Source organism: Micromonospora sp. NBC_00362, assembly GCF_026342155.1.
Taxonomy (GTDB): Bacteria; Actinomycetota; Actinomycetes; order Mycobacteriales; family Micromonosporaceae; genus Micromonospora; species Micromonospora hortensis.
In genome coordinates this window covers 230687-288357 of record NZ_JAPENH010000002.1, presented here as the reverse complement: position 1 = coordinate 288357, position 57671 = coordinate 230687, and the positions used below count along the sequence as shown (strand labels likewise).

The window sequence follows — 57671 nt, the reverse complement described above, 5'->3', positions numbered from 1 at the left end:
GTGGGCTGAGCCGTCGCGCAGGGCCACGGCGAGCACGTCGGCCGTCGGTGAGCAGGCAAGGGCCACGACCGGTTCCAGCCACGTCGTGACAGAGGCTGTGCCGTCCGGCTTCCAGGTTCGGACGGTGCCGTCGGCGCCGCCGGTGACGATCCGCGCTGTCCGATCCAGCGCGAGCGCGTTGACCGGTCCGCCGTGTCCGGCGAGTAGCCGTTGTTCGGCCCCGCGCGGCTGGATCCTCCACAGGCGAGCGCTGCCGTCGCCGGAACCGCTGAGGACCCGTCGCCCGTCGGGAGACAGTGCGACGGACCAGGCGACCTGGGAGTGCCCGCGTAGCTCGGCTATCTCGCGCAGCCGGCGGACGTCCCAGGCGCGGATGCTGCCGTCGCCGCTGGCGAATATGACGGTGCGACCGTCGGGGGACCAGGCGACCGACCAGACGGGGTATCCCTGACCGCCGATGACATGTCGGGGTTCGCCGGTCGCCCGATCCCAGATTCGTACGGTTTGGTCGCCGGACCCGGTGACGAGTTGGCTGCCGTCGGGGGACCAGGCGACGGCCTCGACGAAGTCCCCGTGCCCTGTCAGTCGCTGCTCCGGCTGAACGGTGGTGAGGTCCCAGACGATGACGGACCGGTCGTGGGAGGCGGAGGCCAGCCGGCGGGAGTCGGGGGAGAATCGCAGGCCCCAGACGTCTCCTTCGTGGCCAACCAGATGAGCGGCAAGCTTCCAGGTGGCGGTGTCCCATACCTGGACCATTCGGTCCCGGCTCGAGCCGGCGAGGCGGGACCCGTCGGGTGACCAGGTAACACCGCGTGCCACGTCTGCGCAGGGCAACACCGCGACCGTTACCGCCGTTGCCGCGTCCCATACCCGGATCGTGGCGTCGCGGGAGGCTGTAGCGAGCCGGGTGGCGTCGGGGGACCAGTCGACGGCGTCCACCATGCCGGTGTGCCCGCGCAGCACCCGGACGACTGTGCCGGTGTCGGCGTGCCAGATCCGCGCGGTGCCGTCTCGGGACGCGGTGGCCAGATGTGCTCCGTCGGGTGACCAGGCGACACCGCGGACGGTGTCGGTGTGCCCGGTGAGCACTGCCTCGGTGTGGCTGAACGCCAACGCTGCCATCAGGGCCCGGCGGGCGATGGGCGTTGGCGGGCACTCCTGCAGGGCGGCCGAGGTCAGCAGCACCGCGAGCTCCGGGTAGCGGTCGACGTTGCCGAGCGCGAACTGACCGATCGTCTCGGACACTCGGTGCAGGAACGCGGTGTCTCGGCTGCGGGAGGCGTTCACCAGGGCACGTGCGGTTGGGCTGTCCTGGCCGGCCGACTCCATCGCTTCCAGCCACTGCCCGGCCAGCGCAAGCCGTTCCCCGGTGAGCAGGTAGTCGGCGCTGCGTCCGGCGTGCACCCAGTCTGCCGCCCACCGTTCCAGCTCGGTACGCCGGCGCAGTTGCTCCGCCCGCGCTTCCACTTGCTGGCGCAGCGGCGCCCACCTGCGGAACAACGCCTCGTGCGCGACCTGCGCGTACGGCTCACCGTCGAGCACGTCGATGGTGAGCAGCCGGGCGTCGGTGAAGACGCCGATCACCCGACGCTGACTGTCGGACAGGTCCCGCAGCGGCACCCGCCGTCGGGTCGGTTCGATGCCCTCCATCGCTACCAGACGGAGCAGGGTGTCCAGGACGTCCTCGGTGCTGCTCTCGTGGCGCACGTCCGCCATGACGCTGTCGGCTTGTCGGCTCAGAGCCCCGGCGACGCCGCCGAGTGCCTGGTACGCCTGGCGGGTAGCCGTCTGGCCGGGCCCGGACGCCCGGTGCAGCTCCTGAAGCAGGTACGCCAGCAGTGGCAACGCGTCCGGTGTAGCGGTGTCGGCAACGATCTGGTCGACGAGACCGTCTTCGAAGCGCAAGCCGGCGAGCTGAGCGGGCTGCTCCACGACCGCGACAAGGTCCGCCGGCCGCATGGTCCCCAGCGCGACCGGGCTAGCGAACAGCTCCGGGTGCGGCCCGGCGAGGAGATCGCCGAGGAACTCGACGCGGAGCGTCGCGACAACCCAGAGCCTCCGGTCGGCGTCGAGCGCCGTCGCGATCTGCTCCAGGAACGTCGCCTGTTCAGCAGGGCTGGACAGGGTTACCAGTTCCTCGAGCTGGTCGAGAATCAGCAGGACCCGCCCGCGCCGATGACCCTCGCGAGCCCGCCAGACGGTCAGTTGACGGGCGAGGCTGTCCGGCCGGGACCGCACCTCCCTCAGCGCGGAGGCTCGGTCGGCGGCACCCAGTGTGACCGTAAGGTCCGCGAGCGCACCGAGCGGTTCACCTGCCGGTGTTACCGCTGGCAACACCTGCCACCGTCCCACTCGCAGCCGGGGAACCACGCCAGCATGCACCAGTGAGGACTTGCCGCTGCCGGAGGCGCCGGTGACACAGACGAAGCGGTCGGACGCGTCCAGACCGAGCTCATGCAGGCGTCTTACCAGCTCAGCGACCTGCCCCTCCCGGCCGAAGAACACCGACGCGTCCTGCTCGGTAAAGGCAGACAGCCCGGGATAAGGGCTGCGATCCGACCGCCACACAGGCCGCGGACTACGGGGCGCCTGCCACCACAGCACCAGGCCGTTCCCGACGATCAGCACCACCAACAGAACGATCAGCGCCGGACCGGCAACCTGACGGATCCCGGCCGTCAGGGGTGACGTGTCGGCATTGGCGAAGAAGTTCGCCGCGATCTCCAGCAGGACGGCGATGATGAGCAGCGACAGTTGAAGGGCAATAGGTGGACGTCGACTCGGCCGCACCAACCCTCCCAGCGATGATCCCCGATGGGTTTACGGTAGCGGGTATGCGCCCGCCCGCGTATCACGGCTGGAGCGACCGGCGACCTTGAGCCTTCCTGCGCCTGCTGCGGGGCGCTCCGACTCGACCTGCTCCGGCCGCGCCCGACAGCCACGGCCTCACCCGGGGTTCCTCGGTAGCGCGTCGCTTGACGAGCACGTCAGGATGACCTTATGAGGTCGCGTCGTCACATCGTGTTGTTGATCACCGGGCTGCTGGTCGCCGTGTTGGCTAGCGCCTTCGTCGTCCTGCGGTGGGACTCGGCCGACAGGATCGCGACTGCGGTGTCCGCGTTGGCGGGGCTCGCCGGGGTTGGGGTGGCCCTGTGGGCCGCTCTGCCTACAGCCCGGTCCGGAGTCCGCGCCCGGGAGACGGGGGCGACGTGGGCCCGGGGCGCCGGGTACGCCAACTCGGGCATCGACGCCCCGGCCAGCGACGCCACGCCGATGGAGGTCTCCCGCACCGGGGACGCCACGGCCGGCGACGGTGGACAGGCGATTACCGGAATCGTTCGCCGTCCCTGATGAACCGCGACCGCTCCGACGTACCCACCCCGGCCGGGTACACCCTCTCCAACACCGGCGACGCCTGGGCGGACGCCCCGGGCAGCATCGCCATCTCCGGGTTCGTCGACGGCGACGTCACCCTCGGGCTGCCGCGCTATCGACTGACCGCCCTGGCCGGCGGGACACCACGCCCGGCGGAGACCCTGCGCCTCGCCGAACTGCTCGACGCACGGCATCGTGTGGTGCCATTCCTCGGCCGTGACGAGGAGCAGCAGTCACTGGGGGAGTGGCTGACCGCCATACGCGACCGGCCGGACCGCGCGGTCCAGCTGATCCACGCGCCGGGCGGCCAGGGCAAGACGCGCCTCGCCGACCAGTTCGCGGATACCGCCCGCAAGGCCGGCTGGGAGGTGCTGCGGGCATATCTTGATCCAGGTGAGCCGGATCGCGTCGCCACGGGTGATCAGCGTCGGGCTACCGCCGGGCTTTTGGTGCTCGTCGACTATGGCGACTGGTGGCCCGCCAGCGACCTGCGAGCCCTGTTCACCGATCCTCGACTGCACCGCGAGGGCCCGGTCCGGGTGCTGGTGTTGGCCCGGGCCGTGGGGTACTGGTGGCAGGCGTTGCGGCACTGGCTGCGGGCCACCCTGGGGATGGCGGTCGACGAGTTCGAGCTGGCCCCGTTGGCACCCGACGCGGACACCAGGGAACGGCTCTTCCGCACCGCTACCGCCCGCTTCGCCGCACTCGTCTCCCATGCGCGAATCGACGCGGTGCGTGTGCCGGATCTGGCCGACCCGGCGTACGGATCGGCACTGAGTCTTCAGCTGGCCGCGCTGGTCGCGGTGGCGGTCAGCCACGATCGGACCCTGCGGGTGCCGTCCACGCTGGTGGACATGTACGGATACCTGCTCGACCGGGAGGTCGGGCACTGGCGGCAGTCGCTGGCCGGCGACGCCGTCACCAGCGGGGTCGAGCAGCTCGATCGCGTGGTTCTCGTCGCGATGCTGGCCGGTCCCGTCCCGTACCACGTGGGCCAGGCGGTCGTGGGTTGCGCCGGTGTGGGCAGCGAGCCGGGCAGGGTGGCCCAACTCCTGGGCGACCACTCGACCTGCTATCCGCCCCGCAACGCCGGGTGGGTGTTGGAGCCGTTGCAGCCCGACCGGCTCGGGGAGGCGTACCTGGCGCTGGCAATTCCCGGTCACCGGTGGTCGTCGTACGCACCGAAGCCGTGGGCGGTCGGCGTCGTCCGCGCGTTGCTGCGCGGTGCGGGCATGCCCACCGCGCAGGCGGCCCGGGTCCGGGCTGGCGCGCTCACGGTCCTCGCCGAGGTGGCCGCCGGCTGGCCGCATGTGGCCGCCGCAGTGCTCCTGCCGGCCCTGCGAGACGACCCGGCGCTCGCCACCGCCGCCGGCGGGGCGGTGCTCGCGAAGATCATCGACCTGCCGGACGTGGACGTCGAGCTTCTGGCCCGGATCGAACCCTTCCTGCCGCCCGGACGTCACGTCGACTTCGACAACGTGGCGCGCGAGGTGGTGGCTCGCCTCGCCGCTGACCGCCTGGCCCGGGACCCGGACCCGGTCGAGCGGGCCCGGTTGCACATCGCGTACGGGCGCCGATTGGCCAATGCCGGCGACCGTGAGGCCGCGCTGGAGCAGACCGACCTGGCCGTCGCGGCCGGCGAAGCCGCGGTGGCCGCCGCCTCGCCGGAGACGTCCGCGCTACTCGCCCTGGCTCTGCACCTGCGGGCTCACCGACTCGCCGCCGTGAACCGTTACCCTGCGGCGCTGGCCAGTGCGGAGCGGGCCGTGGAACTGCTCACCCCGCTCGCCGAGGGACCGGGCGACGATGCCGGGTCGTTCCGGTGGGCACTCGCGGAGGCGCTGGACAATCTCGCTCTCCGGCTGTCGCACGTCCAGTTGCACGAGAAAGCCGAGGTGGCGGGTCGACAGGCGGTCGAGTTGTTCACCGGTGGTTCCCGGTCGGCCCGCGGTGAGCGGGGCCTGGCCGGGGCGCTCGCCAACCTGGCGGTGATCGAGGCGCATCGGGGCCGGCGCGAGGAGGCCTTGGCGACCGTCCGTCGTGCGGAGCGGATCTGGCGCCGGCTCAGCGACGACGAGCCGTCGGTGTACCGGCCGGAACTGGCGCTGACGTTGAACACGGTCAGCCTGCGCCACGCCGAGCTGGGGCAGCTGAGCGCCGCGGTGGCGGCGGCCGAGGAGTCGGTGGGAATCTTCCGCGACCTCGTCCGGGCCAACGCGGTGGCCTTCGAACTCGACCTGGCCGCCGTGTTGGCGAACCTGAGCGGATACCTCTGGCAGCTGGACCGTCGCACCGAGGCGTTCCAGTACAACGCCGAGGCCGAGGAGATCTTCGGCCGCTGGGGCGGGGCGAACCCGCAGGCATTCTCCCTACACCTGCGCCATCTTCGGGAGAACATCGCGGCGATGCGCGCCAAGCAGTTTCCGGTCGACCTGCGTCGCTGGGAGTTGGGCGCGCAGTCGTTCAACAGCTGAGAGGCGTACCGCGCGTGCCCAGAACAGGCGGCCGGCGAGGCTGCGTTGGATTGACCCGGCCCGTGCCGCACGCCAGCCGCAGAGCGCTTCAAAGTTCCTGGCTGCTTCCTCACCCCTTCACAAAGGCGCCCTTCGATGGCAACGATCGTCAGAGACGGTTGCCGTCCACCCCAGTGCCGAGGAGGCCCCTATGCGGGTAACCCCAGTCCCTGCACGTTTCCCACGTGTCACGCGCCATGCCGCCGCAGTCGTTTTCGCGGCCGTCGCCGTCCTAGTTGGCGTCAGCGCGCAGCCCGCGTCCGCCGCACCTCCCGGGATCCCGTCGAAGGCGACGGCGCAGTCGCAGCTCAACGCCCTGACCGTAGCAACCCAGGGCTCGACCAGCGGCTACTCGCGTGACCTGTTCCCACACTGGGTCACGATCAGCGGGAGCTGCAACACCCGCGAGCAGGTTCTCAAGCGCGACGGCACCTCCGTCGTCGTCGACAGCTCCTGCGCGGCCACCTCCGGCCGCTGGTACAGCCCGTACGACGGCGCCACCTGGACGGCCGCCTCCGACGTCGACATCGACCACGTCGTCCCCTTGGCCGAGGCCTGGCGCTCCGGCGCCAACTCCTGGACGACCAACCGCCGGCAGAGCTTCGCCAACGACCTCACCCGCCCACAGCTGATCGCGGTGACGGACAACGTCAACCAGTCCAAGGGCGACCAGGACCCCTCCACCTGGCAGCCGCCCCTGTCGTCGTACCGGTGCACCTACAGCAAGATGTGGATCACCGTGAAGTACACCTGGGGCCTGACCCTGCAGTCGTCGGAGAAGTCCGCTCTGCAGAGCATGCTTAACACCTGTAGCTCCTGACCACGATCCTGGCTTGCGGTCCGCAGCCCTGCAGGTTTGCGGACCGCGGGCCAGGCGCTACGCCTGCTGTGGTGGCTGGCTGTCGCCGGACTGCTTGCGCCACTGGCCGCCCGCGTCGGCGGCGAGCAGACGCTTGACCATGGCGAGCGCCTCGTCCTCGGCGTCGAACTCCCACCGGAGCACCCGGCCGGTCTCGCTGTCGCCGGCTCGGGCGGTGACCTTCCACCGGACCTCGCGGACGAGCCACACATCTCGGCGGCCCAGGCGACCCCAGATCCCGTTCCACCAGCGCGCCGCCACATCCTCCACCAGCGAATCGTACAAGCGTTCGATCAGCGGATGATGTTGGGTAGCGATGTGGCCGGGCTCGGGTGGTGTCGTTCTCTGGTCGGAACACGGGGCGCTCCGGCTGTGGGCGGTAGGCAGCCCATGCTGAGGTCACTGGTCCTGGGGGACAGGGCCGTCGTAGCGGAAGGTTGGCGGGTTGACCTCGCCGGCGCAGCGGAGGTAGCGGTGTTGCACCGGCGGGCTGGGATGATCGCGGGCACCGAGGTAGGCGCCGCTCTGCGGCAGGACGATGGCCTGCGGAAGGGACCCGTCGTCGTCAACCTCAATGTGGGTGATGCGCCCGTCGGCGGGTCCGCCGAGCAGCCATGCCTCGACGGCGGGCATCAGCGAGTCACCGTCAGCGCGGCGGCGGCTGTCAGCAGCCCGGCGACGGCGGCGAGGAGGGCGGCCGTCGCGCCGATCAGGCCGGTGACACCGGCGAGGTGCTCCAGCGGTGTCGGCCTGTCCGTGCGCCGCGATCGGCTGCGTCCACCCCGGGTCATGGCTGCGCTCCTTCGTCGTTGAATGGGACGTGGCGTCGTCCCCGAGCAGGTACTTCAGCAGTGGTGGTCCAGCCGATCAATGCCTGATCGCATTAGCTGTGGACAACTCAGGTGCCTGTGGATAACCAGATGATCATTGCGGGCTTCTGGGATCATGCGCCGCTCGTTGCCGACCCCGAGCGAGGTGGGCTGATGAGAACGCCGTCTTGGGCCCACACTTGGTGACCGTCGGGCCATTGAATAGCTGGCCCGTTGTCGGCATGGAGACGGTCCTGCTCGTTGAGTGTGAGCAGGGTGGGTCGCTCGCTCATGACCACGGTTTCGGAGAAGGGCCACCAGGGTCCGCTGGTCAGCGCGACGTCGCGGCAGCCCTGCCAGGCGGCGCCGGGGTCCGTATCGAAGACTCTGCGGTAGGTGTCGATCGCCGCCAGGACCATGAGGTCGGGGTAGAAGCACCAGGCCGGGTCGAAGAATCGGTCGTTGAGGTCAGGTGTGCTGTAGCGGACGACGGCACGGGCCTCGTCGTTCTGGTCGACGAGCCCGTGCTCGTCGGACCAGTACCAGGCCGGTTGGAGCGTGTAATCGGCGCTGATCGCGCGATCGATCGCCGACCACCCAGGGCTCAGGACGTGCCGGTAGGTCTGGTGCACGGCGTGAAGCACGGGCCGCAGCGCCGATCGCTCGGACGGCAGGACCGGCGGGCACCGGTAGGGGCGCTCCATGAGGTCGTACCGCTCGTCCATGCCGTCGTAGCGTTGCTCGCCGTAGAACCCTTTGCGTTCGAAGTGGTGGTGGAACTCTCCGAGGGCGCTCAACCGCTCAGTGTCGCTGGCCCGATCGATGAGTGGGGCGCGGGCTGCGGACAACGCCTGGTTCAACACCGCGCGACGCACGGAATTGACGAGTGGAGCCTGCCCTTCTTCGAGGAGATTCCTGATGAGCTTGAGTGCGGCCCAGGAAGACGGGCACCAGATGAACTCTGTGGGATCGGGCCTGCCGGCGGTGCGGTAGGCGGCGCGGGCTGCGGCTTCGGCGGTGTCGTGGTCGGCGGGTTCGGTTGTCAGGACTGCGCGGGTCCATGTGCGGGCGATGCCGTCGGTGGGGTGGGCGGGTGGGTTCGAGGGCTTCACGGTTCCATCCAATGCGTGTTGGTGTCGTTGGCAAGAGGCACGCAGGCGGGAGACGGCCTATTCACGGGGATTCCTCGAGGAGATCCTTCGGCGGTTCGTGACGCTGGTGCGTTTCGGCTGACCTCTGCTGGCCGTGAGTGATTGACAGGTGACGTGAATGTGATCCTCATGTTTGACTATGGACATGGGGTCGGGGGAAGCACGGTTGTCGATCGACTGCGGCAGCGCCGGCACCCAAGCCGTCCTAGCGTGGGCCGACGGCAGCGCGCACGTACTGTCATTCGCCGGGAATCCACCCCTACACACCGGGTCCTATCTACCCGCGAACGGACACGCGACGGGGCAGCCCTCAGCGTCCATTCCGCGCCCGCGCCATCCGGCGGAGGACACGACGGCAGGTGACGCTGGCGGCGACGCGCTGGAGGTGGCGGCGGCGCCGCTGCGCCGGGTCGCCGCCGAAGCCGAGCGGGTCGTCGGTCAGCCAGTGCGGGATGTGCGGGTGGTAGTCCCGGCGGGGTGGGGCCCTCGGCGGCGGACCTGGATGCGGCAGGTCGCGCACCGAGCGGGGTTGCCGCAACCGCGTCTGGTGGAGGCCCCGGTGGCGGTCGCCGAGTACCTGCTCACCACTGGTGTAAGGGTGCCGGTCGGAGCGTTCCTTGTCGTCTGTGACGTCGGCGCTGGCGCCGAGGTGACGGTGCTGCGCCGCGGGCCGGCCGGGTTCGAGGTCCTCGCGACCCTCGCCGACGCTGCGGCTGGCGGCACGGCAGTCGATCAAGCGCTCGCCGACGCCCTCATCGGCGCGCCGACGGGAGAGGGTCAGGGCGCGCCGCGCGCGTCGGTGGCGCACAGCGTCCGGGTCGCCAAGGAAGCATTGGCGATCCATCCGGCTGTCACGGTTCCGCTCCCGGACCGGCCGCCGGTAGTCGCGAGCAGCGCGATGCTCGACGAGGCCGTCCGGCCGGTGGCGTGGCGCGTGGCGCAGTTGACGCAGGAGACGGTCGCCGCCGCTGAGCTCACGGTCGGCGACCTCGCCGGTGTCTACTGTGTGGGCGGCAGCGCCCAGCTACCGCACCTAGCGGCGGCGATCGCCGAGCACACAGGCGCCGCACCCATAGTCGTGCCCGAGCCGGCGCTGGTCGCGGCCCGGGGCGCCGCGGACGTCGGCGCCGTCGATACCGCGACGGTCGAGCGGGTGGAGGTGCCGGTGCCGCCCGTGCGACGGGCGGCGGCGATCGCGGTACCCGGCTTCGCGTCGCTGGCCCTGATCTGGCAGTGCCTCCTAACCGCGGAGCAGCACGGGGTGCTCGGTGTGTACTACTCGGTGAGTGTGAACTGGGGCGAGTTCACGATGGCGGCCGTGATGGCCCTGCTGGCGTGCCTGGCCGCGGGCACGGTCCTCGGCTCGCTGATCGCCGCTCGCAGTCCCACCCCCGGCACCCGAACCGAAGGGGGAAGGGTCAGCGTCGGGATCCTCGCCGCGGTGTCCCTCGGCGCGGCGATCGCTGGCCTGTACGCGGTGGTCACCAGCCAATACTTCGGTATGCCCGTCGGCCCGTACCTGAAGTGGGCGCTGTGGCCGATCGCACCGGTGTCGGTGATGGCCGTGGCGATGGCGCTCGTCGCCGCCCGGCAGTGGCGTACCCCGCACGGCGGCTGGTCGGCGTTGCTGGCCGCGCCGACCGGATCCATCGTCGCCGCCACCCTCGGCATGGGATTGATCCAGTACTCCCTGACCGCCGACCGGTGGCCGGACCGGATCCTGTGGATCGACATTGCCGGCCGCGTCGGCGGACTCCTCCTCGGCGTCGCCGTGGTCATGGCCGTGGTGACACCCCTAATGTTCCGCCTCATCCTCGCCGCCCCGCTGGCGGTGATCTTCGCGGCGATCGTCAGTAGACGGGCCGCCGGCATGCTCGGCGTCATCTACGCCATCGCCGTCGCGACCTGGTGGGCTACTCGACTCTGGAGCCGAATCCTGCGCCCCGCCCCGCCCACTCCCACCGCACCGCCCACGGGCCCGGTGCGGACGGACATGTCACCGGGTGGAGGCGGGTGACATGCGCTGGCCGCGGCAGCTGATGTCCCTGCTGCTCATCGTCCTGCTCCTGGTCGGCCCGCCGACGGTGTTGTTGTCCCTGACCGGCATGCCGGCACTCGGCTGGCCGAGCGGAGAGCAGCTCCGGGCGTGGGTGCAGCAGCCACTGACCGAGCAGACCATGCTTGCCGCACTCACCGGCGGGGCATGGCTGGTGTGGCTGGTGCTGGCCTACACAGTTGCCATCCGGGCGCTGACTCGCCTGCGCGTGGGTGTCGCCTGGTTGCGGCGCCTGCCACTACCCACCCCATTGCAGGCCACTGCCAGCGGGATGGCAGGTGCCGCGGTATTCAGTGCCAGCACGAACCCGGTGCCAACGCCGCAGCCTCCCGTGGCCGTCGCCGCCGGGGCTCTGGAATCTCTGCCCAAACCTGTCGCCGACGCGGATCGACGTGCCACCACCAACGGCGACGGAGTGTCGGTATCGGGCGCCTGGTTGCCCCGCGATGTCGCCGACCAGATCGCCGTCGCCGGGGCCCTCGTTTGGCTGCGCCGCCGCCGCGCCTACCGACCCGGCCCACCCGACCGCATCAACCGCGACGACACGGATCTGTTGCCGCTGCCGGCCGCCGTCGCCGCAGTGCAATCCGCCCTCGCCGATCACCCTGCGCCGCCGGGACCGCCCCCGGTCGTCGCTGATGCGTCCGCAAAGGTGGCGCCATCCGCGATATCGGGCCTGCCACCCTCGGGAGTGGGGCTGACCGGACCCGGTGCTCTGGCCGCGGCAAGGGGCCTGCTGGTCACCATCCTGCTGAGCGGACAACACCGTCGAGCGGTGCCGCTCGTCGTCACCCGCGCCGCGCTGACCACCCTGCTCGGAACCACCGCCGAAGCGATACGACACCCCGCACCGCACCTGCAGGTGGTATCCACCGTTAATGACGCGACGATGCTCCTTCGAGCCCTCCTCGGCGGGCACGCCAAAGGAGAGCGAGACGAACCGGAGCCGCGCGAGTCCGAAACGGCAACGGCTGGGGGCGCGGTGGCCGTCGCGATCGTCGACAACCCATCCGGTGCCCTTACCCAACGACTCGACGCTGTGCGCGGCGCCGGCGCCGTCACGGTTGTCGCACTGGGTGAGTGGCCAAACGGCGCGACCTGGCAGGTCGACACGGCAGGCCACACACAAGACCCTCGCCGTCCAGGGGCGGCCGGGCCTCGACTGTGTGTCCTCGACCCGGTCGCGGCCACCGACCTTCTCACCGTGATGGGCCACCTCAACCCGACCTCACCAGGGGCATCCGGCACCCGACCAACGCTCAGTCCTCTGATGCCATCGGCATGGATATCCCGGCAACCGACCAGCAAGGACCGGAACCTCGGCACCGCTAACAGTGGGCGGCGTGTTCAGGTGTGCGTGCTCGGCGAACCCATGCTGCTCGTCGACGGCGAACCGCTCACCATCCGACGCACCGCCGCCCTGCAGGCCCTGGTGTTCCTCACCGCCCACCCCTCTGCGCACAGCGGGCAGATGGCCGAAGCCCTCTGGCCCGGCCTACCCCGGCACTCCCTCACCGGCCGCCTCTACACCGCCCTCAGCGAGTTGCGCGGCGCTATCCGCGCCGCGAGCGGGCTCGACGTCATCGACAACACCGACGAGCGGTATCGCCTCAACCGCGGCCACGTGGACACGGACCTGTGGCGCTTGCACACCACTGTTCAGCATGCCGCGACTGCTGTCACGGATCACACGCTCGCCTGGCAGGCAGTCATCGACGCCTACCCCGCCGAGGTCGCCGCCGGCCGCCAATGGCCATGGATTGACCCGATCCGGGAGGGCGTCCGCCGTCACGTCATCGACGCCCACGCGGCCCTCGCCGCCGCCGCAACCACACCACAAGAGGCCCTGCGCCTGCTGCAGGCCGGCATCCGCGTCGACCCCTACAACGCCGAGCTGCACACCCGCGCGATGAACACTCTCACCGCCCTCGGCGAGCACTCCGCGGCTGTTGAGCTGCACGACGCCTACCACCGCCGTCTCGCCGAGGCCGGTCTCCGCACCGACAAGGCCCAGGGCGCCACCACCGCCCGGCCACGGGGTACCGCCGCCTCGACCCGTTAGGCCCGCACACACCCGATCTCGTAGCACCGCCTGTTGCAGCCTTCGGCCATCTTCCGAGGCCGCGCCCTCGCTGAACTGGGTTTGTGAGGTCATGTGAGGCGCTGTGAGGTGCGGTGAGCCGTTGCCCACCTCCATCGCGGCATCCGCGGCCATAGCGTCACCGCAACCACCCCGTTCGCCCTCGCAGGCTGCCCGCCACCCGGGCCAGGGGAGGTAGGACACCACCAGCCGCAGGTGCAAGGAGGGTCAGATGTCATCCCGAGCAGCGCGGGTCGCCGCAGTCACCACATCCGTGTCCTTCACGGCCGGCGTGCCCGCCGTCCTCGCCAGCACCGGCGCGTGGACACCCGAGTTCCCCTCGCCGGACGTCACGGCCCGGCAGTGGATCGCTGAGCCGCTGAGCACAAGCTTCGTTATCGCACTCATCGCTGCAGGCGCGGTTACGTTGTGGCTTCTGCTATCCACGGCGGTGCTCATCCGCACCTACAGCGCCCTGGCCCGCCGACTGCACGGGATACCGACGCTGCGCGTACCCGGCCCAGTCCAGGGCATCACCGCCGCGCTACTGGGGGCCACCGCCGTCACGACCGCCACCGGTGCCGCCGCGCACGCCACCCCCACCACCAGCAGCGGTGGTGGTGATCAGCCCACCACCCAAGCGACAACCACGCCAGCCCTCCAGGCCCAGCAAGCCGACAGGGACACAGCATCAACGGTGCCCACCTACACCGTCAAACGCGGCGACAGCCTGTCGAAGATCGCCGACCGGTGCCTCGGCGACGCCGACCGCTGGCCGGAGATATTCGCCCTCAACCGCGGCGTTCACCACGCCGAGGTCGGCGGCACCCTCCGCAACCCGAACCTCATCCACCCCGGCTGGACCCTCGACCTGCCCGCCGACGCCACCGCACCCGCCAGACCGCGCACGCCAGTCCCACCACCGCCGAGTCCACACCAGCCGGAAGCGCCGGCCGCGCACACGCCGCCGGCCAACCCAGCCCCGGGCACCACCACGCCCCACCCGCCGTCGCCTGCGCCCCCGATAACCGCAGCCCCGGACAGCGGCGGCGAAGCGTCGCCCGCACCGACTGCCTCCGCCCCTGACACGGCAAGCCCCGCAACACCCGACACACCCAGCGCCACCGATAGGGCCACGCGCGGAGTAGGGCTGCCCACCGGAAGCTGGGTCGATCTCGGCCTAGCCCTCGCAATCACCGCCGCGGCCGCACTGGTCTGGGCACAGCGCCGCCGCCGCTACCTCCCTCGCAAGCCCATGACAACACCCCGTATGCACGACCCGGACCTGACACGCATGCCCCGGGTGATCGGGCAAATCCGCCGCGGCCTGCGCACCGCCATCGGCCCCCACCACCCCGGCGATCACGCCCAGCTTCGCGGCGACCACCACGACGGATACGAGATCGACCACGAGCCCGTGCTCGTGGCCGGCGGCAGCGACGATCGGGACGCCGGCGCTCCCACCGCCGGCGCAAACGCGTCATCAAAAGACGACGGCGCCGGCGCACCGCCACTACCAGTCGCGCCAGCACTCGACAACCCGCAGGCAGCCCTGTGGCCTCCCGCCGGACTGGGATTGGCCGGTCCCGGCGCACAGGCCGCCGCTCGCGGGTTCCTCACCGCCGCCCTGGCATGCGGCGGAGTAGACCACCCCGAGGCCCGCACCCAGGTGGTCATTCCGTCGACGACCGCGACGACGCTGCTAGGTATCGCCGCAGCCGCCCTGCCGCGCACCCCCCGACTGACCGTCACCGCCGGCCTCGACGAGGCTCTCGATCTCCTGGAAATCCAGACAATGGAACGCGCCCGCCTGGTGCATCAGCATGATGTCGATACCGTCGCCCAGTTACGCCGCGGCCACCCCTACAAAGAAGCCCTCCCACCAGTCATGCTGCTGGCCGACCCTACGACCCGCCACGAACGCGCTCGCGTCGCCGCCCTACTCGCGCAGGGGCGGAGTCTGGACATCCACGGGACGCTGCTCGGCGCATGGCCCGAGGGCGACACCGTCACCGTCGCCGCCGACGGCACGACCACCGCCAGCGACACCCACTCCACCCACGTCGATCGCCTCGCTGTGCTCGACCCAACCGAAACCGCCGACCTGCTCGCCACCCTCGCCGAATCCCACACCGGCCAGCCACCCGCCCCCACCGAACAACAGGCCCGCCCACACGCAGACCCTTCCGCGCCCGACAACCCGCCGTCCCCCTCGGCGCACAGCGCGCCGACAACAGTCGGGCGGCCGGCACCCCACGCGGACAACGTCGCGCACGACAGAACTGTGACGCCGACTGGCAGCCGGCAAGACAACCTGGCCGAGTCCGAATCCCAGCCGGGCCACGACCACCGCGGCCCATTGACCGCACCAGGGGAGGCAGCCGCACCCGACGTCCCGGAAGGGCACGCGCACGCCCACCCGGCAACAGGCGGCAGCGTCGACCTCCAGTCCAGGCAGGTGCGGGTGCGGGTGCTAGGCCCACCAGAGATCATCAATCGCGACCCACAGCGCACACCCCGCGCCAAGTCCCTGGAGCTGCTCGTGTACCTAGCCGTGCACAACGGGGCGGCCTCGACAGAAGCGATCCTCGACGACCTGCTGCCCGACGCCCCGGCCAGCAAGGCCCCCGGCCGGCTCTACACCTACGTCTCCGGACTGCGATCCGTCCTGCGGCACACCGGCGGACCCGGCACCTACGTCAGCCACCCCGACCACCGCTACCTCCTGCACCCCGACACCCTCGACATCGACCTCTGGCAGATGCGAGCGGCACTCCGGGAAGCCAGGCAAGCCATCGACCCGCAGACCCGCACCGCCGCGCTACGCCGCGCGGTCAACGCCTACACCGGCCCCCTCGCCCAGGACTGCGACTACGAGTGGGTCGAGTCCTACCGCGAGGCCATCCGCCAAGAAGCCCTTGATGCTTACCTCGCCCTCGCCGACATCCTGGCCGGGAACCCAGCGCAACAGATCGCCGTGCTCGACGCGGCCATCGCCCACCACCCCCTGCGCGAGGACCTCTACCAGCAGGCGATGCGCGCCCGCGCCGAGCTGGGACACCTCGACGCAATCCGCACCCTGCGCCGCCAGCTGACCCGCGCCCTCGCCCAGATCGACGCCGAGCCCCGCGACGACACCATCGCCCTCGCCGACCGGCTCGTCGCCCACCTCACACCCACCGCCAAGCCCGCCCCGAAGTCGAACGGCTCGGCCGCATGAGCACCACCACGGCGCCTGTAGCCCACACCGGGGCAGGGGAGCGCGAACTGCGCCAGCTGCGGCAGCTGCGGTGGGGAGTACGCACCGTGCTCGCCCTCGGCATCGCCGCCTCGATCGCCGCGAACGTGCTCCACGCCCGCCCCAACCCAATCAGCCAAGTCATCTCCGCCTGGCCACCCCTAGCCCTGATGCTCACCGTCGAGCTGATCTCCCGCGTGCCCACCCACAAACGGCTGCTGGCGGCGGTCCGGATGCTCGCCGCCACCCCGATCGCCGCCATCGCTGCATGGGTGAGCTACTGGCACATGGCCGGCGTTGCCGCCCGCTACGGCGAAACCGAAGCCGCCGCCGAATACCTGCTACCCCTATCCGTCGACGGGCTGGTGGTGGTCGCCAGCGTCAGCCTCGTCGAGATCACCGGCCGACTTCGTGCCGCCGCCGCACCACAAACGGCGGGCGGACCGGCACCAGACGCGGCCGGCCACTCCGCCACCATCCCGACGTCGAGCCCGGCCGAGGAAATTCAATCCGCAGTGTTGCCTGCGGACCTGCCGCCGTGCATCGCCGCCGCACCGCCGTCTCCGAGCGCGCAGGCCCCACCTGCCGAGCGAAGGAATGTCAACGAGCAGCCAAAACCGCCGCTCGCTGACCCGAGCACCACGGTCGAGGCAAGCGACCGGCCGAAGGCCGAGCAGGTCGGTGTGAACCACCATGCAGGCGCCAAGCCGAACACACAGACCCCGCACCACGCAGCGGTGCCCGCAACCGATCCTGCCGGGCACACACCACCAGCCCAACCCCACGGCGACCTCGCAGCAAGCGGTGCTGGCGACCACGATGCAGCGGTGCCCACGGACACCGCCACGGCCGTGGCGTACTGGCACCGCCGTGACCCCGGCCTACATCCGGCACAGATCGCCACGCGGATCGGCAGGTCCGAACGCACGGTTCGCCGATACTGGCCGCCGTCCGGCGGTGTTGCGCCCCGCACCAACGGCAACCGGGTACGCACGGGGCGCCGCTGAGGCAGCCCCCAGTCCTCAGCGGCGACTCCCGACCAAGGTAGGAGGCCGTTTGGGCGACCCGCTGCTGGCCGTCGGCGCGCCCGAGCGGACAACGCGACCGGCCCGGCCGCCGGCCTCGGCCCACGACGGTGGTGGTCGGACCGGGCCGGCTGGCAGGAACGAATAAGCCCAGACCAAGCTACGACTTTCGAATCCGGCGGCTGACTCCGGACGCGGCACCGCTCGTCGAACACGGCGACGTCGTCGGCGCTGCGGCTGGGTGGTTCGAAGTCGACCTGGCCATCATGGCTCAGGCGGTGCTGGCCGTAAATGTGGACCGTAGCCTCTTCGCGTTCGAGCGGCTCGGGGCCAAGCGCCGGCCGTGCCGCCTAAAAAATCATGGATCCGGCGGTTCACGCTAACCCCGGTTTTGCCCTCTACCTATCAGCGACCACGCACCAGCGCGGCCCGACGAGAAGAGCGAGAGAGATCAGTGGACGTATTCAGCTGGGGCGGACTCGCGGCCGCCGTGGTCACCAGCCTCACCGGGCTGCTGGCGCTGTGGATCCGTGCCAGGTGGCGCGTACACCACGAGAAGGCCCGCGGTGACTCGCTCATCGCGATCGCCGAGGCGCTGCCTGGCGGCGGCCGGCTACGCGACCAGCGCGCCGACGGCTCATGCATCACCCTGACGGTGCCCACCGCCGCAGGCAGCGGGAACCGCCGTGGATGACAAGACAACCGAGCGGGCCGAACCGCCGGCGCAGCACGGACCCTCGTCCTGGGTGATCGGCTCGACGGTGAACGCACCACTGAGCGACCTCGTCCCGTGCGAACGGGACCGGACCCGCGACGAGTTCAGCGACTTCTACAGGGAGTTCTTCACCCACCTCACCTCCTGGCTGATTCTGCACGGTTGGATGTCCGCCGCCGACGCCTACGACGTCGCACAGGACACGATGCGCCTCGCGTACGAGAGGTGGCCCACCATCGAGCACCCGAAGGCCTGGGCCCGGCGGACCGCCTCCCGGCTGTGCGTCGAGCGCCTGGCCAGGGGCGAGATGCTCCCGGTGGAGGACATCGAGGACCGGATCCCCCGCAAAGGTGACACCTGCGCCATCGCCATGTCGGACACCCTGCAGGACTTCCTGGCTGCCCTGCAGCAGCTCCCACCGCGCCAGCGCCAGCTGCTCCTGTGGGCATACGAGGAGTACGAGCCCACCGAGATCGCCGCAGAGCTCAAGATGACCCCGGAGGCGGTACGGAGCAGCCTGTGGAAGGCGAGACGCAACCTCGCCAAGATCATGCACGGTCAGGACTCGGACCAGTGAGCGAGGGGGTGAACATGAACGACCGCACCACGGGGGCGCCGAACACCCGCCCCGGGGCAGCCGGCCCCAAGTCGCCCATCAGGTGCTGGGCTGACGACACTGCTGGCCGCGACGCTCTCAACGAAATCCAGCGGTGCCTTGACCAGACGTGGGACGTCGAGGCCGGGCTCCAGGAGATCCTGCTCGCGGAGCGCTACAACAAGACCATCGAGGCCCAGGCGAGAACATCCGATGTCGAAAAGAGGCTGGCGGAGATCGTTGGTCCACCTTCCGATCGATCGGACCCATGGGTGAGCGGTGCCAACCTCCCCGCAGAGGACGATGCCGGCCTCATCCTGGGCGACGGCAGAACTGGCGTTGTCAACGTCTTGACGTCCGACGTCAACGAGGCCTACCGGGTGCGCATCGCGCCGCGGTCCTTCGGCCTCCTGAGCACTCTCGACCAGATCGAGATTCTGGCGTTGAGCATGTTGGAAGTCCTGCAGGAAATCCGCCAGGTGGACGGCCTTGCGCTCGTCAAGCACGTCACTTACGCCGACTCCATGTCGGTCGGGATTCGGTCAGCAGAGGAGCTTCAATCGCTCGCGGACAGTCTTGAGGAGCGGCTTGTTACCCGGGACCAAGCGGTAGACGTGGTAGACCGCGCTGGGTCTGTCTGCCAGACGATTCACAACATTCTCAAGAACCGGGCGTTGGATGGCCCCCATCTACCACTGAACCTCAGACCCGCCGTGGCCCGCCTACGCAGGTTGTCCCGCGATATTGCCGACCTACGCGTGGCCGTTGCACGACTGTTCGATCCGTCGGACGATTTGGTCGACGTGCTGCTATGACCGGCCGGGCGGGGACGTGCCCCGCCCGGCCGGCCCCGGTCATTTGGCTTGGACCACCTCGCCGCTGGTCGCGGCCTACGTGGCGCCGTCCTATTGCGCGGCGGCCCAGTCCTCCAGGTCGCACTCGAACAAGGTGATGGGAGTGTGCGGCGCCGCCACGCGTCACCTGGCGGGCAGAACGACGCGAGGCGCGGCCGAACCTTATTGCATTGCGCCGACGTCGATGCCGGCCAAGAAGATCCAGCCCGTAGTTCCGCCTGCGGCCCCACCGCCGCATACTGTCGCCGCGTCGTTGGCGTCACCGAACGGGAACCCCCGTAAACTATCGCCGTCGTGCCTAGGAATGCAGACGAGCGCCACGAGCGGAGCTCGCTGACTCGAGAGAAACCGCCGAAGCAGGTGAGCGCGCCGAGGGCGAGCAGGACGGCATCGATAGCTCCAAACTCGGCGTCCGTCGTCACTGGCCGTCGCCCGACGGCGTTGCGCTCCGCATCAGCGGGAAGCTGGTCGCCGCTCGACGCAGCTGAGGCTGCTCCCCAGCCCGTCGGCGGTGACGCTCGCCCGCATTTCGGCTCCACGCGACGGGCCATCCGTGCAAGACGCCGGGCCATGCTCCGACACCAAGGCCGGGCGCTTCGTTGGCCCAACGAGAAAGGACAATGTTTCGTGCTCTAAGGGTGTTCGGTGTCGGGCGCCTAGGGGGCTGCCCCATCAGCAATCCCGCACTTCATCGCGCATGAGGTTGACGTTCCAAACCTCTGAGCGCAGCAAACACTGCATCACCTGCCGATCCGCGTGACCAGCCTGTTTCGCGAGGAGTTGCGCGACCAGCCTGTTCTGCGAGAGATGAACAAGTAGCTGATTCATACCCGGCAGCAGCCTCTCCACGAACTGTCGGGCGCACCAGCGCGGCTCCGCCCGCACGACCCAGCCGGCGACCGGCGTCACCGCCTCATCCAGGATGGCCTGCCACTGGTCAACGTCATCGCGGTCGCTCAGGGGTCACCGAACGCTCTTCGGTGGCCCTCACATGCCATCAATGATCATCGTCTGGCTGTCCCTATGCACTCGTCCTGCTCCAGTCGTAGGCATCCGAACGGACGATGGTCCTGCTGGCCAACGCGTCACTGTGCGGCAAGAATGACGAGCGTGATCAGCGACCGTCTTGCTGAAGTAGCCGAAACCTTAGGGATGCGCGTTTGGCGTATCGGGTGGCTAGGTCACGCCATCGCTTGAGCCGGTTGAAGCAGCGTTCCACGACGTTGCGTTTCTTGTAGATGACCCGGTCGAAGGCTCGCGGCCGGCCCGCCAGCGCTGCCCTTGGCGGCCCGGCGGGCGACCTGATCCGGTCGTTCGGGGATGACGTGGCGGATGCCGCGTTGTCGTAACGCTCGGCGGGTGGAGTCGTGCGCGTAGCCCTTGTCGGCTATTAGCACCTCGGGCCGCTTGCGGGGCCGGCCGGGCGCGGGCTCGTTGACGCGGATGGCGTCGAGCAACGCGAGGAGCTGCGGCGGGTTGTCGCCGGCTTGGCCGGGGGTGAGGAGGATCGACAGCGGCCGGCCCCGTCCATCGACAGCGAGGTGGATCTTCGTGCTCAACCCGCCTCGGGATCGGCCGATGGCCTCACCATCTTGCGCATCAGGCGTCGCCGCACTTGCCGTAGAGCCCGCCGCCTTGCGGGCTCCAGCGGCATGCTGATGGGCCCGTACGATTGACGAGTCCAAGCTGATCGTCCATTGCACGGGTATGCCGTCGTCATGCACCTGAGCCGCGGCCAGGATCCGATCCCACGTGCCGTCAGCGGTCCAGCGACGCAGGCGTTCGTGGCACGTCTTCCACGGCCCATAGCACTCGAGCAGGTCACGCCATGGCGGCCCAGCGCGTAGCTTCCATAGAATCCCATTGATGACCTGCCGATGATCCCTCCATCGCCCCCGCCGGCTGCCCCGTTCGGGTAGCAGTGGCGCGATGACCGCCCACATCTCATCGGTCAACTCACCGCGGCGTTTCACTAACCAATCGTCAGTCAACCGACGCGCAAGATCAACCGGCCTGCGCCACAGGGGTAGCTGCACCTATGCCGGCTGGAAAGTTCCTACCAACATCGTAATGAACGCCGGGTAGAGATTCCTCCCGTCACCCGGTAATGATCGCTCTGGCGGTGACAGAAGCTAGGTGTAAGGGCGTCCGATGTCAGCGGGAGGGTTGATGGGTCCACCGAGGGACCGTGGCGAGGAATGGTTCACCGAAATCTACCTCGCACACTATGAACGAATAGTCCGATACAGCCTGCGCAGGTTGTATGACGGGGACGCAGCCGCCGAAGTTGCCCAGGAAGTGTTCATCATCGCGTGGCGCCGCCGCATGCAGGTGCCACCAGAGTGTTTGCCCTGGCTGTATGCGGTGGCGCGTCGAGTGTTGGCGAACACCAGGCGAGAGGGGCGCACGGCGCCGCAGGTGACCTTTCTCGCCGATGTCAGCGGCGGGGGCGGCCAGGCAGTGGCCATGGTGCAGGACAGTCTGGTCGCGGTGGCTGGAGTTCGGGCAGCATTAGCCACCCTGCCAGATATTGATCAAGAAATCCTGCGGCTAATCGGCTGGGAGGAGCTGTCCCTCGGTGAGGCCGCAACCGTTCTTTGCTGCACCCGGGCGACAGCAGCGGTGCGCCTGCACCGTGCGCGGAAAAGGCTGACCAAAGCGATGAATGCTCAAACGGATCGTGAAGGGTGAAAGGGAACAACATGTTTGGTGTCAAGGGCACTCGAATGCTGCTGAAGGCAGAGGACCCGGCCAGGGGCGTCACCGTTCCCCCCCCGCGGACGCCTGTAGTCACGCTGATCGCCCAGGCTGAGGCCACCCAGGACCAGGTGTCCCGCGTGCGGCCGGCGCGCCCGACCCGGCGACTGGTCCTCACCGCGGCGGCCGCCGCGGTGGTCGCTACGGTCGGGGCTGGAACCGTGCTGACCGTCGACGGGCAGGAGAGCTCACCGACCGCGGCTCCGGGTCAGGTGCTCGTGCCGGTGGCCTACCAGATCACCACCCAGCCGCCTCCTGCCGGCGATCACCTGAGGGCACTCGCATCGAGGACCGGCGCCGCCCCCTATGACACCCGCAGCGGCTGGTACACCTACGTCCGCACCCAGCACTGGGGTGGTGCCATCCAGGAATCCGAAGACGGCCGGTACGCCATGAGTTACGTCGAGAAGCTGCAAAAGTGGACGGCCGCCGACGGCTCCGGTCACCAGCGCACCGAAGCAGGCGCGGCGCAGTATCCCGACGTGGAGTCAGCGACCTACTTCGTCAAGGCTGCTCCAAAGGTCGCCGAAGCACACGAACTGCCATTCCCCGCCGAGCCGGACGGACTCAAGCCCCTGCCCACGAACCGGCGCACCCTGGCCCAGTTCCTGCACACCACGCAGGAGCCGGCCGACGTCGCCAAGATGGTGAACACCGTCTACAGCCGGTACCCGGTATCACGGGCCTCCCGAGCAATGATCCTCAACGTCCTCGCCGACGTGCCCGGCTTCGCATGGCGAGGAAACGTCACCGATCGAGCCGGCCGCTCCGGCGTCGCCATCACCAGCACCGACTCGGAGCGCAATCTCGAAAGCCTGCTGATCTTCGACCCGAAGACCGGTGCCTTGCTCGCCCACGAAATGATCAACACCAAGCAGCACCCCAAGCTCAACTTCTACGAGGTCTTCCTCGACTACAACCGCACCGACACGCTCAACTAACCCTGCAGGAAACCGTCCCGGGTCTGCCACTACCAGAGGCAGGCCCGGGACGGTGGCGCTCCAACAACCAGCGCTCGCCTGGGCAAACTAAGTGACAATCATGATCGGCAGGACACGCCCTAGGCGCTGTCTTCAAAGGATTTTGGTGTCGGATGATGTAGGGCGTGGGTCGTCGCTATGAGTTGTCTGACGTCGAGTGGGATGCGTTGTCGAGGTATCTGCCGTCGGCGGTGACTGGTGGTCGGCCTCGGGTCGATGACCGGCGGGTCCTCAACGGGATCGTGTGGAAGATCCGGGCCGGGGCGGCGTGGCGGGATGCGCCCGCCCGCTACGGATCCTGGCAGTCGATCTACACCCGTTTCCGCAGATGGGCCCTGGACGGCACGTTCGAGCGGATGCTCGCCGGGGTCCAGGCCGACGCGGACGCTGCCGGGGACATCGACTGGCTGGTGTCGGTGGATTCCACGATCGTGCGTGCTCATCAGCATGCCGCTGGCGCTAAAGGGGGCATCGAGAAACGGACGAACCACAAGATCACGCCCTCGGTCGAAGTCGAGGTGGACTGACCACCAAGATTCACCTCGCCTGCGACGGCCTGGGTCGGACCCTGGCGTTCGTGCTCAGCGGCGGCAACGTCAACGACTGCAGCCGCTTCACGCACGTCATGGCAGCGATCCGGGTCGAGCGGTCCGGACCCGGCCGACCTCGGGTCCGGCCCGACCATGTCATCGCCGACAAGGGCTACAGCTCGAAGGCCATCCGTGAGCACCTGCGGCGGCGCGGCGTCGGACACACGATCCCTGAGCGCGCCGACCAGCAGGCCAACCGCCACCGACGAGGCAGCCGTGGCGGCCGACCACCGGTGTTCGACAAGCAGCTCTACAAACGGCGCAACGTCGTGGAGCGGTGCTTCAACCGGCTCAAGCAGTGCCGCAGCGTGGCGACCCGTTACGACAAGACCGCGACCTCGTTCCAGGCCACAGTCACTATCGCCGCGCTACTCCAATGGTTGTGAACCTTTGAAGACACGGCCTAGAGGGATCGGAGCGGTCAGGCCATTTTTGCGAGCAGGCGGGTTGCAAGGTGATGGCGAGGCAGCTGGCGGCTGGCTATCCATCGGCGTCGGGCTGACATTCCTATGCGCCATCCGGGGATGGAAGGGGACTGGTGAGGGCCAGTTGTGGGCGTTGCGGTCGAGCCGCATCAAGCTGACGCTCGTGGTGTCCACGGTTGGGGGGCTGCGTCGATGTCAGGCGGGAGGGGTAGCCACTCGTCCAGGCTGATGATCGGGGTGTCGGGGTGGTGCAGGTCGCGGGCGACGTCGGGATCGAGTACGGCCAGGTCGGGGAGTCAAAGGCCGAGGCATGGCCTGCGAAGAGACAGGACGGCGTCGGTGGTGACGGCGAGCAGTGCGTTAGTGGCGGCCCTCGCCGGTGCCGACGAGGGCGAGGCTCGAGGCGTCGCGACTGCCGATGTCGACCAGAGCGGGCATGGCGGGTCGGCTGGTGGGGGCGATGCTCCAGACGAGGACCTCGAAATAGCCGTCGCCGAGGGTCAGGAACCGCAGGTAGCCCGGTTGCTCGCGTCGAAAGGGGTAGGCGGTGTCCAGCATGGTGTCGCTCTTCCTGATCACGTGGACGGCGCCGCCCGCCAGCAGCGCCCGGTCAGCCTCTGACTCAGACCGGTGGTGTGCCCGCAGGGCCTGGGGTCACGCGACGTGCGCCGGCTGCTGCCGCGGTTCTGCCGGTCGGGGCATCGTGGAGCGGAACCAGCCAGCAAACCCGGTGGCTGCTGCGGCGGCCGGTGCGGCCATCCACGGGCCCACTCGTGCTTTGCCATGGGCCAGAAGCGTGGGCAAGGTGGCCGCTTGGCGGGCCCGCTGGGCGTCGCATGCCGGCGGGCACGGGTACGCCTCGCCGGTACAGCGCAGGTTCGCGCAGCGGTTCAGCCTCTGCGGGTGAGGTTGGTGGGCGGCGGCGACGTCGGCGGCGAGAAGCCACAGCAAGGTGTCGCCGACAGTGCGGGGTACGGCGCGGCGGTGCGGCATGTCGGGGGCTGCCCCTTTCGGAGAAGCGACGGTGCGCGGTGGCCGCCGCCCCGGCCAGCGGTGTGGGGATGCCGCTGTCGGGTTCGCCGGGGCGGCGACCGGGTGCATTGACGCTCGACTTTCCGGAGTTATCAAGTCGCCGCCGTGCGGCCCGGCATGCTCCCGGCGCGGGTGGCTGCGCGGCGTGCCGCTGCGGTGCCGGGGTTAATCGTCGCGGTCGACAAGGAAGCAGTCGGGTGCCGCGGGGTCGTCGTGGCGGTACTCCTCGAGGCGCCGGTCGTAGTGGGCGGGCTGGTCGCAGTGCCGACAGCGCAGAGGCACGGCCGCGTCGAGGTCAGCGCCGTCGGGTCCTTGACTGGTGGTGTGGTCGTGTGCGGCGAAGCGGCAGGTGCCGTGGGTGCAGAACGGGCGGCCGGGCGTGCGCAGGCTGGCGACGACGAGACCCTGCACGGCGACGGCGACGTCGATGCTGTCCGCGGTGCCGTCGTAGGGGACACCGGCGACGATCAGGTAGTCGTTGGCGTCGACGTAGCGGTGCAGGTCGACGAAGGAGCCGATACCGCCGGGGACGGTGCCGGCGCTGATGTCCTCGTCGATTGCGGCGACGATCCGCTCGGCAAAGTGTCGCGCCTGCTCTGCCCTTCCGGCGGCGGGCGGTTGGTGGGGTTGGTGGGCTAGCCAGATTTGTGCCAGGGCATGAAGGTGGCTGATCTGGGTGGCGCGCTGGACGGTCAGGGCGGTCAAGCGCGGGCCGTAGGCCTGCAGCACACCGAGGGGGTCGAGGGTGGGTGCCGGTTCGTCGGGCCCGGCGCTCAGGGCGCGGCGGACGTCGGCGAGGTGCCCGGCGATCGTGTCGGCGCAGCGGGCGAGGTTGGCTTCGGTGCTGGTGAGGGCGTAGCAGGTGTCGACGATCGCCGCGGCGAGGACCGGCAGGGTGCCGCTTGCCTGTCGGGCGGCGGCGATGGCGTCATCGGTGATGTCGTGGCCGGTGTACTTGCGAACGAGTCGCAGGGTCACTGGAGTGTCCTTTCGGGCGTCTGATGAGGGTCGGTGGCGTTGTCGCGGTGACTCCCGCCATGGCGGGAAGCCGCATGTGAGGGCGGCTCTGCTGCCGCTGGTGCGCTCCGTTCGCCGAGGCGCGGGCCGGGCTGCTTGCGATGGCTGCGCATCGGCCTGGTGCGCCGGCGCGAAGGGGGCTGGGCGCGTAGTGGCCCGCTTAGCCGTCGCTCCGGTCGAGATGAGTGGCATAGACGTGGCAGGGCGCGGTCACCGCGTGTGGCGCTGCGCAGCGGTGTCCGCGCCGGGGTTAGGCGGTGTCGAGGGCGGTGACGGCGGCGTCGGCGATGGCGCGGACGGCGTGTACCGGGTCGTCGACGAGCAGCGTGCTGGTGTGGGTGAAGGTGTGCCCGGCCAGGTCGGCGGGGCGTAGCCACAGCACGGTGCAGCCGGTGTGGTGCAGGGTGCTGATGAGCCGTTGCGCCGCGTCGGCGTTGGGCAGGTCGCCGTCGGAGACGACGGCGAGCATCCGCAGGGTGGCGCGGTGGCGCAGGTGCAGCAGGGTGTCGGCGAGTTTCACCGCGTCGAGGAACGCGCAGGTGCCGCCGACCGCTGTCATCTCGAGCACCTGCGTGGGGTGTCGGCGCGGTGCGACGAGCAGGGTGGCGGTGTCGCCGAACGCGATGGTGGCGGTGACCGCCTGGGCGCTGTGCGCGGCATGGGCGAGGATCCATCCGGCCGAGGACATCGGCGCGGCGTAGGAGGACATGGACCCGGAGGTGTCGACGAGGACGGCTAGGTGCAGGGTCGGTTTGTGCGGCGGCAGCGCGGCCCGCCGCTGCCAGGGGGTGGCGGTGGGTAGCGCCCCGGCGGCGACCTGCGCCTGGGCGGTGATCGCGTGGCGGGTGCGGAGCCGCCCCGGTGGCACCGCGGTGGGCCGGGTCGCCGGTTCCGGGTGCCGGACGCGGGCCTGCCGCAGCCGGGCGGCAAGGTGGCGGGCGGCTGCGCGTTCAGCCTCGTGGGGATCGCGGCGCGTCCACGAGGCCGGGGCACGGTAGTGGGATTCAAGGTGCCCGGCGCTGTATTCGGCGGGCGTGAGTCCGGCGGCGTGGGCGAGGTAATCGCTGAGCGCCTGGGCAAGGTGGCCGGCGAAGACCCCGAGGTCGGCAGTCGGCGGTTCGGGCCGCCGGTCGGGATCGATGCCGAGCACGTGGCACCACCGCCACGCGAGGTCGACCATCTGTGCGGCGTCGGTGTCGTCGACGGTGTGGGCCTGCCGCCAGATGTCGCGCAACGCCAGGAGGCGCTTGCGGCCGAGGACGGCGGTGACGGCGGCCCGCACGCCCTTGATGTCCTTGGCGGTGAGGATGCGGGCGTCGACCCTGGCCAGGAGCAGGGCGGCCAGTTGTCCGGCGTGCCACGGGTCATCGACAGGCGCGCCGTCGGGATTCAGGAGGTGGGTGACGGTGTGGCGCAGCCACCTGCGGTCGGTCCGCCGCCGGGAACGCTGGCGGTGCTCGGCGCGGGATTCCTCGAGCAGGTCGGCGACTGTGGCGACGACGGGTGGGGTGCCCGGTGGTGTCGTCCATAGGCTGTGGGTGGCGTGGGCGGCCTCGTGCACGAGCAGCCCGTAGGCGGTGGGCACGAGGCGTTTATGCCCGGCGCGGGCCGGGTTGGCGATGTCGGGTGCACCGATGTGGGTGGCGTCGACCTCGATGCGGCCGGCGTCGGGGTAGAAGCAGGCCGGTGCGCCGCCGCCCGCGCCCGCGGCGACGGTGACGCGCAGGTCGTGCCGGTCGGTCAGGGCGGGGATGTGGCGGGTCCAGGCGTCGCTCCACGGCTGCCAGTCCGCGTCGGCGGGCGAAGCGGTCGGGTAACCGGCGCGCAGGTGGGTGCGGGGTAGGGCCATGGTGAGGTCCTTTCAGCGTTGCTTGCCGAGGGTCAGGGCGGTGATGTCAGCGCCGTACTGCTGTCGCAGGGCGGTGAGGACCTGCTCGCGGTCGTCGGCGGGGGCGCGGCCGGCGAGGTTCGCCAGCGCGGCGGGCAAGCCGAGGGTCTTGCGGACGCGGGCGAAGCCGAGCAGTTCGCGCAGTTGCGGCGCCCACGACACCCGCCCGGCGGCGAGGTCGGCGTTCAACGCGATGGCGGCTTGCACGGCGGGGGCGGGGACGCCGAGGTGGCGGGCGAGGTCCCAGTCGGTGGTGACCTCGATGTGCACGTCGAACCGGGACGCGAGAGCGTCGGTGAGGACCGCGCCGTGCACACCGGGGTTGTGCCCGGCGACGACGTAGAACCCGTCGGCGGCCTCGACGCGTTCGTTGCGGTAGCCGGGGATGGTGATGACCCGGCGGCCGTCCATGGCCGGGTAGAGCACGGCGAGGACCTTCGGTGCGATGAGGGTGGCGTCGTCGATCAGCAGCGCCCGCCCCTCCCGCATCGCGGTGACGAGGGGCCCGTAGACGAACTCGAAACCCCCATCGGGGAGGGGGATGAAGTTGCCGAGGAAGTCCTCCACGACGGTGTCGCCGGTGCCGGCGACGGTGAGCAGATCACCGAAGGCGGCCTCGACGAGGGCGGTCTTGCCGGTGCCGGGCGGGCCGTAGAGCAGCACCGGGATCCGCTTGTCGCGCAGCCGCCGCAGCACGTCCACGTCGGTGGCGCCGGCGAGCTTGCGCGGGAAGTACAGGTCCCCGTTGGGGCGGGTGACGGGCTGCCGCCGTGCCGACCGGCCGGCGCCGGGAGCGCGTGGGGTGGGTGGGGGCATGGTCCCGGCGGCGTCGATGCCCGCCTGGGTGATCTGGAAGCGGTGCGGGCCGGTGTCGTGGGTGGCGTAGCCGGCGGCGGTCATCTTCTTCAGCGCCTCGAACACCGCGCCGGTGGACCGGGCGGCGATCGCGGTGGTGACCTGCCCGACCTTGAGCCATTGGTCGGGTTGGCTGGCGAGGTACGCGGCGACCTGCCGGTAGAGGTAGCCGGGCCGGCGCCCGTCACCGACGTCGGGTGGGACGTCGACACTGGTGGGCGGGGCTGCGGGGTCCATACGGGCCTCCTGTCGGTGGGTGTGGGCCCGCGCACCCGTCTCCGGGTGCGCGGGCGGTGGTGCGATGCGCGCGGCGGAGACGGGCGGTGGCGGGCACGGCCCCAGGGACAGGGACGGCCAGCGACCTCCGTGTGGTGCTCACAGCAACGGCAGCCCTTCGGCGGGCTGCCGGTCAGGTGTCGCCGCCACCGCATCGGTGGGCGACGACAAGGAACGCACCCGACCGCTGACCGATCAAGTCGAGCCAGGGGCAGGTCGCGGGTGTTCAGCGGCGGCGGAGGATGACCTCGCCGCGAGGGCGGGCGCCGGTGTGCACGGTCAGGCCGAAAACGGTGCCGTCGGACAGTTCCAGCCATACACCTCGGTCGAGGGTCATCACCTGCGCGTCGCGGTCGATGCGGGCCGAGTCGATGGTCACCGGGGTGCCGTCGCCGTAGGTGAGCTGCGGCAGGTCCGCGTCGTCACAGAGCTGGTCCAGGTCAGCGGTAGTGAGCAGGTGCCGCACCACCGCTTCGAGGATGCCCTCGTGGGCGTACTCACCCAACTCGTCACCGATCATGGTCGTGGTCCTTTACCGGTGGGTGGTTACGGGACTGAGGTCAGGCCTCGGGCGGCGGGTGGTCGGGAGGGGCGGGCAGATCGCCGACGATGCGGTCGCAGTCGTAGGGATGCACAGCCGTCCACGTCCAGACCCGGCCCATCACCGTGTACCGGCCGTCCGGGCCGGGGGCGATCCGCTCGACGGCGTCCGGGTCGTCGTGGACGCGGGTGTCGTCGGCGACGAGGACGTCGCCGTCGAAGTGCAGGCGGGTCAGGGACCCGTCGACCATCCGCCGCTGGGCGTCCCCGGCGATGCCGTCAGCGGCGAGGTGCTGGCGGTAGCGGGCGCGGGCGGCCTGCTGGTCGGCGACGATCGCCTCGGCCACCGGGCGGGTGCAGGTGAACACCGCCCACCCGTTCCAGGTGTCGAGCAGGGTGCCGGCGAAGCCGACCGGGATGCGCAGGACCCCGTCACCGTTGGGTATCCACGCCCAGTCGCCGGCGAACACGCCCGGCCCGCCCAGGCGCACACGGTCGGGATGCAGGTGGCGGACGTCCCGGTCATCCCCGCCCGGGTGCAGGACGATGCGGCACTGCCGGGCCGCTTCTGCTTCGGCGGCGTCATCGAAGCCGTCGCACCACGCCCACCGCGTCTGGTCGCACTGGCCCGCGGTGAGCTGTTCCCACCCGGGCGCGTCGGTCGGGGCGTGCTCGGCGTGGCGGTCTCGGTCCTCGTCCAGGACGTACCGGTCGGCGAGCGGAAGCCCGTCGATGACCCCCGGGTCGCCGTCGTCGAGGCCGGCGAGGACGTGCCGGGCGGTCGCGGAGACGTCACCAGCGGCTCGGCCACCGAGGACGTGCTGCGCCCACCATTGGGCCGCGTCGTGTCCGGCTGCCGCCCCGGCGGCGCGCATCGCGTCGAGCACCCGCTCCCACCCTGACGCGGTGTCCGGCGCGGGGATACGGCGGACGCGGTCACCCTCGCCAAGCAGCAGCGACAGGCGCGAGCCGCCGTCCCAGATGACCTCGAGGACTCGCAGCTGCGCGTCGTAGCGGTCAACGATGCCCTCGTCTCCCGGACGCAGCAAGGTGTGCGGGTCGCTTGTCCGCTCGAGTACGACGCGCTCGCCCGGCTGGTAGCTCACCGTGGCCTCCTAACATCCGTGCCGGCGGGTTCGGGCAGCGCTTGGCAGCAGTTGGCGAAACCGTCGGATGCGATGGTGGTGAACTCGTCGCGCACCGCGATGAGAACCAGCGCCCGCTTCTGGTCCGACGGCGGCGCCCAGATAGGCGGACCGGCCGGTGTGCCCGCCTGGTAGCGGTCGGCGTCATAGCCTGTGGCCACGAAGCCGATGTGCGATGGCCTGTGGTGGCGGCCCGGCACCAGCCAGCGGGTGTCGTTGGGCTTTGTCCCTGGCTGCTGCCGGTGACTGCTGTGGTCGGCGTCAAACACGGTGATGTCCTTTCGTGGTGACAAGCAGTGGCTTCAGCCGGCGCCACGAAAGGCACCGGCTACGTCGATGGCGACTAGTGATGCTGCTGTGGTCAAGGCGCGGAGGTGAGCCAGTGGTGAGCCCATGCGTGTCGTAGTGAGCCGGCATGATGCGGCGCATGGGTGATGCCTTCGACAGCACAGATCAGGACGCTGACGGTCGTGTGGAGCAAGTCGTGGCGCACGTACGCGCGACGCTTGGCGAACCTTCCGGCTGGGTCGAGCCCGCTGGCTACCCCCAGGGACTGGCGCTGTGCGTCATCGACTCGATCCAGTCGATCGGGGTGACGTACGGAAGCGTTGTCAAGGTCGTCAACCGGTACACAGCTCTTCGCCGCAGCCAGGGTTGCGATCCCGCGGTTGATGGCACACCCGAGTTGCTGAGCACCTTCGCCAGTCTCGGCGGTGTCGAAGCGTGGGCGCAGAGCGTGGGCAGCGCGAACAGGACCTCTACTCACGCCGGCGCGCCGCTCAAAGCCCTAGCCATTGAGCAGGCGGCGACAGCTCTGTCCGCTTCCGAGATCTTCACGTGCCGTGACCTCAGAGACGCCGGAGCTGACCAACTACGCCAGGCCGAGCAGGCATGGCGCGGCGTGCCCGGCCAGAGGTCCGGTACGTCGTGGAGATACCTGCTCATGCTGTCGGGGACCCCAGGCGTCAAACCGGACCGCATGATCCTTCGCTTCGTAGCCGCCGCCCTCAACAGTGCAAAAAGCGGTGTGAACACGGACCTGGCAGCGACGCTCGTCACCGAGGCGGCCCAACAGTTGGGCGTCACCCCAACGAAACTTGATCACGCGATGTGGCGCTGGCAATCCGGTCGCGCGAGTTGAACCGACCCGACGGGAAACCACATCTCCTTCCGTGACCCACATGGGTGTGCCACCTTCGCAGCTTCCCGCCATCGCCCGAGCTAGAAAGATTGCCCCATGACGACGCCAGACACTCCGAGCGCCCTGAACGCCGTCATCGCAGGGCTGAACGAGGCGCCCACGTCCATCACGGATGCCGTGCCACTCCTGCCGCGTACCGCGGGCGTTTACGCATGGTGGGCCGAACCTGAGGTACTGCCGGGCCTTTCTGGCCCAGCCAACGACGCCGATCCCGACGTCCGCCTCCTCTATCTGGGGATCGCGTCCAACCTGCGCAACAGGATCGCCCGCAACCACCTAGCACGCTCGGGCAGCTCCACTCTCCGCCGAACACTCGCCGGTCTCCTCCTACCCACGCAGCAGTACCGGACGACGTGGACCGATCGCGTGATCCTCGTTGCTGAAGACGAGCCGCGTCTGACGGCCTGGATGCGGGATCACCTACGACTGACCTGGTTCGCCTGCCCGGAGCCCCGACAACACGAGAACACGCTGATCAGGCTCCTTCGACCGCCACTGAACGTCGAAGGAGCCGAACGGGGAGAGGCGCGTAGCGTGGTGAAGGCCGCGAAGGCGGCGTACACAGCGAGCGCCGGCCCGCGGCCCGCCGGGCTTATAGCTAACCCGTGAATCCTTTGTGACCGGCCTGTTAGAACCCGCGACCACTGAATCGCCACGAACCTGAAGGTTGGCTAGCTGACGATTCGGCGCACAGCGGCGAGCTGGTGGGCCCAGCCGGCCAATCTGCTGACCTTGACCACGTCACCGCTGTGCGGGGCTTGCACGAGGAGCCCTTGGCCGAGGTACATGCCAACGTGGCCGGGTCGGGCGCGGCTGCCCCGACTGCCGGGAATGAACAGCAGGTCTCCCGGCCGTAGGTCCCGATAGTCGTCCACAGTGTTGCCGGCGTGGACTTGTTCACTGGTGGTGCGTGGGATGCCGATGCCAGCGGCCCGGTAGGCCTGCTGCATAAGCGACGAGCAGTCGCACTGGTGCCGGGCGATGCCGGAGTGCGCGGCGGTGCAGTCGCCGCCGAAGGTGTAGGGGGTGCCGAGCTGGGCCAGGGCCCAGCCGATCGCGGTCACGACGGGCAGCGGCGTGTCCGGCCCCAGCGTGAACCTGTCGGGCAGGGACACCTGTTCGCTGCCGGGCTGCCCGTCACCACCGTCGAACAGGCACAGCGGGTTACTCATCGCCTGCTCCAGGTCAGCGGCGACCGGGCCGGTCGGTGTGCCGCCGGCGAGGACGCGGACCAGGGCGATGGCATCGTCCTCCCACTTCGCGTACGCCCCAGGGAACGCGGAGCGTTGCACGGCCTGCGCGGCGTCGGTCAGCGCCATCGCCTGCCAACCGTCGACGGCGAGCAGCGCCGTGTAGAACCGTCCCGCCGCGTAGCGGGGATCCCGTAGCTGAGCGGGAGCGCCCCAGCCCTGGGAGGGGCGCTGCTGGAACAACCCGACCGAGTCGCGGTCCCCGCCGGGCAGGTTGCGCAGCGTGGACTCCTGTAGGGCGGTCGCCAGGGCGATGACCCACCCGCGCGGCGGCACCGCCAGCTCGTCACCGACTGCGACGATCACCGCCGCGTTGGCGAGTTGCTCGTTGCTCCACCCGTCGGCGCTGCCGCTCGTCGGCGGGGACGCGGCGATGGTGGGCAGCAGCGGCTGCCCGTCCGGGCCGAGCGTGCGGTAGCAGGCCGCCGACGCGGCGCCGCCGCCGGTGAACAGGGCGCCGATCCCGCCCGCACACAGCACCAGCACGGCAACCACCCCGCCGGCGACAGCGGCCAGGGCGCGGGCGCTCACTCCCGGACCCCCGCCGGCCGCGGCGGGTAGGGCCGGCGGCCGGGGGTGGGGGACGGTAGGCAGGCGGTGAGCGGATAGGCGCCGAGGCGGGTGCCGTCACCAGTGTGCACGGCGATCATGGTGGTATCGGCCTCGATGAGGTAGATCCGTTCGGCGTCAAGGTGACCGGCGTGGCACAGCGGGAACACGGTCAGCGGTTCCGGGGCGTCGACGACGCCGCCGGTGGTGGTGGTGCGGGTTAGGGGCATGCCGACGCCGAGCACCGGTCGCCGACCCCGGGCACCGCAGGCGGCGGCGGTGATGGCTGGGTCGAGGTGTTCCCAGTCCCGGGCGAGGATCGCGGTGATCAGCGCCCGGGTGTCGTGGCGGGCGTGCCCGGCCCAAATGGCTGCCAGGGTGGGCAGCATGACGCCAGGGTGACCGTCAGCAAGCACGAACCGGGCGCGCACGACGTGCGGGTTGTCGGGGTCGGCGTCGCCGATGTAGCAGGAGGTACTCACGGGGCAGGACTCCTTCAGCGGGAGGCGGTAGCGGGACCGGGATGCGGACCTCATGGCTGGTGCTCAGGCGGCGGCCAGGTGGCGGGAGTGGCGCGCCAGCCGAAAATCGGGTCGGTGGCTTCGGTCGACCCGCAGCGGGCGCAGTGCGCGGAGGTGTCCTCGCCGTAACCGACCATCGAAGGCACCTCGGTGAAGACGACCTCGTCGACTGCCCCGCAGACCCGGCAGCGATGGGACGACCCTTCGGCCCCCCACCTGCCGAAGATCGGCTCCTCGGGGTCGGGTCGGGGCGGGCCCGGTGGGCCGATCACGCCATGCCTCGGCCGGTGATAGTCGAGGTGTGGTGGGTGGAGGCGGTCAGTAACGCGGCCAGCCCAGGACCGGTGGGGCTGGCGGTGAGGTCGGGGGTGTCGTCAACGAGGAGCACCGGCTGGTCCTCGCCGCGCAGGTGGGTGAGCTGATACACGCGGCCGTCGGTGTCGACGGCATCGACGCGGCGCACGGGCCGTGGCGGGCCGTCGAGGGTGTGGATGTCGTCGTAGCAGGCGGCCCAGGCCAGCACTCGCGCGTCCGGCGCGGTGGCGTGGATCCGGCCGAGGATGGCGGCGAGGGTGGCCCGGTAGGGCGTGCCGGCGGCCGGGTCGCGCAGGGCACCGGCGAGGTGCTGCAACAGCGCGGGCAGCCGGCCCGCGTCGGTGGGGAGGTCCTCGCGGCGCAGCGGGAACTCCAGGCTGCGCACCTCGCGCTGGCACCGGGCGGCGGTGGTCGGCTGGTCGTGGAGGAGCAGCAGCGTCGCGGGCTGGCCCCAGCCCAGCGCGTCGGCGTCCGCGTCGGCGGCGATGAGACACGCGGTGAGGGCGTGGACGACGGTGAAGGACAACACGGTGGTCCCCTTTCGAGGAGTGGATGCGAAGGACCCCGCAGCCAGGACGGCTGCGGGGTCCATGAGCGGTGCAGGGGCGGGTCAGTGGCGGTTTCGGCTGCGCGCGGCAGGGGTGCGATGCGGCAGGTATTCGCAGACGCCACTGCCGGTCCGTTTCGCCTCGTACATGGCCGTGTCGGCCTGCGCGAGGAGCTGACGGGAGGTAGCGAAGTCGGTGTGGACGTGGGTGTAGCCGACCGACGCCGCGACCGTCAGCTCGCCGTTGACCACACGGATCGGCTCGGCCGCGATCACCTGCCACGCGGCGCGAGCCGCGGCGGCGGTGTCGTCCCGATCGCCCAGCACTAGGAGCGCGAACTCGTCGCCGGAGAGCCGGGCGGCGACCCGCACCGGGGCCGGAATGCCGCTCAGGAGCCGACCGATTTGGTCGAGCAGGTCATTGCCGCTGTCGTGGCCGAGGGTGTCGTTGACCGTCTTGAACCTGTCGAGGTCCAGCAGCACCACTCCCACCGGCGCGGTGTCGGCGAGGGCGGCACGGAGGCGGCGGACGAACAGCCGTCGGTTGGGCAGCCCGGTGACCTCGTCGTGGGTGGCCTCGTAGCGGGCCGCAGTGAGGGCTTGCTGCTGGCGCCACAGCAGCGCACCAGCGAGAGCGAAACCGGCGAGGATCCCGCCTACGGCGCTGACGATTCCTTGCAGGGTAAGAGACACTGAGTTGCTCCTTTCATGGGAAGGAGCACCGGGGGCGGGCGTGAGTCGCCAAACTTTGTACGCCCGCCCCTGGGCTGCCTAACAGGGCCGGGGTTACCGGCTGGGGGAGGCGTACTGGAAGGTGGCGGGCTTCTCCACGGTCTGCACCGCCGTGCCAGCGGCGACCAGCTTGACCGCCGCGTTGAACACCGCGCCGCCGCTGGCCTTTCTCGCCCCCGTGCCGGCGTTCGCGGCGTCAATGAGCTTGCACAGCTCACCGGTCTTGTACTGCCGATCGGGATGGGCTTCGAGAATGTCGAGCACCGCTCCGCGCAGCGAGCCCTTGACGCGACGGTCGGCCGCCGTCGAGGTGACCTCGCTGCCTACACCAGCGCTGACAGCAGCATCAGGTCCGGCCACGACGTCGGCCGGCTCACCCTCATGTTCTGTCCCCGCCGAGGGTGGGTGTATCTCGGTGCTGTGACGAGGCGTAGCTGTCTCTGGTGGGGCAGCCTGATCGGCGGGTGTGAAGGCTGCGTCGTCGATGGGCCCGTCCGGCGGCACGACTCGCACGCTGTCCTGCTGTGGCGGATCGACGGCTATGGGCGAGTTGAAGAAACCGGCCGTGTCCGGGGCGGTCGGCTCCGACTCGCCTGGGGTTGGATCGGTCGCCGCAGCGTGCGATGGCGGATCGGCCTGGGCGACGGTGGTGGCGCGGCCGGTATCGGTCAACCGCCACAGGGTGCGGTTGCCGTCGGTGTCGACCTTCTCCACCTGCCCGGTCTGCTCCCACGCGCGAAGCTTCCCGGTCGTGGTGGAGTAGCCGAGCCCGGAGTGTTCGGCCACCGCGGCGGCAGTGGCGTCGCCGAGCTCCCCGAGCGCGGCGAGGACCTTGAACCTGGTGTGCGCCGGCACGTGCGGTGCGGTGTCGGTCATGGGCGTGTCCCTTCTGCAGGTCAGCACTGATCCACGCTTCGAACGCGGCGCAGATCAAGTGCAAGCGGGGTTAGAGCAGGCCTCTGATGGGGGAGGGAGTCGACGGCCGGGCCTGCCGGCGGGCCGCGATCTCCCGCGTTCGGGCGGCGAGGGCGCCAAGGTGCAGCCGCAGCCGGGTGCGGACGGGCACCGCGGCGCTGGGGTCGGCGTGCCAGGACCAGCGGTAGGCGCCGATGCCGTAGTAGCCGTCGCGGTCGGGGTGGCAGCGGTCGTCGACGTCGAGGACCTCGCCGTCGCCGGTGTCGCGTTCCTCGAGCAGGACCACGGTTTCGCCGTCGAAGCGTGCCAGCGGGTACTCCCCGGGCATGGTGCCCAGCCGCCACATCCCCGTGCTCTCGGCGGCGAGCAGGCGGGCGGCAGCCGGTGCGAACCGGCAGATGAGCCCTCCGGCGTCGGTGGTGTACCCGGCTGCCACCAGCGCCGGGTAGGAGCGGTGGGCGACCTGCCGGGAGGTGACCATCACCGGTCGCCAGCGGACGCCGGCCGGGGCGATGTCCTCGCGCCGGTCAAGGACCTGCACGTGCGCGACGCCCAGCGGGGTGCCTCGCTCGGGTGTGATCGCCAGCCAGGGCCGGTGCAGGTCCCGCGCGGCGCGCAGGACGTCGATCAGCCGCCGCTGGCCGCGCGGTGCCTGTCCGAGCGGCACATACAGGTCCTCCGTCGCGGTGTCACGAGGGCGGGCGGTGGTGGCGCGCCACGAGGTGCTGACAGCGGCCTGCTCATCACCCTCGAGGGTGTGCCAGGTTGGGACGCCGTTGGAGCGCAGCACGCCGACGCGACCGGTGCGGGTCAACGTCAGCGCAGGGCCGTTAGCTTCGCCGGCGGCGACCTGTGCTCGGGTGAGGCGGTGGCTGGGACAGGCGAGGGCGTGTTCTGCCAGCGGCAGTACGTCCTCGATGCGGAACCAGAGTTGGTGGGACATGGAAGCGGAACCTCCCGAACGCGCAGGTGGGGGAAAAGGGGCAAGGTGACCTGTCGCCGGCCGGCTCGACGCACCGGCCCCAGCCCGGGGCGCCCGGCCGCCCACAGCTGCGGGCGAACGCCGTAGGGCGGGTCTGACCGGCCGTTGTCGGCGCCCGCTCCCGGCAGCGGCAGCCGGTGCGCGGCCCGAGGCGGTGCTGGCACGAGGGCACTGGCCCGTCCCGGACCGATCGGCGTGCCCGCACGGAGCGCCGCATGGCGGCAACCGGTGGCTGCGGTGCCGATCAGGGGCGCGCCGTGGTGAGTAGGCGGCGCAGGCAGGCCGGAATGGCAGTGGCCCGCACCTGTGCCGGCGGATGATCCAGCACCAGGGCCGTGGTGGTGGGGACTCCCCGGTACCGCACAATCTGGTAGTGCCGGCCGTCGATGTCGCAGACGGTGAGCGCCCGCACCACGATGCCGCCGTCGTCGTCGGCGGGCAGCCGGTGAGTGGCGGCGATGCGGCGGCCGGCACCGCTGGTGTCCACACCCTCGCCGAGGAACGCCATCCCGAGCAGTCGCCGCTGCCCGGTGTGCGCCCATCGGGCGAGCAGCGGCGCCCCTTCGTGGGTGGTGAGTCGGCGGGTGAGGGTCTTCAGGCCGACCCAGTACGGCAGTCGTATGCCGGGGACGGTCCGCGCATGCAGCCACCAGAAGCCCGGATCGATGTCGAACGTATCGATGTCGATGTGGGGTGGTTGATGGCCGTTAGTGGTGGCGTCGAACAGGCCGAGCAGGGCCGGCAGAGCGCCCCAGCCTTGCCTGTCAGCGTCGTGTTCGACGGCGGTGAGCGCCGCGCGGATCGCGTCGGCGCGGTGCGGTGACCGCATCAGGGGATACCTCCAACTGGCTGAGCGGTACGCAGGGCGGGGCCTGTGCACCGTGTGAGCGTGGACGTGCACCAGCCGGGCGACGCGCCCGAGTGCGGGGGAGCAGGGCGCGCCGTCCTGGCGGGTGGTCGTTCGGTTAGAGGGCGACCGCGAGCAGCCGCTGGTCCGGCTCGACGGTGTCGAGGTAGCGCAGGGCCTGCTCCAGGTAGGTCACCCGGTGGGTGAGGGCGTCACTAGCCGGGGCCAGCTTGCGGCCGTCGACGGTGAGCAGCGCGTCACCGGCGATGGCGCTGGCGGCGTGATAATGCTGGTAGGCCATCTGGCCCGCCTGGTACATCTCCAGCTCGCCCGGATTGGGCTGGCCGGTGCCGGGCGTCGCCGCGGCGTGCATCCGCATCGCGTTGACGCGTGGCTGGGCGTGGAAGTCCGCCGTCGCCGCCTCGAACGGGTACTTCTGCGGATCGGTGAGGTGGCGACTCTCGAACACCGGCCACGGGGTGGCCGGGCGGGTGCCGTGCACGACCTGCTGCCAGACCTGGTAACGGATCCCGGCGCCGACGCCAGCGGCGTCGCGCATGCCCCGCAGGTCCAACAGCCGGACCGGTCCGCCCGCGCACGCCGCGGGCCGGCCCTTACGAAGGCCGATCATCTTCTGCCGCTGCCAAAGCCGCAGCTGTCCGACCGCCCAGAACAGGGGTGTGACGGTGCCGGCGACCCCGAACTGCGTGGGCAGGCGGTGTGCGGTGAGCGCCTCGGCGGGCAGCTCGTCGGGTAGGCAAACGATCATCGTGCCAATGGTGGGCGCTGGTGTGACGGCTGGTGCGCTGGTGGCCTGGGTGGGCGCCGATCGGCGCGCGGGCGCCGAAGTGGTCTGCACGGTGGCCGGTCGGTTGGGCATGGCGGGCACCCGGCTGCCGTGACGGGTCAGCGGTGTGCCGTGCAGAGCGGACATGCGCAGGTCCTCCTTGATAGGGGTGCGTAGGCACGCGGGATTGACCGGCCCACCGGGTGCATGGGTTGGGTCAGGGCAATAAGGGGAGAAGGCGTGCAGGTAGTGGGTGCGACCTCGAGGGCCGTCGCATGGGACGCGTGCCGACCGGCCTGAGCGGGTGGGCGTCGCGCACCGCTGTGTGCGGCGGGTGTCCCTGAGGTGGGACCGAACCGGGGTGAAGCGATATATGGGGTGTGGTGTTGCCACGAACGGTAGCGGTGCGATCTGTCAGCGCCCCCTGCGCGCGTTGTGAGAGCAGAACCGCCGCTCAGCAGCGCGGTCGGGACCCCTCCGTCGCCAGTTCAGCACAGTGAAGCGGGGCGCCGGTCAGAGCCGGAAAATCTGACAGACGACGGAGTCGGCTGTCAGGAAGGCGGGCCCTTTCACCGGCCGAGCGTGCGTTTCGAAGGCCGTGACCTAATGAGATCAACCGAGCGCTGACAGGACCTGCCAGACAGAATCGGTCCGGTAGCCGCTGGTGGGTGAGTACTCAGCTTTGACCAGAGCCGTTGTGAGTTCTGAGCGCAGATCGTGCCCCCGCTGCTGATAAGGAAACAGAACCGCTGATGGGATGTCGTGCCTGCTGGTGTTGGGCGTGAGCAATCGATCATTAGGTCCCTGGAGGTCTCCCAGAGCTACAGACGAGTCCGCAGCCGGGAGGAGAGGAACCGAAATTGCTGCTTGTTGGCGACGACTGGGCAGAGGAACACCATGACGTCGAGCTGCAGGACGAGACCGGCCGTCGGCTGGGCAAGGCGAAACCGCCCGAGGGCATCGCCGCCGTCACGCGGCTGCACACCATGATCGGCGAACACCTGGCAGACGACGACGCCACCCAGGTGGTTGTCGGCATCGAGACCGACCGTGGGCCGTGGGTCCGGGCGCTGATCGCGGCCGGCTACCAGGTCTACGCGATCAACCCGCTGCAGGTGGCGCGCTATCGGGAACGACGCCCGATCTCGGGCGGCAAGAGTGACACCGCCGGTGCCCACACGCTGGCCAACATGATCCGCGCCGATCGGCACCAGCTGCGGCCGGTGGCCGGCGACAGCGACCAGTCCGAGGCGGTCAAGGTCATCACTCGCGCTGATCTGGGAACAGACCAGGCACATGCTGCAGCTGCGCAGCGCGCTGCGGGAATACTTCCCGGCTGTGTTGGCCGCATTCGCTGACCTGACTGCCCCGCAAGCGCTGGAGCTCCACCCACGTCAGAGACCGTCCGGCCGAACAGGGGACGCACGACGAGCTGATGCGGCTGGGCGGCTGCTATGCCCGGCTCTTCGCCCTCCAGGCATCCGCCTACGCACAGGGGCCGCCGGGGGACAGCCCTGACGGTGCAGGGCCGGGCGCCGCGCCCGTTGCCGGACCGGGCGCCGCGAAGGCCGCCGCCATCGAGGCAGCTCTCGCGGCGAAGGGAATCGTCGGCGGGAACGGGGACGGCAGAGAGACCGCGGGCCGGGGCCGGTAAGCCACCTCGCCGCGCCGGCGGGCTCACCGTCATGCCGGAACCGGCTGCGCCAACGCGGTCGCGGTCAGGCGGACGCGGGCCTCCAGGCCGCCACCGGGAAGGCCGGCGAGCTCGACCGTGCCGCCGTGCGCCTGAGCGATGGAGCGGACGATGGACAGGCCGAGGCCGACGCCCTCGCCCTGCCGGGACAGCCGGCGGAAGGGTTCGAGGAGCCCCTGAACCTCGTGGCGCGGAACGACGGAGCCGGTGTTGCGGACCAGAAGCCCGCCCCCGGCCGACGTGGCCAACTCCAGCGTCCCGCCGGGCACGTTGTGACGTACGGCGTTCTGGACGAGGTTGGAGACGAGCTGGAGTAGCAGCACCGGATCGCCCGTCACCGGCATCGGCCGCAGGTCCAGAGCGGCCCGCAGACCGGCCTCCCTGATCGCCGGCTGCCACTGGCCGACCGCCTCGGCCGCCACCTGTGCCACGTCGACCGGTTCCTGCCGGTCCAGGCCCCGGTCGCTGGTGGCCAGGGTCAGCAGGCCCTCGATCAGCCGCTCGCTGCGCCGGTTGGCCTCCAGCAGCTCCTCCTGGACCCGCGGCAGGTCCTGCGGCCCGGCCCGGCCCAGCCGGATCTGGATCGCGGCCCGCTGCACGGCTAGGGGAGTACGCAGCTCATGGGAGGCGTTCGCCACGAATCGGCGCTGTGCCTCGAAGGCCGCGTGCAGCCGGTCCATCAGCGCGTCGAAGGTGTCCGCGAGGTCCTTGAGCTCGTCGTTGGGCCCCTCCAGCGCGATCCGCTCGTGCAGATTAGCCGCGGACAGCCGCTGCGCGGTGGCCGTGATGGTGTGCAGGGGGCGCAGTATCCGTCCCGCGATCCACCATCCCAGGGCCACCGAGACCAGCAGCATCACGACCAGGGCGAGCACGGACATCAGCATGAGCTGTTCGAGCGCGTCGCCGCGCACCCGTTCGGCCACCGCCGCCAGCTGGCTGGGGGTGAGCGTGGAGACCCCTCCCGTGGGCAGTTCGCTCTTCGGCACGACCGTCACGGTCGTGGCGCCGATCCGCGTACGGAACAGCAGGTTAGTCAGGCCGAGCAGCAGCAGGCCGGTGACGGAGAAGACCACGCTGTACAGGGCGGTCAGCCGCACCCGCACCGAGCCTCGGTGCCGGCTCGGGTTCACAGTCGGTACCGGCATCCTGGCCCCTCAGATCCGGTAGCCGCTGCCGGGCACGGTCTCGATCAACCACGGTTCGCCCAGTTTGGCGCGGAGCTTGCTCATGGTGATCCGTACCGCGCTGGTAAACGGGTCGGCGTTCTCGTCCCAGGCCCGTTCCAGCAGCTCCTCGGCGCTGACGACCGTGCCCTCGGCGACGAGGAGCACTTCGAGCACCGCGAACTCCTTGGGCGAGAGCCGCAGGTAACGGCCCTCCCGGAACGCCTGCCGGCGCGGCATGTCCAGGGTGACCCCGGCCCGCTCCAGCACCGGGGGCACCGCACGCGTGGCGCGTCGGAAGAGTGCCTGGACGCGGGCCACCAGCTCCGGATACTCGAACGGTTTGGAGAGGTAGTCGTCGGCGCCGACGGCGAGGCCCGCCACCAGGTCGCCGGTCTGCCCCGCCGCCGTCAGCATCAGGATGCGGGTACGGGCCGCGGAGGCGACGACCTGACGGCACACCTCGTCGCCATGCGTACCCGGCAGGTCGCGGTCCAGGACCAGTACGTCGTAGTCGTTGACGAAGAGGCGCTCCAGAGCCGCATCACCATCCAGGGCTACGTCGACGGCCATCCCGTACTGGCGCAACCCCTCCGCGACCAGGTCGGCGAGCATCGCCTCGTCCTCCGCCACCAGCACCCGCATCGACCCGTTCCCCTGTCCGCCGACGTCACCGATCACCGTTCTACCCGCTCCGTTGTTTCGCCACCGTATGCACGGTCGGAAACCGTGCCGCAACCCCGCCCCCCGTATATCTGTGGACGCACGCACGACAGGGCAAGGAAGGGATGGAACCGTGGCATTCAGGAGTGGGACGAACGCATCGGGGCGGGAGGCCGGACGGCTCCCCCGTGCCAGGGGCCGGGCCGCCCTCGCGGCCGCGGCCGCGGCCACGATGCTGGCGCTGACCTCATGCTCGGGCGACTCCGGTTCGCCGGGCGTCGCGAGCGCCGGCGACGACGACGCGAAGAAGGATGCGTCGGCCTCGGCCTCCCCCGGCGGCAGCCGACAGGACCAGCTGGTGGCCTTCGCCCGGTGCATGCGCGAGAACGGTGTCCAGATTCCCGACCCCGCCCCGGGCGAGGAGAACGTACAGCTCCCGGCGGGCACCAAGGGCGACACCAAGACGCAGACCGCGCTCACCGAATGCCAGAAGCTGCTCGGCGGCGGGGCGAAGGACGGCACCGACAGCACGGCGCAGGACCGCGCCGTCGCCCTCGCCGCGTGCCTGCGCCGCAAGGGCCTGGACGTCGCGGACCCCGAGCCCGGCAAGCCGCTCCAGCTGAGCGGGGCGGCGAACAGCCCCGAGGCGCGGGACGCGATCACCGCCTGTCGCACGCCCATCGGGGCGGGAACGGGCTCCGCCTCGCCCACGGCGGGTGGTGACCAATGAGCGACGACGTCGACCGGCTGCCGCACACCGGTGCCTTCGTACCCGGCCCCGCGGACCCGCCGGGTGCCACTGACCCCGACGACGGAGGGCGGCCTCCCCGCCGGCGCAGGCGCGGCGTGCTCCTCATGGCCCCCCTGACCCTCCTGGCGGCGGCCGGCGCGGGCGCGGCGATCCTGCTGCACGACAAGGACGGGCCGGCACCCGGCGCCGCCGCCACCCGTACCGCGACGACCACAGTGACCCGGACCGATCTCGTGCAGACGCAGCGGGTCGACGGCACGCTCGGGTACGACGGGCACTACACCGTCGCCGGCTCCGGCCGCGCGATCGTGACCTGGCTGCCCGACGTCGGCACCACCCTAGTGCGCGGCGACCGCGCCTACGCCGTCGGCGGGGTGGACGTGCCGTTGTTCTACGGCGGTACACCGCTGTACCGGGAGCTCTCCGTGGGCGTGCCCGACGGCCCCGACGTACGTGTCCTCAAGCGCAACCTCAAGAAGCTCGGCCACGGCGACCAGCTCGCCGACGACGAGCACTACTCGTCCGGGACCGCCGACGCCGTACGGGACTGGCAGGAGGATCTCGGCCACGAGGAGACCGGCACCGTGTCCCCCGGGGACGCGCTCGTCGAGCCGGGTCCCGTACGCGTGACGGAGACGCGTGGCATCATCGGCGCGCCGGCCGAGGGCGAGCTGCTGGCCCTCTCCGGTACGGAACGCGTCGTCACCGTCGCCATGCCGGTCGCCCAGCAGCAGCTGGCCCGCAAGGGAGCCGCCGTCCACGTCTGGCTGCCGGGCGGCACCACGACCAGCGGCAAGGTCACCGACGTCGGCACGGTGGCCGACGCGCCGGAAACGGACGGCCGGCAGGGCAGTACGGCCGACCGGGACGACGCCACCCGGAACGCCACGATCGCGGTCCGGGTGAGCCTCACCCGGCCCAAGGACGTCGGAAGCCTCGACGGCGCGCCCGTCTCCGTCGACTTCACGAGTGACCGCCGCGAGAACGTCCTTGCCGTCCCGATCCCGGCGCTGCTGGCGCTGGCCGAGGGCGGATACGCGGTCGAGACGCCGCAGGGCCGGCTCGTACGTGTCCGCCTCGGCGCGTTCGCCCAGGGCAAAGTCGAGGTGTCCGGCGACGGGGTCACCGAGGGCATGCAGGTGAAGGTGCCGCGCGCATGAGCAGACCCGGTGCGGCGCCATCGCGGGACAAGGCGCCACAGTCGTCCATCCGAGTGGCCAACGGGTCAGCGGGCGAAGCTCCGGTCATCAGACTGGAGAACGTCTCCAAGTCCTATCCGGGAGGAGTGCACGCGCTCCGGGGGGCGAGTCTCGACCTACGGGGCGGTGAACTCCTGGCCGTGGTCGGCCGTTCCGGGTCCGGGAAGTCGACCATGCTCCACCTGATGGGCACGCTGGACCGTCCGTCCACCGGCCGGGTGCTGCTGCGCGGCCACGACGTCGCCGGGCTGAACGACCGGCGTCTGTCGGCGGTGCGGGCGCGCTGGATCGGTTTCGTGTTCCAGCAGTTCTTCCTCTCCCCCGGGCGCAGCGCCGTCGACAACGTCGCCGAAGGACTGCTTTACCACGGCATCACCGCCCGCCGCCGGCGCGAACTGGCCGTGGCGGCGCTGCGCCAGGTGGGGCTGGGCCACCGCCTATGGCACCAGCCGCACGAGATGTCCGGCGGCGAGCGGCAACGGACGGCCATCGCCCGGGCCATCGCGATCCGCCCCGCCGTGATCCTGGCCGACGAGCCGACCGGCAACCTGGACTCGGCGGCGGGCCAGGGCATTCTCGCGCTCCTGCGCGACCTGAACGCACAGGGCACCACCATCGTCGTGATCACCCATGACTCCGCGCTGGCCGCGCAGCTGCCTCGCAGGGTCACGCTGCTGGACGGCGAGATCGTCGAGGACTCGGACGACCGCCCGGCCCCCCACCCGACCGAGGAGCCCGCCCGATGAGAGCATCCGAACTCCCCACCCCCTCACGCCTCCTGCCCGCGGACATCGTCCGCGTCGGCCTCGTCGGAATCCGAAGCCGGCCGACGCGTGCGGTGCTGTCCGCACTCGGCATCGCCATAGGAATCGCCGCGATGGTCGCCGTGCTCGGCATCAGCAACGCGGGGCAGGCCGACCTCACGAACCGGATCAGCCGCCTCGGCACCAATCTGCTGACGGTCTCGCCCGGACGCGACCTGTTCGGCCAGGACGCGCAGCTCCCGGCGGACGCGGTGGAGATGATCGGGCGGATCGGACCGGTCGAGTCCGTCACGGCCACCGCCCAGCTCTCCGGTGTCACCGTGCGCCGGACCGACCGCATCGACCCCCTGGCCGGCGGCGGGATCGGCGTGGCCGCCGCCAGGACCGATCTGCTGCCGACCGTCGGCGGTTCGATGGCGCGGGGAGAGTTCCTCAACGGGGCGACCGGCCGCTACCCGGCGGTCGTCCTCGGCTCGGTGGCCGCCGAACGGCTCGGGATTGACGGGACCGGGCAGCAGGTGTACATCGGGGAGCTGTGGTTCACGGTGACCGGGCTCCTCGCCCCCGTCGCACTCGCCCCGGAGATCGACAGGTCCGCGCTCATCGGCTGGGACGCCGCCCGCGACCTGTTCGCCTTCGACGGCCACCCGACGACGGTGTACGAACGCTCGGCCGACGAGTCCGTGGAAGCGGTACGCGGCGTGCTGGCAGCCACGGCCAACCCGCAGAACCCGCAGGACGTACGGGTGAGCCGCCCGTCCGACGCCCTGGAGGCCCAGCTGGCCGCCAAGTCGGCCTTCACGTCACTGTTCCTGGGCCTCGGCGCGGTGGCTTTGCTCGTCGGAGGTGTGGGCGTGGCCAACACGATGGTGATCTCGGTCCTGGAACGACGCCCAGAGATCGGCTTGCGCCGCTCTCTGGGGGCCGGGCGCGGCCAGATCCGCATCCAGTTCCTCGCCGAGTCCGTGGCCCTGTCCGGCTCGGGCGGCACGGTCGGCGTACTGCTGGGCGCGCTCATCACGGCGGGCTGGTCCCTCACCCAGGGTTGGCCCGTCGTCATGCCGGTGACCGTCCTGCTGGCGGGCGTCGGATCGGCGGCCCTGATCGGAACGGTCGCGGGCCTCTACCCGGCGACGCGCGCGGCCCGGCTGACACCTACGGAGGCGTTGAGCTCGGTGTGAGAGGCGCGGGGGCCGGTCCGGAGTCGGAACCGCACACGCCGTCCGTCACTTCGTTCAACCGAACACCGAGGCGGCGATCAGCCCGACGACCACGGCCGCACACACCAGGACGGCCGTCCCCGCCCGCACCGGCCCTTCCGCGAACGTGGCCGTGGCCGGGCCGTCATCGGTGTGGGCGCCGCCGCCTCCGCGCCACCCACCCCGGCCACTGCCGCGACTGCCGAACGGATCTCCAGGAGGCCGCTTCTGCGACGACGCGGCACCCCACACACGATCCCCGAAAGTCTCGACCAGCAGAGACACCGCAAGAACCGAGGCTCCCGAGGAGATCGGCTCACCGGGTTCGACAGCGAGCGCTACAGGACACGCAACACCGTCGAACGCACCATCAACCGCCTCAAGGGTTTCCGGGCCGTCGCCACCCGCTACGAGAAACGCGCCTCCATCTACCTCGGTACCGTCTCGCTCGCAGCCCTCGTCATCTGGGTCAGAACATGATCCGAGAAACAGTGCCTAGGCGTCCACGTCCTCGATGTAGCGGTGGGGGTTGGACGCGGGATTGGCGGGACCGTGGTCGCTGGGCAGCTCATGCAGGCAGCGGCGCACCGCCGGGTCCGCGGCAAGCGTCCAGAAGGGACCTGTGGGATCCTCGTCATGGACGCCTACGGCCACGGGCATGGCGGTGGTCAGGCCGGCCAGCGCGTCGAGGAGGTGCGCTTCGCGGCGACGGCTCGGCACCCGCAGCAGGACCGGGTAGCGGGGCCCGAACTCGGCGAGGCGGCTGTAGGCGCGCAGCTTCGCCAGTACGGTGGCCAGGGGTTCGGTGGCGTTGTCGTGTTCGAGGAAGAACCCAACGGTGTGGCCGTCGACGGACCAGATGCCGTGTCCGTCGGGCCGGACGCCGGCGATGGCGTAGGCGCCGGTGGCGTGTTGTTCCGACCACCACCGCCGCAGCTGCGCGCTGGGGTGGGTGCGGGTGTGCGCGATGAGGTCGATGAACATCTGGTTCGTGCCGAGCAGATGCCGCAGGTTGCGGCTGCCGACGATCCGCGCGACGCGGTCGAAGCTGGTGTGCGGGGTGCGGGCGTCGGGGTGGTCCGGGTCGTGGAAGGTGGTGGGGTGCACGAGCATGCCGAGCGGGCCGAGAGCGTAAAGGTGTTGCCGGCCGCCGGTGGTGACGTCCACGAATCGACTGAGGGCCTCGATCGTGTGCAGGGTCGCCAGACGAAGCCGGGCCGAGCGCTCGGACGGGAACAGGGCCTGGGTGATCTGACCGGCCGACAGCACATAGTGCTCGGCCAGCCAGGCCAAGAGTTGACGATCGCGCAGGGTGAGCCGGCGCAGATGATCGAGACGGTCACGCATGAGGGATGAGCGGGACACGAGGCATCTCCTAGGGGGAGTGGAAGGAATGAACCCTCCTGTGGGGAGGGTGTCGGGAACTGACAGCCACGACGAGGATCGGCACTGAGGCCTCGTGTCCTGCGGGGACCGTCCGCGTGACCGGACCGGACGTCGGCCTGACCCGGGGGCGGTGGTGAAGGGCAGCGGAAGCCGTAACGGAAGGGCACTCGGAAGCCCCACCCCTGCCGCTCCTGGCGGCAGGCCGTCTCGACGGGCGAGCCTGCCGCGACGGGGTGCGACTACCGTCGGCGGCCCCTGTTCGCCTTGTCCCCCCGCCGGGAGTACTGCTCGACCAGCTCGTCGATACCGCTCGTGTCCTGCGAGGGCACGCGGGCCGCCGCGACCTGTCGAATAGCGGTCGCCTCCCCGACGACGGGCTTCGGCGCGCGGGTGCGCATCGTGAACGCCGGGGTCTGCCGGCCGTCGACGACGAGGCGGGTGGCGGCGGTGTACGCGTCGAGATGGCTCAGGTCATGCTCATCGAGCTCTGGGAGGGTGTGGCGGGCGAGCACGCGGGCGTCCTCGGGCGCGCACGAGAAGTAGATCTTGTTGCGGGCGTTCGCGGACGCGGCCGCGAGGAGGTCCTTGGGGAACTGGGCGAGGTCCTGGTGGGACAACACGAGGGACAGCCGGTACTTCCGGGCCTCAGCGAGCATGGTGTCGAGGCTGTTGGCGAGGGTGAGGAAGTTCTGCGCCTCGTCGATGATCAGCGTGGCGTCGCGCCGCTTGTCCGGTGCGGTCTTCGCGCGGGCGGTGGCCGCTTGCCACACCTGCGCGAGGATCAGGGAGCCGAGAAGTTTGCTGGTGTCCTCGCCGAACTGACCCTTCGGGATCCGCACGAGGAGGGCTCCGCCGTCGAGGACGTCGCCCATGTCGAAGCTGGACTGGGGGTAGCGCATGGTGCGTTTGACGAAGTCGCGCAGCAGGAACGCCCGTAGGCGGGCCAGGACGGGTCCGATGACCTGAGAGCGCAGGGCCGGGTTGAGGTCGTCGTACCACTGCCAGAATCCGGCCAGGCCGGCCGGGTCGTCGAGGTCGACGGTCATCGCCGAGCGGAACTGCGCCGAGTTGAGCAGGGGTGGGATGTGCTGCAACGTGACGTTGGCGTGTCGCAGCAGAGTCAGGCAGGCCACCCGCATGACGTCGTCCATGCGGGGCCCCCAGGCCTTGGCGAAGATGTTCCCGAAGATCGACACGAGGTTGTCGACGACCAGGTCGGGGTCGTCGCCGGACAGCGGGTTGATCGTCGGCGGGTTGGGCTGGTCGGGGTCGAACAGGACCACCCGGTCGGCGACGGAGGCGGGGAGCCGGTCGAGGATGTCCAGCACCATGTCGCCGTGCGGGTCGATGACGACGGTGCCGCGACCGGTGGTGATGTCGTCGACGGCCATGTTGACCAGCAGTGTGGTCTTTCCGCTGCCGGTGGAGCCGACGACGTGCAGGTGGTAGCGGGCGTCGGGAACGGCCAGGGCGACGCCGTGGCCGCCGACTTGCGCGTCGCCGATCACCTTCGTGCCGCGCCCACCAGTGGGGACGGCGACCGGGGTGGGCATGGACTTCGCTCGGGCCCGGTCGAGGCCGGGCACGGCCAGGTCGCGGGGTAGGGCGGCGAGGGCGGCCAGCTCGGGGGTGCTGGTGAGGAACCCGGCGCCGAGGCGCCGCGCCGCGAGGACGGCGGCGGGGTGGGGCATGCGGGTGCGGTGGGTGAGGCGGTTGCGGCCGGAGTACACCGCGAAGGACGACGCCACTGTGCCGGCGATGCCACGCAGCCGCGGCCGCTGGTCGGTGCTCGTTCGGTGGTTGTTCTTGCCGATGGCGTAGCGCACGGCGGTTTCCCACAGGGGGTGGGCGGTCTTGTCGAGGATGGCCCGCACATCGCGTTCCACTCCTGGGTCCCGTCGGCCGGCGGCGGGTCGAACGGTGGGGGAGGTGCGGGCGGGCAGGAACAGGTCGATGAGCCAGAGAAGAGGGGCGACGGGGTTGATGGTGGGGATGGCGGTTGTGCCGTCGCGTAGCCGGGCCGCGGCGCGTCGGGCGCGAAGGGCGCGGCGAGACGCGGCGGGGCGGGCGAGGACCTGCACGCAGGCGTACTCGTCGGCGCGTAGCCCGGAGCCTGCGGACATCAGCGCCCGTAGCGGGTCGGTGTCGTGGTCGGTGTGCAGGGGGAGCCATTCGGCGGCGGTGGGCAGCTGGTGCCCGCCCACCGCCGCCGGCACGTCGATCGGTATCGGCGGTGGGGGTGTGGCATTGGTGGTGCAGGCGGCGCCTGGCCAGGCGGCACGGACCGCGGCCTCGACGGCGCCGGGTGCGATGGTGCCGGGCACCCATACGGAGATGAGCAGCCGCCGTCCGGCCCAGATGTACTGCCACACCACGTGCGGGCTGCCGTACAGCAGGCGCCTGCGTCGAGAAGGGGTGAGCGTGCCGGCGAGGTTCGCCCACAACGCTGCCGCGCTGTGGGGGTCGACCTCCGGTGGTGGGGCGATCGTGACGAGGCGGGCGCCGTCGGCGTGCCGGCGGTGCCGCCACAGGGCGAGCAGGTTGCGCCCGGCGACGAACACCACGAGGGCGGCGGCGGCCACGGTCAGCAGCCACGGCCGTTGTCCGGACCAGGCGGCGGCGTCGAGGAGCCAGCGGGTCAGCCCGGTCGGAGGTAACACAAAACCGGCGTCCGGCCCCGAAGGGCTGGGCGCCGGCTTGGGTGGAAGGACAACCGCGCTGGTGAAGTCGGACGCGGTCATAGGTCGTCTCCCTCGTCCAGGTCGGCGAGTTCACTCGGGCGTGTCGTGCACAGCTGGTGCTCGGTGTTAGAGGCGATGGCGTCGAAGCTGGTCCGGTTGGCACCGGAGATGAGTAGGCCGGTGCCGACGCGGGCCGCGAGCAGCAGTCGGCGTTCGCCGGCGGTGAGGCCGAACGCGTCGCCGACGGCGTCGATGGCCTGCGGGGCCTGCTTGAGCAGCACCTGCGTGGCGGCGTTCGCGACGACCGCGTGGCCGAGGTCGGTGCCGAGGATGTCGGCGACGTCCTGGGTGATGACGGTCAGGCCGGCGTGGCGCTTGCGGGCGGCCTTGGACATGCGGAACAGGAATCGGGCGCCCTCGCCGTCGCGCATCAGCAGCCACGCCTCGTCCACCACGACCAGCTGGCGGGTGGCCAGTTCGCTGGGGGCGTCGACCTGCCGCCAGATCGCGTCGAGGGCGAGGAGGGTGCCGACGGCGCGCAGCTCGTCGGGCAGGTGCCGCAACGACCACACCACCAAATGCCCGTCCGGGCGAGCGGTGCTGGGCCCGTCGAACAGGTCCGAGAACGACCCGTGCACCCACGGGGCCAGGCGGGCGGCAAGCTGGACGGCGGCGAGGTCGTCATCGGCGTGCAGGCGGTCGGCGAGGTCGCGCAGCAACGGTGCGGGTCGGTGATGAGTGGCGGGGTCGGCGGTGATGCCCGCCGCTCGGTAGACGCCGAGGATGGCTCGATCCAGGGCCGCCCGCTCCGCCGGCGGCGGTTGTTGGCCGAGCATCACCGCGATGAGGGTGTGCAGGAACAGACCGCGGCGAGTGAGGACGTCGGGGCGGGTGTCCCCGGCGGGCAGGTCGAACGGGTTGAGCTTCACCCCGGCCATACCCAGGCGCATGACGGTGCCGCCGACGGCGTCGGCGAGGCGCACATATTCGTCTTCGGGGTCGATGACGGCGACCCGCACCCGCTGATAGAGGTTGCGCAGGATCTCCAGCTTCACGAAGTACGACTTCCCGGCCCCGGAGCGGGCCAGGACGACGGAGTTGTGGTTCTCCTGCGCCCAGCGGTCCCACCAGACGATGCCGCCGGAGTCGGGGTTGACGCCGTAAAGGATGCCGCCCTCGGCGGGCGGGTCGCCGGGCAGCGGCGCGGGCAGGTCCGCCGACGCGAGGGGAAACGCCGCGGCGAGGGCTTGGGTATCCATGGTGCGGCGCACCCGCAGCGAGTCTGTGGCCAGGGGCAGGGTGGTGGTCCAGCCGGCGAGGTGCCGCCACGTCGCCGGCTGCACCTCGATCAGCGTCGACGCGGCGGCGGCTTTCACCTGCGCGCACGCGTGCAGGAGCTCGTCTTCGCTGCGGGCGTGCACGGTCAGGTACAGGCCGACGCGGAAGAGCTTCGCAACACCGCGGGCGAGGCGCTGGGCGAGGTCAGCGGCGTCGTCCGCGGCCGCGTCGACGGACGGGTCGGTCAGCTTGCCGGCCTCGGCGTCCGCGCGCCGCGACGACTCGAAACGGGCACGCTGGTTGCGCAACCGTGACGCCGCGACCGGGGTGGGCAGCGGGTCGATGTGCAGGGCCAGGTCGAGGCGGCCCGGCCAGGACAGCAGCGGTTCCAGCCAGGCCGGGCCGACCTCGGCCGGGTAGCCGGTGACGACGAGGGTCGCGGCGTAGCCGTCGCCGACGCGCAGCATCCGCGGGGTCACCTCGACCGAGGCGGGAACGACGGTAGCCGCCAGCGTGGAGGGCTGGCCGCCACCAGGGGTGGGTGTGCGGAAACGGGTGCAGACTTTCATCGGGATCGCTTCTTCCTGTCGGTGTGGATGTCCGGCCCCGGTGATGACGGTGTCGGGAGCGGCGAGGCCGCCGGGTCGGGGCGGGCGGTAGGGGTCGGCGGCGGCGGCGATCGCCGCCGTGACCGCCGCCCCGTCGAGGGCCCGGGTGCTCATGCCGAGGCCGGACAGGGCGCGGACGGTGTCGGTGGCGCGGCGGCGCGCGGCGTGCTCGCCCCGCTCGCCCGCGCCGGTGCGGGTGACGATGAGGACCTGCCGGCGCAGCGGATCCCTACCGGTGGCGAGGTCGTCGAGAAAGCGGGCGTGATCGGTCGCGGCGTCGGCCAGGGCCGGGTGCGTCAGGGCGTGCGCCGCGGTGGCGAGGGTGCGGGCGGCCGAGTGTAGGTCCACCGGCTGCGCCGACACGACGATCTGCGTCGGTGTGGACAGGCTGTTGAGCCAGCGGCCGAAGGTGTCGACCAGGGCGGCCTGCTCGTCGGGAGTGCGCAGGGCGAGGTTGACGTTGGTGGCGGCCACCATCGCCGCCCGTGTCCCGCCGAGGCGGATCTCCCCGCTGTCGTCGATGGCGTCTGCGGGCAGCTTCAGCGGCGCCGGCAGCATCACCGCTCTCTTCGGTGCCTGCACCCAGTCGGGGGTCTTCGACAGTGTGTCGGTGGTCGACAGTGCTCGAGGCGAGCGCCAGTGGCGAACGGCGGCGAGGAGCCACACGTCCAGGGAGAGCCCGTCACGGCGGCCGACCGCGACACCGACAACCAGCCCGCTGGCGACAACGGCGGCACCGACGAGCACCGGCACCGGAACGACCGTGTGCAGGCCTCGCCAGGCGCCGTAGAAGGCGAGGGCGGCGACGGCGAGGATCGCCAGCTGCCGGAATGTCAGGCCGTAGGCGACCTTGTCGGGGGCGTCGACGTCGGCGGGCATCCGCGTCCGGCCGGTGTCCGTGTGGTCGGTCATCGGCCTACCGCCCGAAGGCCGCGGCCGAGGCCGGGAACCGACCGGGTGACCTGCTGTACCAAGATCACCCGTGCCGCGGCGCCGACCATGCTCGTGCCACGGCCGCCGGAGGCGGAGACGAAGCGGCTCATCAACGCGGGCACCCGCAGGGTGGTCCACAGCATGACCATCACGATGAACAGGTTGATCACCCCGCCGGGGTCGACCGGCAGGCCGAGCACGGGCAGCAGATGGTCAGGATCGGTGAGCATCCACTGCCCGGCAAACAGGGTGAAGCCCTGCCCCACCGGCACCGCCAACACCCCGGCGTAGGAGCGCCACCACATCCGGGCGACCGGATCGGTCTGCGGCAGCGCGTGACACGCCAGCGCCAACGGCGCGAAAGCGGTCAGAACAATGACGACGGAGAAGCGGACGATCACACTGAACGCCGTACCGGCCAGCAGCACGGCGATGATCGCCACGCAGATCACGAACAGCAGCACCGCGGTCTTGTCCTGCCCTGCCGCAACATGCGTCTTGATCGCGCCCAGCGCGCCGTCGCTGTCCCCGTCGCCGGTGGTGAGAGCGGCGGTGAGGGCATTGGCGAGGTCGATCAGCATGCCGCACCACAGCTGGGAGAAGTGCGCGGCGACGAACCCCACAATCAGGCGGGGAAGAAGGTCTTTGATCGTGTAGCGGGAACCCTCGTCGCCGCCGGCGGTCATGGTGAGCACCCCGGCGGCGACGAACGCCAGGACGAAGACGGTATCCACGACGAGGACCGAACGACCGGTCAGGGCCTGCACCTGCGGCAGGGCGGTGACGTTCGGGGTGACCAGCAGCGCGCTGCTAATCACCCCAATCAGCGCGTCCAGAGTCGCGAGGATCGCCGCGGCGAGCCAGTCCAGGATCTGCTCAAGCATCCAGCCCATGAGTCAGCCCCCGACGATGCCTCGAACGACCTGCAACAGCACAGGTGCGAGGATGGCCAGCCCGTAGCCGACCAGGGCGTTCTTCAGCGCGCCCTTAGCCCTTTCGACCTGCGCCGGGTCACCTGCGGCCGTGGCCCAGTAAACGCCGGCCAGGACGAGGAACAGGGTGGCCACGGCGGCGAGGATGCCGACCAGCCACAGCCGCAGGTTCTCGATGACGACCGGCAGCGAGTTCGCCGCCAGCACAGCAACGCCGGCGTCGGCGTGAGCGGCGGTGGGCACCGATAGCGACAGCAGCACCGCACCGGCGACGGTGCCGACGCGGCCCGCGCGGCGGGCGGTACGGCAGTGGATGAGGGCACGAAGACGTGCCGGAATGCGGGACACGAGCGGTTTCACCTCCGGCCCCGCCCCCAGGCCCGGGGGTAGGGCGTCGTAACAACGGTTAGGCCGCCGCCGGGCGCGAGAGACAGGGACACGGTCGAGCCGCGACAGGCCCTCGGGAGGAGCACGTCCTCCCTGTCGGGTGTGGCGGTATCGGTGAGGTGTCAGCGCACCAGTCGGCGCGGCACCCGAGGCGTCCGGCTCACGGTCGGCCCCAACCTCGAGGCCCGGCGGCGGGCGGAAATCTCGGCACCGTCTTGCTGTGGCGCCGGGAATGTTCCGCACCCTCAAACCGGCGTTTGTCAGCTCCGGCGGACACGTTCGGAGCTGACATCGGTCTGGCAGTGCGAGGCCGCGTCCGGTTGTCCGGCTCAGCTGGCCCCGCTGGGTGGGCGCGTCGCACAGGGTGAAGACGCCGTCCGCCGGCTACCAGTTCAGGGCTAGCAACCTAGGACGCTCTACGCGTGGTGATCCACAACAAGCCGGGTGGTGGCGTCCCGCGCCAGACCCCGGCCAGGCCTTCAAGGGCCAGCATGCCTTTGACACCCAAGCGAACTCAGGCGTGCGGCTCCAGCAGCAATGTTGTCCCACAGCGTGCTGCTGCGGCCGGCAGCACCGACGCAGCAAAGGCGCGACAGCGAAAGCGGGGGTCCGACCGTCATAGTCGGACCCCCGCATCAGGATCGCCGCCCAGGTCAGGCAGCGGCGGCTGTCGGAGGCGCCGCCCGCCCCGCTCGGCTGACGACGCGGCCTGCGCGGGTCCGCGTACGGTGCACGGACTGCTTCCGCAGGTACGCGCGGGCCTCAGGGGACACGACGCCGGTGAGCAAACCTTTGCCCAAGGCGTCGGCGAGACGCTCATCAATCCCGGCTACTCGTTTGCGCAGTGCATCGACGGTAATGCCCAACCGCGCCGCGATGGGTTCAATCGACCGGCGTCCGAGCCGCAAGTCGATGTAGGCGTCGAGGTCGCAGTCCTCAAGCAGCCCGAGGCGAGCGGCACGTCGCACGAGCAGGTCGGGGTGCCCATAGGGGACGTGCGGGGTGCGAGGGCCAATCACGTGCTCAATGTCCTCGACCGGCACTGCGGTGCCGGTGGCACGCAGCAACTCGTGTCCGGCCCGCCAGGCGGCCATGCACAACGCCGCGTACGGGGCGGGCTTGGCCAGATCAACGCGGTCGCGCAAAGCGGTGAGGAAACCAGCCAACATCTCCGCGTCGAGGTCGGCGGCATCCCCGAACCAACCGGCGTGCAGCCGTCCTGCGTGGCGGCGCAGCGCGGGCATCGCCATCGCCACCGCCGCGATGACCCAGGACGGCCCGTCGAGGCGGGCGCGGCACACCAGGTCCCGCCACACCGCGTCCCGCGCGGCGTAGGCGCGGGGGTGGCGCAGCAGCCAGTCGCGCAGCGCCGGGAGTGTTATGACACCGCCCGGCAGTCTGCTGTCAGGTCCGAGGGTGTCCAGGTCGAGTGTCATCGGGGCGGGGCCGGTGGTCAGCGCCGCGAAGGCGGCGTCGACGGCGTCCAACGGTGAGTCGGGCCAGTCTGGCGTGGACACGGTCATGTCACACACTCCCAATCAGGGAAAGTCTTCGAGGTGCCGAGGCGGTGTCGCCCGGCGCGCGGGAGGCATCGATTGCGCCACGGCTACCTCACAGACCTCTGACAACCCATCTGGGCAAGCCCGACGACACCGTGTCCGCCCGCCGCTGCGCCGATCGTTGACGGCGACAGCCATCTGCGCCGACTCTGACAACGGTCTGACAAACCTGCTCTGACCTGCGCGTTGACACCGCCAGTCCGGGTAGTGACATCAGCCATGCCGGCGGCTCTGACAGCCAGGCCGCGCCCGCCAGGAGAAGTCTGACGGCGGTCTGGCAACCGCCGCCGGTGTCTGACAACCGGCGGTGTCGGACATTGCCAACCTGACGCGGCAACGTGTCTGTCACGGCTGCGGCCCACCACGATCTGACAGCGGCACGGCCCTGCCGCGCGACGTAGCAGCGCTGTCATGACGGCGTTCTGTGGCCGTGCCGGTCGTGAAATGCGGGCTCTGGCGCGACGGACTGGCAATGCGGTCCACCACCGATGTTGGCACCGGACTGACCGCAGTGGACGCGTGACGCACCGGCCCGGTGGCGCTGTCAGACCTCCGTCAGACAGAGGGCTGTCCGCCAGAGCCGACAAGAACCGGTTTGAGGGGTGTCAGCGCATCACGGCGCGGCGTGGAGCCCACACCAGATGAGCGAGCACCCGCCGCAGCACCACCCCGCCCCTGCCCAGCCTGTCGACCCGAACGAGGTCGACCCAACCCTGATCGACCTGGTCGCCGGCGACCCGCCGGTGCCGGTCACCGTGTGGCGCACCGCTCGCGGCCCGGCCGACACTGGCCGTAGCGTCGGCGCGCGACTGGCCTACAGGCTTGTCGCCGCCTACAGCCGCCCCGGCGACGCCGTCGTCGACGTCACTGTCGACCACGCCCTGACCGCCGTCTGCGCCACCGGGGCACGCCGGCACCACCCCGGCTGGTTCACCGAAGCGTCCAGCCTGATCATCGGACCGGCCACCCCGCCGGCCCGCCCCGACCCGACCGCCCCATCCGAGGACAGCAGCGCCGAACTGCCGGACATGCGCACGTGGTTCGGCGACGACCT

The 57671-nt window shown here is 70.7% G+C and carries 51 protein-coding genes and 2 pseudogenes (2 of these 53 running past the window's edge); 22 read left to right on the top strand and 31 right to left on the bottom strand.

Features of this window, described 5'->3' with window-relative positions; all coding sequences use genetic code 11:
• Positions 1-2790: the 5' portion of a WD40 repeat domain-containing protein gene (locus tag OG992_RS33275; protein ID WP_266305469.1), read on the bottom strand. 732 nt of this gene lie to the left of the window's left edge; 2790 of the gene's 3522 nt are visible here — the first part of the coding sequence; the start codon lies at positions 2788-2790; the stop codon falls past the left edge of the window.
• Positions 2791-3000: 210 nt separating this feature from the next.
• On the opposite strand from OG992_RS33275, the gene OG992_RS33270 reads away from it, so the two are divergent.
• The 3 genes from OG992_RS33270 to OG992_RS33260 all read left to right on the top strand — a co-directional run bounded on the left by OG992_RS33270 (position 3001) and on the right by OG992_RS33260 (position 6708).
• Complete coding sequence (locus OG992_RS33270; protein ID WP_266305468.1) at positions 3001-3351, top strand: hypothetical protein; 351 nt, start codon at positions 3001-3003, stop codon at positions 3349-3351.
• Complete coding sequence (locus OG992_RS33265) at positions 3351-5849, top strand: tetratricopeptide repeat protein (protein ID WP_266305467.1); 2499 nt, start codon at positions 3351-3353, stop codon at positions 5847-5849. Before OG992_RS33270 ends, OG992_RS33265 begins: the two co-directional genes overlap by 1 nt.
• 190 nt (positions 5850-6039) lie before the next feature.
• The gene (locus tag OG992_RS33260; protein ID WP_266305466.1) at positions 6040-6708 is read left to right on the top strand and encodes an HNH endonuclease family protein; all 669 of its coding nucleotides are present in this window, start codon (positions 6040-6042) and stop codon (positions 6706-6708) included.
• Positions 6709-6765: 57 nt separating this feature from the next.
• On the opposite strand, the gene OG992_RS33255 is transcribed toward OG992_RS33260, so the two are convergent.
• The 4 genes from OG992_RS33255 to OG992_RS33240 all read right to left on the bottom strand — a co-directional run bounded on the left by OG992_RS33255 (position 6766) and on the right by OG992_RS33240 (position 8668).
• On the bottom strand, positions 6766-7017 hold the full coding sequence (locus OG992_RS33255) for a hypothetical protein (protein WP_266305465.1): 252 nt from the start codon (positions 7015-7017) through the stop codon (positions 6766-6768).
• Positions 7018-7146: 129 nt separating this feature from the next.
• Positions 7147-7380 (bottom strand): hypothetical protein, encoded by a 234-nt coding sequence (locus OG992_RS33250; RefSeq protein ID WP_266305464.1) that lies wholly within the window; start codon positions 7378-7380, stop codon positions 7147-7149.
• Positions 7380-7538 carry a hypothetical protein gene (locus tag OG992_RS33245; RefSeq protein WP_266305463.1) on the bottom strand — a complete coding sequence of 53 codons (159 nt, stop codon included), beginning with the start codon at positions 7536-7538 and terminating at the stop codon, positions 7380-7382. Before OG992_RS33245 ends, OG992_RS33250 begins: the two co-directional genes overlap by 1 nt.
• Before the next feature lie 152 nt (positions 7539-7690).
• On the bottom strand, positions 7691-8668 hold the full coding sequence (locus tag OG992_RS33240) for a DUF6745 domain-containing protein (RefSeq protein WP_266305462.1): 978 nt from the start codon (positions 8666-8668) through the stop codon (positions 7691-7693).
• 178 nt (positions 8669-8846) lie between these two features.
• Between OG992_RS33240 and OG992_RS33235 the strand changes: the two genes are divergently transcribed.
• The 7 genes from OG992_RS33235 (at position 8847) to OG992_RS33205 (ending at position 19231) form a co-directional block, all read left to right on the top strand.
• Complete coding sequence (locus OG992_RS33235) at positions 8847-10724, top strand: Hsp70 family protein (RefSeq protein ID WP_323182023.1); 1878 nt, start codon at positions 8847-8849, stop codon at positions 10722-10724.
• 193 nt (positions 10725-10917) lie between these two features.
• Positions 10918-12825 carry a BTAD domain-containing putative transcriptional regulator gene (locus OG992_RS33230; protein ID WP_266305460.1) on the top strand — a complete coding sequence of 636 codons (1908 nt, stop codon included), beginning with the start codon at positions 10918-10920 and terminating at the stop codon, positions 12823-12825.
• 250 nt (positions 12826-13075) lie between these two features.
• Positions 13076-16063 carry a BTAD domain-containing putative transcriptional regulator gene (locus OG992_RS33225; protein ID WP_266305459.1) on the top strand — a complete coding sequence of 996 codons (2988 nt, stop codon included), beginning with the start codon at positions 13076-13078 and terminating at the stop codon, positions 16061-16063.
• Positions 16060-17088 (top strand): DUF2637 domain-containing protein, encoded by a 1029-nt coding sequence (locus OG992_RS33220; RefSeq protein WP_266305458.1) that lies wholly within the window; start codon positions 16060-16062, stop codon positions 17086-17088. The genes OG992_RS33225 and OG992_RS33220 overlap by 4 nt, the downstream gene beginning before the upstream one ends.
• A gap of 472 nt (positions 17089-17560) precedes the next feature.
• A complete protein-coding gene (locus OG992_RS33215) occupies positions 17561-17800 on the top strand; it encodes a hypothetical protein (RefSeq protein ID WP_266305457.1) in 240 nt (79 codons plus the stop codon).
• Positions 17793-18398: an RNA polymerase sigma factor gene (locus OG992_RS33210; RefSeq protein WP_266305456.1), complete on the top strand. Its 606-nt coding sequence runs from the start codon at positions 17793-17795 to the stop codon at positions 18396-18398. Before OG992_RS33215 ends, OG992_RS33210 begins: the two co-directional genes overlap by 8 nt.
• 14 nt (positions 18399-18412) lie before the next feature.
• Positions 18413-19231, top strand: coding sequence for a hypothetical protein (locus OG992_RS33205; RefSeq protein WP_266305455.1), 819 nt, complete (start codon positions 18413-18415; stop codon positions 19229-19231).
• Between the two features lie 711 nt (positions 19232-19942).
• Here the strand turns inward: OG992_RS33205 and OG992_RS33200 are convergent.
• Together OG992_RS33200 and OG992_RS33195 are read right to left on the bottom strand one after the other, a co-directional pair.
• Positions 19943-20179, bottom strand: coding sequence for a hypothetical protein (locus tag OG992_RS33200; protein WP_266305454.1), 237 nt, complete (start codon positions 20177-20179; stop codon positions 19943-19945).
• A 205-nt stretch (positions 20180-20384) separates the two neighbouring features.
• Positions 20385-21213, bottom strand: a protein-coding gene (locus OG992_RS33195; protein WP_266305535.1) for an IS5 family transposase whose coding sequence is annotated in 2 segments (ribosomal slippage) — positions 20385-20537 and positions 20539-21213 — 828 coding nt in all. Because the reading frame shifts where the segments join, the coding sequence is not laid out codon by codon here.
• A 208-nt stretch (positions 21214-21421) separates the two neighbouring features.
• Here OG992_RS33195 and OG992_RS33190 point away from each other — a divergent pair.
• The 3 genes and pseudogenes from OG992_RS33190 to OG992_RS33180 all read left to right on the top strand — a co-directional run bounded on the left by OG992_RS33190 (position 21422) and on the right by OG992_RS33180 (position 23983).
• Positions 21422-21961, top strand: coding sequence for a sigma-70 family RNA polymerase sigma factor (locus OG992_RS33190; RefSeq protein WP_323182021.1), 540 nt, complete (start codon positions 21422-21424; stop codon positions 21959-21961).
• A 35-nt stretch (positions 21962-21996) separates the two neighbouring features.
• Entirely contained in the window at positions 21997-22968 is a 972-nt protein-coding gene (locus OG992_RS33185) for a CU044_5270 family protein (protein ID WP_266305452.1), read from the top strand.
• 164 nt (positions 22969-23132) lie between these two features.
• Positions 23133-23983: pseudogene (locus OG992_RS33180) on the top strand (IS5 family transposase).
• A gap of 399 nt (positions 23984-24382) precedes the next feature.
• On the opposite strand, the gene OG992_RS33175 reads toward OG992_RS33180, so the two are convergent.
• The 7 genes from OG992_RS33175 to OG992_RS33145 form a co-directional block, all read right to left on the bottom strand.
• Entirely contained in the window at positions 24383-24580 is a 198-nt protein-coding gene (locus OG992_RS33175; protein WP_266305451.1) for a hypothetical protein, read from the bottom strand.
• A gap of 639 nt (positions 24581-25219) precedes the next feature.
• The gene (locus tag OG992_RS33170) at positions 25220-26032 is read right to left on the bottom strand and encodes a hypothetical protein (RefSeq protein ID WP_266305450.1); all 813 of its coding nucleotides are present in this window, start codon (positions 26030-26032) and stop codon (positions 25220-25222) included.
• 289 nt (positions 26033-26321) lie between these two features.
• A complete protein-coding gene (locus OG992_RS33165) occupies positions 26322-27920 on the bottom strand; it encodes a VWA domain-containing protein (protein WP_266305449.1) in 1599 nt (532 codons plus the stop codon).
• A gap of 12 nt (positions 27921-27932) precedes the next feature.
• Entirely contained in the window at positions 27933-29051 is a 1119-nt protein-coding gene (locus tag OG992_RS33160; protein WP_266305448.1) for an AAA family ATPase, read from the bottom strand.
• A gap of 265 nt (positions 29052-29316) precedes the next feature.
• Positions 29317-29610 carry a hypothetical protein gene (locus tag OG992_RS33155; protein WP_266305447.1) on the bottom strand — a complete coding sequence of 98 codons (294 nt, stop codon included), beginning with the start codon at positions 29608-29610 and terminating at the stop codon, positions 29317-29319.
• Between the two features lie 40 nt (positions 29611-29650).
• Positions 29651-30736: a DUF4314 domain-containing protein gene (locus tag OG992_RS33150; RefSeq protein ID WP_266305446.1), complete on the bottom strand. Its 1086-nt coding sequence runs from the start codon at positions 30734-30736 to the stop codon at positions 29651-29653.
• Positions 30733-31044 carry a hypothetical protein gene (locus OG992_RS33145; RefSeq protein WP_266305445.1) on the bottom strand — a complete coding sequence of 104 codons (312 nt, stop codon included), beginning with the start codon at positions 31042-31044 and terminating at the stop codon, positions 30733-30735. Before OG992_RS33145 ends, OG992_RS33150 begins: the two co-directional genes overlap by 4 nt.
• 158 nt (positions 31045-31202) lie before the next feature.
• Here OG992_RS33145 and OG992_RS33140 point away from each other — a divergent pair, with 158 nt between their 5' ends.
• Both OG992_RS33140 and OG992_RS33135 read left to right on the top strand, forming a co-directional pair.
• Positions 31203-31916, top strand: coding sequence for a hypothetical protein (locus OG992_RS33140; protein ID WP_266305444.1), 714 nt, complete (start codon positions 31203-31205; stop codon positions 31914-31916).
• A 96-nt stretch (positions 31917-32012) separates the two neighbouring features.
• A complete protein-coding gene (locus OG992_RS33135) occupies positions 32013-32585 on the top strand; it encodes a GIY-YIG nuclease family protein (RefSeq protein WP_266305443.1) in 573 nt (190 codons plus the stop codon).
• Positions 32586-32647: 62 nt separating this feature from the next.
• On the opposite strand, the gene OG992_RS33130 is transcribed toward OG992_RS33135, so the two are convergent.
• From OG992_RS33130 to OG992_RS33095, 8 genes are all read right to left on the bottom strand, one after another.
• Complete coding sequence (locus OG992_RS33130) at positions 32648-33757, bottom strand: C40 family peptidase (protein ID WP_266305442.1); 1110 nt, start codon at positions 33755-33757, stop codon at positions 32648-32650.
• The gene (locus OG992_RS33125; protein ID WP_266305441.1) at positions 33754-34257 is read right to left on the bottom strand and encodes a hypothetical protein; all 504 of its coding nucleotides are present in this window, start codon (positions 34255-34257) and stop codon (positions 33754-33756) included. Before OG992_RS33125 ends, OG992_RS33130 begins: the two co-directional genes overlap by 4 nt.
• Positions 34258-34564: 307 nt before the next feature.
• Positions 34565-35140 carry a hypothetical protein gene (locus OG992_RS33120; protein WP_266305440.1) on the bottom strand — a complete coding sequence of 192 codons (576 nt, stop codon included), beginning with the start codon at positions 35138-35140 and terminating at the stop codon, positions 34565-34567.
• 81 nt (positions 35141-35221) lie between these two features.
• Positions 35222-35851 (bottom strand): GGDEF domain-containing protein, encoded by a 630-nt coding sequence (locus tag OG992_RS33115; protein WP_266305439.1) that lies wholly within the window; start codon positions 35849-35851, stop codon positions 35222-35224.
• Positions 35852-35944: 93 nt separating this feature from the next.
• Complete coding sequence (locus OG992_RS33110; protein ID WP_266305438.1) at positions 35945-36766, bottom strand: MarR family transcriptional regulator; 822 nt, start codon at positions 36764-36766, stop codon at positions 35945-35947.
• A gap of 70 nt (positions 36767-36836) precedes the next feature.
• Positions 36837-37748, bottom strand: coding sequence for a hypothetical protein (locus tag OG992_RS33105; RefSeq protein ID WP_266305437.1), 912 nt, complete (start codon positions 37746-37748; stop codon positions 36837-36839).
• A 283-nt stretch (positions 37749-38031) separates the two neighbouring features.
• Positions 38032-38616 carry a hypothetical protein gene (locus OG992_RS33100; protein WP_266305436.1) on the bottom strand — a complete coding sequence of 195 codons (585 nt, stop codon included), beginning with the start codon at positions 38614-38616 and terminating at the stop codon, positions 38032-38034.
• A 136-nt stretch (positions 38617-38752) separates the two neighbouring features.
• Complete coding sequence (locus tag OG992_RS33095) at positions 38753-39568, bottom strand: hypothetical protein (RefSeq protein WP_266305435.1); 816 nt, start codon at positions 39566-39568, stop codon at positions 38753-38755.
• Positions 39569-40281: 713 nt separating this feature from the next.
• Here OG992_RS33095 and OG992_RS33090 point away from each other — a divergent pair.
• On the top strand, positions 40282-40779 hold the full coding sequence (locus OG992_RS33090) for a transposase (RefSeq protein WP_266305434.1): 498 nt from the start codon (positions 40282-40284) through the stop codon (positions 40777-40779).
• Positions 40780-41104: 325 nt separating this feature from the next.
• Here OG992_RS33090 and OG992_RS33085 read toward each other — a convergent pair whose 3' ends face one another.
• Both OG992_RS33085 and OG992_RS33080 read right to left on the bottom strand, forming a co-directional pair.
• A complete protein-coding gene (locus tag OG992_RS33085; RefSeq protein WP_266305433.1) occupies positions 41105-42259 on the bottom strand; it encodes a HAMP domain-containing sensor histidine kinase in 1155 nt (384 codons plus the stop codon).
• 9 nt (positions 42260-42268) lie between these two features.
• Positions 42269-42922 (bottom strand): response regulator transcription factor, encoded by a 654-nt coding sequence (locus tag OG992_RS33080; protein ID WP_266305432.1) that lies wholly within the window; start codon positions 42920-42922, stop codon positions 42269-42271.
• Between the two features lie 151 nt (positions 42923-43073).
• Between OG992_RS33080 and OG992_RS33075 the strand changes: the two genes are divergently transcribed.
• The 5 genes from OG992_RS33075 (at position 43074) to OG992_RS33960 (ending at position 47333) form a co-directional block, all read left to right on the top strand.
• Positions 43074-43670 carry a hypothetical protein gene (locus OG992_RS33075; RefSeq protein WP_266305431.1) on the top strand — a complete coding sequence of 199 codons (597 nt, stop codon included), beginning with the start codon at positions 43074-43076 and terminating at the stop codon, positions 43668-43670.
• Positions 43667-44851 carry a peptidoglycan-binding protein gene (locus OG992_RS33070; RefSeq protein ID WP_266305430.1) on the top strand — a complete coding sequence of 395 codons (1185 nt, stop codon included), beginning with the start codon at positions 43667-43669 and terminating at the stop codon, positions 44849-44851. Before OG992_RS33075 ends, OG992_RS33070 begins: the two co-directional genes overlap by 4 nt.
• Entirely contained in the window at positions 44848-45636 is a 789-nt protein-coding gene (locus tag OG992_RS33065) for an ABC transporter ATP-binding protein (protein WP_266305429.1), read from the top strand. Before OG992_RS33070 ends, OG992_RS33065 begins: the two co-directional genes overlap by 4 nt.
• Entirely contained in the window at positions 45633-46835 is a 1203-nt protein-coding gene (locus OG992_RS33060; RefSeq protein ID WP_266305428.1) for an ABC transporter permease, read from the top strand. The genes OG992_RS33065 and OG992_RS33060 overlap by 4 nt, the downstream gene beginning before the upstream one ends.
• Positions 46836-47006: 171 nt before the next feature.
• Entirely contained in the window at positions 47007-47333 is a 327-nt protein-coding gene (locus OG992_RS33960; protein WP_353962161.1) for a transposase, read from the top strand.
• A 15-nt stretch (positions 47334-47348) separates the two neighbouring features.
• Here OG992_RS33960 and OG992_RS33055 read toward each other — a convergent pair whose 3' ends face one another.
• The 7 genes and pseudogenes from OG992_RS33055 to OG992_RS33025 all read right to left on the bottom strand — a co-directional run bounded on the left by OG992_RS33055 (position 47349) and on the right by OG992_RS33025 (position 56581).
• Positions 47349-48200: a replication-relaxation family protein gene (locus OG992_RS33055; RefSeq protein ID WP_266305534.1), complete on the bottom strand. Its 852-nt coding sequence runs from the start codon at positions 48198-48200 to the stop codon at positions 47349-47351.
• Between the two features lie 278 nt (positions 48201-48478).
• On the bottom strand, positions 48479-50980 hold the full coding sequence (locus tag OG992_RS33050) for a DUF87 domain-containing protein (protein WP_266305427.1): 2502 nt from the start codon (positions 50978-50980) through the stop codon (positions 48479-48481).
• Positions 50977-52767, bottom strand: coding sequence for a VirB4 family type IV secretion system protein (locus tag OG992_RS33045; RefSeq protein WP_266305533.1), 1791 nt, complete (start codon positions 52765-52767; stop codon positions 50977-50979). The genes OG992_RS33050 and OG992_RS33045 overlap by 4 nt, the downstream gene beginning before the upstream one ends.
• Positions 52768-52806: 39 nt before the next feature.
• Positions 52807-53718: pseudogene (locus OG992_RS33040) on the bottom strand (PrgI family protein); the annotation flags it as partial.
• Positions 53715-54632, bottom strand: coding sequence for a hypothetical protein (locus OG992_RS33035; protein ID WP_266305426.1), 918 nt, complete (start codon positions 54630-54632; stop codon positions 53715-53717). The pseudogene OG992_RS33040 and the gene OG992_RS33035, both read right to left, overlap by 4 nt.
• 3 nt (positions 54633-54635) lie before the next feature.
• Positions 54636-54986 (bottom strand): pilin, encoded by a 351-nt coding sequence (locus OG992_RS33030; protein WP_266305532.1) that lies wholly within the window; start codon positions 54984-54986, stop codon positions 54636-54638.
• 725 nt (positions 54987-55711) lie between these two features.
• Positions 55712-56581, bottom strand: coding sequence for a hypothetical protein (locus OG992_RS33025; protein ID WP_266305425.1), 870 nt, complete (start codon positions 56579-56581; stop codon positions 55712-55714).
• Between the two features lie 677 nt (positions 56582-57258).
• Between OG992_RS33025 and OG992_RS33020 the strand changes: the two genes are divergently transcribed.
• A protein-coding gene (locus tag OG992_RS33020; protein WP_266305424.1) for a hypothetical protein crosses the window boundary here: on the top strand, positions 57259-57671 show its start. It continues 490 nt past the right edge of the window; only the first 413 of its 903 coding nucleotides appear in the window; its start codon is at positions 57259-57261; the stop codon falls past the right edge of the window.

Excerpts from the sequence above, each read along its gene's own strand:
- OG992_RS33045 (WP_266305533.1), bottom strand. The coding sequence starts at position 52,767 with ATGAAAGTCTGCACCCGTTTCCGCACACCCACCCCTGGTGGCGGCCAG.
- OG992_RS33260 (WP_266305466.1), top strand. The coding sequence starts at position 6,040 with ATGCGGGTAACCCCAGTCCCTGCACGTTTCCCACGTGTCACGCGCCAT.
- OG992_RS33080 (WP_266305432.1), bottom strand. The coding sequence starts at position 42,922 with ATGCGGGTGCTGGTGGCGGAGGACGAGGCGATGCTCGCCGACCTGGTC.
- OG992_RS33220 (WP_266305458.1), top strand. The coding sequence starts at position 16,060 with ATGAGCACCACCACGGCGCCTGTAGCCCACACCGGGGCAGGGGAGCGC.
- OG992_RS33025 (WP_266305425.1), bottom strand. The coding sequence starts at position 56,581 with ATGACCGTGTCCACGCCAGACTGGCCCGACTCACCGTTGGACGCCGTC.
- OG992_RS33235 (WP_323182023.1), top strand. The coding sequence starts at position 8,847 with ATGGACATGGGGTCGGGGGAAGCACGGTTGTCGATCGACTGCGGCAGC.
- OG992_RS33135 (WP_266305443.1), top strand. The coding sequence starts at position 32,013 with ATGACGACGCCAGACACTCCGAGCGCCCTGAACGCCGTCATCGCAGGG.
- OG992_RS33100 (WP_266305436.1), bottom strand. The coding sequence starts at position 38,616 with ATGCGGTCACCGCACCGCGCCGACGCGATCCGCGCGGCGCTCACCGCC.
- OG992_RS33175 (WP_266305451.1), bottom strand. The coding sequence starts at position 24,580 with ATGCTGGACACCGCCTACCCCTTTCGACGCGAGCAACCGGGCTACCTG.
- OG992_RS33065 (WP_266305429.1), top strand. The coding sequence starts at position 44,848 with ATGAGCAGACCCGGTGCGGCGCCATCGCGGGACAAGGCGCCACAGTCG.
- OG992_RS33095 (WP_266305435.1), bottom strand. The coding sequence starts at position 39,568 with ATGTCCGCTCTGCACGGCACACCGCTGACCCGTCACGGCAGCCGGGTG.
- OG992_RS33205 (WP_266305455.1), top strand. The coding sequence starts at position 18,413 with ATGAACGACCGCACCACGGGGGCGCCGAACACCCGCCCCGGGGCAGCC.
- OG992_RS33190 (WP_323182021.1), top strand. The coding sequence starts at position 21,422 with ATGTCAGCGGGAGGGTTGATGGGTCCACCGAGGGACCGTGGCGAGGAA.
- OG992_RS33155 (WP_266305447.1), bottom strand. The coding sequence starts at position 29,610 with ATGATCGGTGACGAGTTGGGTGAGTACGCCCACGAGGGCATCCTCGAA.
- OG992_RS33070 (WP_266305430.1), top strand. The coding sequence starts at position 43,667 with ATGAGCGACGACGTCGACCGGCTGCCGCACACCGGTGCCTTCGTACCC.
- OG992_RS33055 (WP_266305534.1), bottom strand. The coding sequence starts at position 48,200 with ATGCGTGACCGTCTCGATCATCTGCGCCGGCTCACCCTGCGCGATCGT.
- OG992_RS33225 (WP_266305459.1), top strand. The coding sequence starts at position 13,076 with ATGTCATCCCGAGCAGCGCGGGTCGCCGCAGTCACCACATCCGTGTCC.
- OG992_RS33105 (WP_266305437.1), bottom strand. The coding sequence starts at position 37,748 with ATGTCCCACCAACTCTGGTTCCGCATCGAGGACGTACTGCCGCTGGCA.
- OG992_RS33270 (WP_266305468.1), top strand. The coding sequence starts at position 3,001 with ATGAGGTCGCGTCGTCACATCGTGTTGTTGATCACCGGGCTGCTGGTC.
- OG992_RS33110 (WP_266305438.1), bottom strand. The coding sequence starts at position 36,766 with ATGACCGACACCGCACCGCACGTGCCGGCGCACACCAGGTTCAAGGTC.
- OG992_RS33035 (WP_266305426.1), bottom strand. The coding sequence starts at position 54,632 with ATGGGCTGGATGCTTGAGCAGATCCTGGACTGGCTCGCCGCGGCGATC.
- OG992_RS33245 (WP_266305463.1), bottom strand. The coding sequence starts at position 7,538 with ATGACCCGGGGTGGACGCAGCCGATCGCGGCGCACGGACAGGCCGACA.
- OG992_RS33265 (WP_266305467.1), top strand. The coding sequence starts at position 3,351 with ATGAACCGCGACCGCTCCGACGTACCCACCCCGGCCGGGTACACCCTC.
- OG992_RS33165 (WP_266305449.1), bottom strand. The coding sequence starts at position 27,920 with ATGGCCCTACCCCGCACCCACCTGCGCGCCGGTTACCCGACCGCTTCG.
- OG992_RS33185 (WP_266305452.1), top strand. The coding sequence starts at position 21,997 with ATGCTGCTGAAGGCAGAGGACCCGGCCAGGGGCGTCACCGTTCCCCCC.
- OG992_RS33160 (WP_266305448.1), bottom strand. The coding sequence starts at position 29,051 with ATGGACCCCGCAGCCCCGCCCACCAGTGTCGACGTCCCACCCGACGTC.
- OG992_RS33085 (WP_266305433.1), bottom strand. The coding sequence starts at position 42,259 with ATGCCGGTACCGACTGTGAACCCGAGCCGGCACCGAGGCTCGGTGCGG.
- OG992_RS33050 (WP_266305427.1), bottom strand. The coding sequence starts at position 50,980 with ATGACCGCGTCCGACTTCACCAGCGCGGTTGTCCTTCCACCCAAGCCG.
- OG992_RS33140 (WP_266305444.1), top strand. The coding sequence starts at position 31,203 with ATGGGTGATGCCTTCGACAGCACAGATCAGGACGCTGACGGTCGTGTG.
- OG992_RS33250 (WP_266305464.1), bottom strand. The coding sequence starts at position 7,380 with ATGCCCGCCGTCGAGGCATGGCTGCTCGGCGGACCCGCCGACGGGCGC.
- OG992_RS33060 (WP_266305428.1), top strand. The coding sequence starts at position 45,633 with ATGAGAGCATCCGAACTCCCCACCCCCTCACGCCTCCTGCCCGCGGAC.